Annotated in this window: 58 protein-coding genes and 1 other annotated feature (2 of these 59 only partly in view); of the genes, 6 read left to right on the top strand and 52 right to left on the bottom strand. The window is 50.0% G+C overall.

The genetic code is table 11. The features are described from left to right. Positions 1 to 745, top strand: the 3' portion of a protein-coding gene (mnmA, locus tag MRBLPE1_RS06730) for a tRNA 2-thiouridine(34) synthase MnmA (RefSeq protein WP_364143139.1). The gene continues 392 nt to the left of window position 1, outside the view; only the last 745 of its 1,137 coding nucleotides appear in the window; its start codon lies beyond the left edge, outside the window; it ends in the stop codon at positions 743 to 745. Positions 746 to 823: 78 nt separating this feature from the next. On the opposite strand, the gene MRBLPE1_RS06735 is transcribed toward mnmA, so the two are convergent. Continuing rightward, positions 824 to 2,164 carry a hemolysin family protein gene (locus MRBLPE1_RS06735; RefSeq protein ID WP_364143142.1) on the bottom strand — a complete coding sequence of 447 codons (1,341 nt, stop codon included), beginning with the start codon at positions 2,162 to 2,164 and terminating at the stop codon, positions 824 to 826. Between the two features lie 377 nt (positions 2,165 to 2,541). On the opposite strand from MRBLPE1_RS06735, the gene MRBLPE1_RS06740 reads away from it, so the two are divergent. After that, on the top strand, positions 2,542 to 3,111 hold the full coding sequence (locus MRBLPE1_RS06740; RefSeq protein WP_364143144.1) for a copper resistance CopC family protein: 570 nt from the start codon (positions 2,542 to 2,544) through the stop codon (positions 3,109 to 3,111). Next, positions 3,111 to 4,196 (top strand): copper resistance D family protein, encoded by a 1,086-nt coding sequence (locus MRBLPE1_RS06745; protein ID WP_364143147.1) that lies wholly within the window; start codon positions 3,111 to 3,113, stop codon positions 4,194 to 4,196. Before MRBLPE1_RS06740 ends, MRBLPE1_RS06745 begins: the two co-directional genes overlap by 1 nt. A gap of 83 nt (positions 4,197 to 4,279) precedes the next feature. Here MRBLPE1_RS06745 and MRBLPE1_RS06750 read toward each other — a convergent pair whose 3' ends face one another. The 14 genes from MRBLPE1_RS06750 to MRBLPE1_RS06815 all read right to left on the bottom strand — a co-directional run bounded on the left by MRBLPE1_RS06750 (position 4,280) and on the right by MRBLPE1_RS06815 (position 20,224). Next, positions 4,280 to 5,581 carry a replication-associated recombination protein A gene (locus MRBLPE1_RS06750; RefSeq protein ID WP_364143150.1) on the bottom strand — a complete coding sequence of 434 codons (1,302 nt, stop codon included), beginning with the start codon at positions 5,579 to 5,581 and terminating at the stop codon, positions 4,280 to 4,282. Positions 5,582 to 5,743: 162 nt separating this feature from the next. Continuing rightward, positions 5,744 to 6,421 (bottom strand): YdeI/OmpD-associated family protein, encoded by a 678-nt coding sequence (locus MRBLPE1_RS06755; RefSeq protein ID WP_364143153.1) that lies wholly within the window; start codon positions 6,419 to 6,421, stop codon positions 5,744 to 5,746. Next, positions 6,418 to 7,173, bottom strand: coding sequence for a tRNA threonylcarbamoyladenosine dehydratase (locus MRBLPE1_RS06760; RefSeq protein WP_364143156.1), 756 nt, complete (start codon positions 7,171 to 7,173; stop codon positions 6,418 to 6,420). Before MRBLPE1_RS06760 ends, MRBLPE1_RS06755 begins: the two co-directional genes overlap by 4 nt. A gap of 29 nt (positions 7,174 to 7,202) precedes the next feature. After that, entirely contained in the window at positions 7,203 to 9,023 is a 1,821-nt protein-coding gene (gene aspS, locus MRBLPE1_RS06765; protein ID WP_364143159.1) for an aspartate--tRNA ligase, read from the bottom strand. A 45-nt stretch (positions 9,024 to 9,068) separates the two neighbouring features. Continuing rightward, entirely contained in the window at positions 9,069 to 10,316 is a 1,248-nt protein-coding gene (gene hisS, locus MRBLPE1_RS06770) for a histidine--tRNA ligase (RefSeq protein ID WP_364143162.1), read from the bottom strand. Between the two features lie 676 nt (positions 10,317 to 10,992). Continuing rightward, on the bottom strand, positions 10,993 to 11,163 hold the full coding sequence (locus MRBLPE1_RS06775; protein WP_308998498.1) for a hypothetical protein: 171 nt from the start codon (positions 11,161 to 11,163) through the stop codon (positions 10,993 to 10,995). Positions 11,164 to 11,255: 92 nt separating this feature from the next. Further along, positions 11,256 to 11,699, bottom strand: a complete 444-nt coding sequence (dtd, locus tag MRBLPE1_RS06780; RefSeq protein WP_364143166.1) for a D-aminoacyl-tRNA deacylase — start codon at positions 11,697 to 11,699, stop codon at positions 11,256 to 11,258. Positions 11,700 to 11,755: 56 nt separating this feature from the next. Continuing rightward, positions 11,756 to 13,933 carry a RelA/SpoT family protein gene (locus MRBLPE1_RS06785; RefSeq protein ID WP_364143168.1) on the bottom strand — a complete coding sequence of 726 codons (2,178 nt, stop codon included), beginning with the start codon at positions 13,931 to 13,933 and terminating at the stop codon, positions 11,756 to 11,758. Between the two features lie 197 nt (positions 13,934 to 14,130). Then, the gene (locus tag MRBLPE1_RS06790; protein WP_364143171.1) at positions 14,131 to 14,661 is read right to left on the bottom strand and encodes an adenine phosphoribosyltransferase; all 531 of its coding nucleotides are present in this window, start codon (positions 14,659 to 14,661) and stop codon (positions 14,131 to 14,133) included. Between the two features lie 33 nt (positions 14,662 to 14,694). Then, on the bottom strand, positions 14,695 to 16,722 hold the full coding sequence (gene recJ, locus MRBLPE1_RS06795) for a single-stranded-DNA-specific exonuclease RecJ (protein WP_364143174.1): 2,028 nt from the start codon (positions 16,720 to 16,722) through the stop codon (positions 14,695 to 14,697). A gap of 34 nt (positions 16,723 to 16,756) precedes the next feature. Further along, positions 16,757 to 17,671, bottom strand: coding sequence for a cation diffusion facilitator family transporter (locus MRBLPE1_RS06800; protein WP_364143177.1), 915 nt, complete (start codon positions 17,669 to 17,671; stop codon positions 16,757 to 16,759). A 93-nt stretch (positions 17,672 to 17,764) separates the two neighbouring features. Next, entirely contained in the window at positions 17,765 to 18,679 is a 915-nt protein-coding gene (gene secF, locus MRBLPE1_RS06805) for a protein translocase subunit SecF (protein ID WP_364143179.1), read from the bottom strand. Continuing rightward, positions 18,669 to 19,901, bottom strand: a complete 1,233-nt coding sequence (gene secD, locus MRBLPE1_RS06810; protein WP_364143182.1) for a protein translocase subunit SecD — start codon at positions 19,899 to 19,901, stop codon at positions 18,669 to 18,671. Before secD ends, secF begins: the two co-directional genes overlap by 11 nt. A gap of 83 nt (positions 19,902 to 19,984) precedes the next feature. Continuing rightward, positions 19,985 to 20,224, bottom strand: coding sequence for a post-transcriptional regulator (locus tag MRBLPE1_RS06815; protein WP_364143185.1), 240 nt, complete (start codon positions 20,222 to 20,224; stop codon positions 19,985 to 19,987). 318 nt (positions 20,225 to 20,542) lie between these two features. Here MRBLPE1_RS06815 and spoVB point away from each other — a divergent pair, with 318 nt between their 5' ends. Then, positions 20,543 to 22,126: a stage V sporulation protein B gene (gene spoVB, locus MRBLPE1_RS06820; RefSeq protein WP_364143188.1), complete on the top strand. Its 1,584-nt coding sequence runs from the start codon at positions 20,543 to 20,545 to the stop codon at positions 22,124 to 22,126. A 58-nt stretch (positions 22,127 to 22,184) separates the two neighbouring features. On the opposite strand, the gene MRBLPE1_RS06825 is transcribed toward spoVB, so the two are convergent. Continuing rightward, entirely contained in the window at positions 22,185 to 22,958 is a 774-nt protein-coding gene (locus MRBLPE1_RS06825) for a DUF421 domain-containing protein (protein ID WP_364143191.1), read from the bottom strand. Between the two features lie 229 nt (positions 22,959 to 23,187). On the opposite strand from MRBLPE1_RS06825, the gene MRBLPE1_RS06830 reads away from it, so the two are divergent. Beyond that, positions 23,188 to 23,580 carry a TIGR04086 family membrane protein gene (locus tag MRBLPE1_RS06830; protein WP_364143193.1) on the top strand — a complete coding sequence of 131 codons (393 nt, stop codon included), beginning with the start codon at positions 23,188 to 23,190 and terminating at the stop codon, positions 23,578 to 23,580. A gap of 59 nt (positions 23,581 to 23,639) precedes the next feature. Here MRBLPE1_RS06830 and yajC read toward each other — a convergent pair whose 3' ends face one another. The 32 genes from yajC to MRBLPE1_RS06990 form a co-directional block, all read right to left on the bottom strand. Next, entirely contained in the window at positions 23,640 to 23,948 is a 309-nt protein-coding gene (yajC, locus tag MRBLPE1_RS06835; RefSeq protein WP_364143195.1) for a preprotein translocase subunit YajC, read from the bottom strand. A 14-nt stretch (positions 23,949 to 23,962) separates the two neighbouring features. After that, positions 23,963 to 25,096: a tRNA guanosine(34) transglycosylase Tgt gene (tgt, locus tag MRBLPE1_RS06840; protein ID WP_364143197.1), complete on the bottom strand. Its 1,134-nt coding sequence runs from the start codon at positions 25,094 to 25,096 to the stop codon at positions 23,963 to 23,965. Between the two features lie 22 nt (positions 25,097 to 25,118). After that, positions 25,119 to 26,165: a tRNA preQ1(34) S-adenosylmethionine ribosyltransferase-isomerase QueA gene (queA, locus tag MRBLPE1_RS06845; RefSeq protein ID WP_364143200.1), complete on the bottom strand. Its 1,047-nt coding sequence runs from the start codon at positions 26,163 to 26,165 to the stop codon at positions 25,119 to 25,121. Between the two features lie 10 nt (positions 26,166 to 26,175). Further along, a complete protein-coding gene (locus tag MRBLPE1_RS06850; protein ID WP_364143202.1) occupies positions 26,176 to 28,296 on the bottom strand; it encodes a SpoIID/LytB domain-containing protein in 2,121 nt (706 codons plus the stop codon). Next, positions 28,286 to 28,753 (bottom strand): thiol-disulfide oxidoreductase DCC family protein, encoded by a 468-nt coding sequence (locus MRBLPE1_RS06855; RefSeq protein WP_364143205.1) that lies wholly within the window; start codon positions 28,751 to 28,753, stop codon positions 28,286 to 28,288. The genes MRBLPE1_RS06850 and MRBLPE1_RS06855 overlap by 11 nt, the downstream gene beginning before the upstream one ends. A gap of 6 nt (positions 28,754 to 28,759) precedes the next feature. Beyond that, positions 28,760 to 29,761, bottom strand: coding sequence for a Holliday junction branch migration DNA helicase RuvB (gene ruvB, locus MRBLPE1_RS06860; RefSeq protein WP_364143208.1), 1,002 nt, complete (start codon positions 29,759 to 29,761; stop codon positions 28,760 to 28,762). 19 nt (positions 29,762 to 29,780) lie between these two features. Beyond that, complete coding sequence (ruvA, locus tag MRBLPE1_RS06865; RefSeq protein ID WP_364143211.1) at positions 29,781 to 30,416, bottom strand: Holliday junction branch migration protein RuvA; 636 nt, start codon at positions 30,414 to 30,416, stop codon at positions 29,781 to 29,783. Then, the gene (gene ruvC / locus MRBLPE1_RS06870; protein ID WP_308998517.1) at positions 30,416 to 30,916 is read right to left on the bottom strand and encodes a crossover junction endodeoxyribonuclease RuvC; all 501 of its coding nucleotides are present in this window, start codon (positions 30,914 to 30,916) and stop codon (positions 30,416 to 30,418) included. Before ruvC ends, ruvA begins: the two co-directional genes overlap by 1 nt. A 172-nt stretch (positions 30,917 to 31,088) precedes the next feature. Next, positions 31,089 to 31,724, bottom strand: a complete 636-nt coding sequence (locus tag MRBLPE1_RS06875) for a BofC C-terminal domain-containing protein (RefSeq protein WP_364143213.1) — start codon at positions 31,722 to 31,724, stop codon at positions 31,089 to 31,091. Between the two features lie 127 nt (positions 31,725 to 31,851). Continuing rightward, positions 31,852 to 33,849: a LysM peptidoglycan-binding domain-containing protein gene (locus MRBLPE1_RS06880; protein ID WP_364143216.1), complete on the bottom strand. Its 1,998-nt coding sequence runs from the start codon at positions 33,847 to 33,849 to the stop codon at positions 31,852 to 31,854. 200 nt (positions 33,850 to 34,049) lie between these two features. Next, a complete protein-coding gene (gene pheA / locus MRBLPE1_RS06885; protein WP_364143219.1) occupies positions 34,050 to 34,919 on the bottom strand; it encodes a prephenate dehydratase in 870 nt (289 codons plus the stop codon). Between the two features lie 2 nt (positions 34,920 to 34,921). Then, positions 34,922 to 35,893: a homoserine kinase gene (gene thrB / locus MRBLPE1_RS06890; RefSeq protein ID WP_364143222.1), complete on the bottom strand. Its 972-nt coding sequence runs from the start codon at positions 35,891 to 35,893 to the stop codon at positions 34,922 to 34,924. A 5-nt stretch (positions 35,894 to 35,898) separates the two neighbouring features. Next, a complete protein-coding gene (locus tag MRBLPE1_RS06895) occupies positions 35,899 to 37,185 on the bottom strand; it encodes a homoserine dehydrogenase (protein WP_364143224.1) in 1,287 nt (428 codons plus the stop codon). Between the two features lie 24 nt (positions 37,186 to 37,209). Continuing rightward, positions 37,210 to 37,647 carry an ACT domain-containing protein gene (locus MRBLPE1_RS06900; protein WP_364143226.1) on the bottom strand — a complete coding sequence of 146 codons (438 nt, stop codon included), beginning with the start codon at positions 37,645 to 37,647 and terminating at the stop codon, positions 37,210 to 37,212. A gap of 134 nt (positions 37,648 to 37,781) precedes the next feature. Next, positions 37,782 to 39,107: a GTPase ObgE gene (obgE, locus tag MRBLPE1_RS06905; RefSeq protein WP_364143228.1), complete on the bottom strand. Its 1,326-nt coding sequence runs from the start codon at positions 39,105 to 39,107 to the stop codon at positions 37,782 to 37,784. Between the two features lie 13 nt (positions 39,108 to 39,120). After that, positions 39,121 to 39,858 (bottom strand): Spo0B domain-containing protein, encoded by a 738-nt coding sequence (locus MRBLPE1_RS06910; protein WP_364143230.1) that lies wholly within the window; start codon positions 39,856 to 39,858, stop codon positions 39,121 to 39,123. Between the two features lie 135 nt (positions 39,859 to 39,993). Next, entirely contained in the window at positions 39,994 to 40,305 is a 312-nt protein-coding gene (gene rpmA, locus MRBLPE1_RS06915; protein WP_056629028.1) for a 50S ribosomal protein L27, read from the bottom strand. Between the two features lie 90 nt (positions 40,306 to 40,395). Continuing rightward, positions 40,396 to 40,734, bottom strand: a complete 339-nt coding sequence (locus tag MRBLPE1_RS06920) for a ribosomal-processing cysteine protease Prp (protein WP_364143234.1) — start codon at positions 40,732 to 40,734, stop codon at positions 40,396 to 40,398. Positions 40,735 to 40,745: 11 nt separating this feature from the next. Further along, complete coding sequence (gene rplU / locus MRBLPE1_RS06925; protein ID WP_053374798.1) at positions 40,746 to 41,057, bottom strand: 50S ribosomal protein L21; 312 nt, start codon at positions 41,055 to 41,057, stop codon at positions 40,746 to 40,748. Positions 41,058 to 41,072: 15 nt separating this feature from the next. Next, positions 41,073 to 41,162 (bottom strand) — a sequence feature (ribosomal protein L21 leader region). Positions 41,163 to 41,246: 84 nt separating this feature from the next. Then, a complete protein-coding gene (locus tag MRBLPE1_RS06930; protein WP_364143238.1) occupies positions 41,247 to 42,497 on the bottom strand; it encodes an Rne/Rng family ribonuclease in 1,251 nt (416 codons plus the stop codon). A 37-nt stretch (positions 42,498 to 42,534) separates the two neighbouring features. Next, positions 42,535 to 43,416 (bottom strand): M50 family metallopeptidase, encoded by an 882-nt coding sequence (locus tag MRBLPE1_RS06935; protein WP_364143241.1) that lies wholly within the window; start codon positions 43,414 to 43,416, stop codon positions 42,535 to 42,537. After that, complete coding sequence (locus MRBLPE1_RS06940) at positions 43,409 to 44,320, bottom strand: M23 family metallopeptidase (RefSeq protein WP_364143242.1); 912 nt, start codon at positions 44,318 to 44,320, stop codon at positions 43,409 to 43,411. The genes MRBLPE1_RS06935 and MRBLPE1_RS06940 overlap by 8 nt, the downstream gene beginning before the upstream one ends. Positions 44,321 to 44,480: 160 nt before the next feature. Then, complete coding sequence (locus tag MRBLPE1_RS06945; protein ID WP_364143245.1) at positions 44,481 to 45,626, bottom strand: FtsW/RodA/SpoVE family cell cycle protein; 1,146 nt, start codon at positions 45,624 to 45,626, stop codon at positions 44,481 to 44,483. A 7-nt stretch (positions 45,627 to 45,633) separates the two neighbouring features. Then, positions 45,634 to 46,425, bottom strand: coding sequence for a septum site-determining protein MinD (minD, locus tag MRBLPE1_RS06950; protein WP_364143248.1), 792 nt, complete (start codon positions 46,423 to 46,425; stop codon positions 45,634 to 45,636). A 3-nt stretch (positions 46,426 to 46,428) separates the two neighbouring features. Continuing rightward, entirely contained in the window at positions 46,429 to 47,094 is a 666-nt protein-coding gene (locus tag MRBLPE1_RS06955; RefSeq protein WP_364143251.1) for a septum site-determining protein MinC, read from the bottom strand. Between the two features lie 65 nt (positions 47,095 to 47,159). Next, positions 47,160 to 47,684, bottom strand: coding sequence for a rod shape-determining protein MreD (gene mreD, locus MRBLPE1_RS06960; protein ID WP_364143254.1), 525 nt, complete (start codon positions 47,682 to 47,684; stop codon positions 47,160 to 47,162). Beyond that, positions 47,681 to 48,544, bottom strand: coding sequence for a rod shape-determining protein MreC (gene mreC, locus MRBLPE1_RS06965; protein ID WP_364143256.1), 864 nt, complete (start codon positions 48,542 to 48,544; stop codon positions 47,681 to 47,683). Before mreC ends, mreD begins: the two co-directional genes overlap by 4 nt. Positions 48,545 to 48,602: 58 nt before the next feature. After that, positions 48,603 to 49,634, bottom strand: coding sequence for a rod shape-determining protein (locus MRBLPE1_RS06970; protein ID WP_308998534.1), 1,032 nt, complete (start codon positions 49,632 to 49,634; stop codon positions 48,603 to 48,605). Positions 49,635 to 49,673: 39 nt separating this feature from the next. After that, positions 49,674 to 50,363 carry a RadC family protein gene (gene radC / locus MRBLPE1_RS06975; protein ID WP_364143259.1) on the bottom strand — a complete coding sequence of 230 codons (690 nt, stop codon included), beginning with the start codon at positions 50,361 to 50,363 and terminating at the stop codon, positions 49,674 to 49,676. Between the two features lie 189 nt (positions 50,364 to 50,552). After that, positions 50,553 to 51,182, bottom strand: coding sequence for a Maf family protein (locus MRBLPE1_RS06980; RefSeq protein WP_364143262.1), 630 nt, complete (start codon positions 51,180 to 51,182; stop codon positions 50,553 to 50,555). A 54-nt stretch (positions 51,183 to 51,236) separates the two neighbouring features. Continuing rightward, a complete protein-coding gene (locus MRBLPE1_RS06985) occupies positions 51,237 to 51,479 on the bottom strand; it encodes a DUF4321 domain-containing protein (protein ID WP_364143265.1) in 243 nt (80 codons plus the stop codon). A 61-nt stretch (positions 51,480 to 51,540) separates the two neighbouring features. After that, positions 51,541 to 53,043 carry an SPOR domain-containing protein gene (locus MRBLPE1_RS06990; RefSeq protein ID WP_364143268.1) on the bottom strand — a complete coding sequence of 501 codons (1,503 nt, stop codon included), beginning with the start codon at positions 53,041 to 53,043 and terminating at the stop codon, positions 51,541 to 51,543. Between the two features lie 224 nt (positions 53,044 to 53,267). Here MRBLPE1_RS06990 and MRBLPE1_RS06995 point away from each other — a divergent pair, with 224 nt between their 5' ends. Next, positions 53,268 to 53,402, top strand: a complete 135-nt coding sequence (locus MRBLPE1_RS06995) for a hypothetical protein (RefSeq protein WP_364143271.1) — start codon at positions 53,268 to 53,270, stop codon at positions 53,400 to 53,402. A gap of 996 nt (positions 53,403 to 54,398) precedes the next feature. On the opposite strand, the gene MRBLPE1_RS07000 is transcribed toward MRBLPE1_RS06995, so the two are convergent. The 4 genes from MRBLPE1_RS07000 to MRBLPE1_RS07015 form a co-directional block, all read right to left on the bottom strand. Further along, positions 54,399 to 54,821 (bottom strand): hypothetical protein, encoded by a 423-nt coding sequence (locus MRBLPE1_RS07000; RefSeq protein WP_364143274.1) that lies wholly within the window; start codon positions 54,819 to 54,821, stop codon positions 54,399 to 54,401. Positions 54,822 to 54,851: 30 nt separating this feature from the next. Next, positions 54,852 to 55,097 (bottom strand): hypothetical protein, encoded by a 246-nt coding sequence (locus tag MRBLPE1_RS07005; protein WP_364143277.1) that lies wholly within the window; start codon positions 55,095 to 55,097, stop codon positions 54,852 to 54,854. Positions 55,098 to 55,758: 661 nt separating this feature from the next. Then, entirely contained in the window at positions 55,759 to 57,153 is a 1,395-nt protein-coding gene (murC, locus tag MRBLPE1_RS07010) for a UDP-N-acetylmuramate--L-alanine ligase (protein WP_364143280.1), read from the bottom strand. A gap of 7 nt (positions 57,154 to 57,160) precedes the next feature. Then, positions 57,161 to 57,671, bottom strand: the 3' portion of a protein-coding gene (locus MRBLPE1_RS07015; RefSeq protein ID WP_364143282.1) for a bifunctional folylpolyglutamate synthase/dihydrofolate synthase. Its footprint extends 875 nt past the window's final position; 511 of the gene's 1,386 nt are visible here — the last part of the coding sequence; the start codon falls outside the window, past its right edge; its stop codon occupies positions 57,161 to 57,163.

Below are 57,671 nucleotides of genomic sequence, written 5' to 3' on the forward strand. Positions count from 1 at the left end.
ACAGGTCGAGCGGACGGAGGACGGAGTGACGAGGCTGCTGCGCGGCGTCGATTCCAATAAGGACCAAACCTATTTCCTCAGCGCTCTGAACCAGAAGCAGCTTGCGAAAGCGATGTTTCCGATCGGGCATCTTCCGAAGCCCGAGGTGCGCCGCATTGCGGAGGAAGCCGGTTTGTATACGGCTAAGAAGAAAGACAGCACCGGCGTTTGCTTTATTGGAGAGCGAAACTTCAAAACATTCCTTAGCGGTTATTTGCCGGCACAAGCGGGCGACATGATCGACATTCAAAGCGGCGAGAAAAAAGGCCGCCACGACGGTCTGATGTATTATACGCTCGGACAACGGCAAGGACTCGGCATCGGCGGCTCGGGCTCAGGCGAGCCATGGTTCGTGGCCGACAAGGATTTGGAGCGCAATATTTTGTATGTCGTACAGGGCGAGCATCATCCAAGCCTCTACTCCGTGAGCTTAACGGCCAGTGGAATGAACTGGATCGTTCCGGCCGATCACGGCAATAAGCCCCTCCGCTGCACGGCCAAATTCCGTTACCGCCAGCCCGATCAAGGCGTAACCGTAACGGCCTTTGAGGATGGGACGGCGCATATCGTTTTTGACAAACCGCAGAAAGCCATTACGCCGGGACAAGCTGTCGTGCTCTATGACGGAGCGGTTTGCCTTGGCGGCGGTACGATCGAAACGGTACAAAAAATCGATTCCGCCTCGGCGCTTGCCACGCAAGCGTAACAGCATCAGCGCCAAATAAGGCTGCCAGCACATTCTACAGTGTGCTTGGCAGCCTTTTCTTTTCCCTATGCTCCTTCATCACCCGAAATGCTGATCCTCCCGTTCTGCTTTGCGTCCATCGATCCTGCGAATAAGAAGGCGGGAAATCCGAAGATGATCCGTTTCCTCAATAATGAATTCGAACGTGCCGCCGTAATTGACCCGTTGGTTATTAACCGGAGGGATTTCGATTTTCGAATAGATCCAGCCGCCGATCGTATCGTAATCATCCGTCTCGATATCGAGGCCAAAAAAGCTGTTTACTTCCTCAATCAGCATCAAGCCACTGACGGAGAAGGTATCGTCATCCCTGCGTTCAAGCGGCTCCCGTTCCTCGTCAAACTCGTCTTGGATTTCGCCAACGATTTCCTCCATGATGTCCTCCAATGTGACCAAGCCGGAGGTCCCCCCGTATTCATCGATCAAGATCGCAATTTGCGATCGTCGTTTCTGCATCAGCTTGAGCAGCGTGCTGATTTGCATGGATTCGGGCACAGTCGTTATAGGTCTCGTAATTTGCCTTATATCTTGCAGGCTCTGCAGCGTATCCTTCAGCAAATCCTTGATATGCACGAAGCCGATAATATTATCCTTGTCGTTCTCGCATACCGGATAACGCGTCAGCATTTGCTCCAGCGCGAGCTTTTTATTTTCCTCTAACGAATGGTTGGTATTTAGGCATACCATCTCGGTACGGGGAATCATAATTTCACGTGCAGTCGTTTCCGCAAAATCGAATATATTATCGACGAGTGTAAGCTCGGTATTGTCGATTAGCCCGTTCTTATGGCTCTCCTTCATCAAAATGCGAATTTCATCCTCCGTGTGCGCGGAATCCTTTTCGGTCGCCGGCTCAACCCCAAGCCTTCGGAGCAATTGATTGGCCATCCCGTTCAACACCCAGATGAAAGGATACATCAACTTGTAAAAGAATATAAGCGGCGTTGCGGTTAACAGCGTAACCGATTCCGACTTGCGGATTGCGACCGTTTTTGGAGCCAGCTCCCCGAGCACGATATGAAGCACCGTTATAAAGGTAAACGCAAGTATAAAAGATAAAGTATGGATGATCACTTCGCTGCGTATGCCGAGATATCCAAAAAAAGGCTCGATCACTCTTGCGATAGCCGGCTCTCCGATCCATCCAAGCCCAAGCGAGGCAAGCGTTATGCCTAGCTGGCATGCTGACAAATAAGCGTCCAAATTTCCAGTCAAATGAGCTGCCAGCCTTGCGCGGGAATGCCCCTCGGAGGCAAGCGTATCGATGCGGCTTCCCCTGACCTTTACCATTGCAAACTCGGCAGCAACAAAAAAACCGTTCATAAAGACGAACAAAAAAATAAGCAGCAGGGACAAACCAATCGGCATGGGGTCATTCAACGAATTCCTGCCCTTCGCAATAGGACTGACAAATTGCGATGGCAGGCGCACCTCCTTTTGGAACAAAGATACGGCGATCTTTGTGTAATGTGGGATCTCTCCAAGATGCCGAGCCGCCGCTTCAAACGGTAAAGCCCCAGGGTAAGCCTTTTGTAAAGACTGTAGTTATGTGTATTCGTCACTGGTTATCCATAATACATTGATTTTCCGTGCGCTTTTTGCAATTCTGATGCAGCCGCGGGAGTGCGCTACAACAAATGTTCATAAAGCCGCAACGAATTGATCATTTAATGTAAAGCAACCGCTTCGCGGAATCTGTTATAATGCAATCAGCTTGAGTTGCAAACTCTTCACTAAACGATGCAGGAGGTTTACGAATGAAACGAATATTATTGATCTGCCTTGCCGCGCTGTGGCTGTTGCCAAGCGTCGCTTTAGCCCATTCCAAACTGGAAAATGCCGTACCCGGACAGGATGCGACGATTACCGTCTCGCCTGAGCGAATAGAACTGACCTTTAACACCAAGATCGAGAATCTGAGCAATTTCAAAATCGTGAATGCCGCCGGCGAGGAAATGGAAAAGGAAAAAGTCGAAGTCGAGGGAATGACGATGAGCGGCGCCGTACCCGCTCCCCTGACTAACGGCATCTATACGGTTAAATGGGCCATTATCGGTGCGGACGGCCATTCTGTGGAAGGCGATTATTCCTTTACCGTGGAAGCGCCTGCCGCAACGGAGACGCCGACTCAAGAGCCAGAAGCTGCAACAGAACCTCCTGCTGATACTGCTTCACCTTCGCCAACGACTGATACGAATACAAACGCCGGAGATGGAAGTATCGCTTCCGAGCCAAGCAGTGACAGCACGAACTATACCCCCGCTATCATCGTAGGGGCAATTATTGCCGCAGCAGCAATCGTTTTGTTTATGCGGAGGCGTAAATAATGATTTACATCAGCGAAGGCCTTTTATACATTTGCTTCGCAATTTTAACGGGCTCCTTGCTGCTGCGCCTCGTGCCGGAGGATAGAAGGCCCGCGATTCATGTGCCGAACGGCTTGCTGCTGGCATGCGCAGTAGCGATACCGATTCTGTCGTATGTACCGATCCATAAGTTAGCCCTTGTCTTTGGCAAGGACTTCGACATGAGTTACGGCTCCATCCTAAAAAGCATATTACTCGATATCAATACGGGAAAAGCCTGGCTGTGGACGGCGATCGGTTCGGCAGGCCTCGCATTTTTACTAGGGCTTAAAGCGTTCCGGGGCGACAAGCATATGCCAAAAGTAGCGTTGTTTGTTACTTTTTTGCTAATTGTATGGTTAGGCTATGCGGGACATGCTTCATCGCTTTACGGTTATAGGGGGCTGCTCACGCATGCGACCCATTTTCTCGCGGTTAGCGTCTGGATCGGGATATTGTTCGTAACGAGCTGGTTTGCCAAGGATGACGCTAACTGGCATGCGTTTCTGCGCTGGTTTTCGCCTGTTGCGATCATTTCCGTCATCATGACGCTGTTAGCAGGCATTATCCTCATGTCGTTCACGACGCCTGAATACGTGAACGCCTGGATGCTGCCCTACGGCCAGATGCTGCTGATTAAGCATTTATTAATCCTGCCTTTGCTTTTATTTGCGTACTCCAATGGCTTCGGCTACAAAAAAGCAGCAATAAGCAATCCATCCTTCAATCCTAGACGCTGGCTGAAGGCGGAGAGCGTCATTGCAATGCTCGTGCTGGCCGCAACCGGCGTGCTTGGACAGCAGACACCGCCGCATACGGTAAAGGAAACACTGCAAACCGTTTCTCCGTCGCCTTTGTTCACAACCGTTTACAAAGGCAGCTTCAGCCCAGATATCACGCTGAATTTCACGCTTCACTTGGAGAGCTTGCTTATGTTTGCCGCCGCGCTTCTTATGGCTGCCGGCCTGCTCTGGATGTATCGTGCCAATAAGCTGATCCCTGCCTTCCTAATGGGGATATTAACGGCGGTTTTCGGTTATTACGGCCTTATGTTTTCTATCGCTTAATCTGTTTTTTGAGCCCATGCCAAAAAGGCTGCCCGCGAGGAATCCTCGTCTAGGGCAGCCTTTTCGTTTATATTGCCGAGCTGTTATTTCCGTTTCTGCTGGTTTTGCTTGATTTTATCCTCCATGCCCTGCTCGGTGGCCTTGTAGAACGTCATGTTCCCGAGCGAGTTAGGCAAATATTGCTGCTTCACATAATGGTTAGGAAAGTTATGCGGATACTGGTACCCCTCATGCCCAAGCTGGGTCGCGCCCTTGTAGTGGGTATCCCGCAGATGCAGCGGCACCTCCGCACTTCCCGCGCGTTCAATTGCCGCCTCGGCATTGCCTATGGCGATTGCTGTCGCGTTCGATTTCGGACTTTCCACCGCAAATAAAATCGCCTGCGAGATGTTGTACTTCGCTTCCGGCCAGCCGATCTTGTGATAAGCATCCATGGCCGTAACTGCCTGAATCATCGCCTGGGGATTGGCTAGGCCGATATCCTCGCTGCATGCCACGATCAGCCTCCTGATGAAGGTCATCGGGTCCATGCCGAGTTTCTCGACCGCGTACAAAAACCAGAATAGCGCGGCATCGCTCGAGCCGCGAACGCTTTTGTGAAAGGCCGATAACACGTCATATTGCGTCGATAGGTCTGCTCGGATCGATGGCTTACGTATGGATTCCTGCGCAACCTCCAGCGTTAACCGCACAGAGCCGTCCATCTCCGAGGGCGTTGTGACCGCGGCCAGCTCAAGCGCGTTAAGCGCCCTGCGTATGTCCCCGCCCGCCATCGATGCAATATGCCGCAGCGCGTCTTCATCTGCCTGCAAATCCATAAAGCCTAAACCGCGCTCCCGATCGGCCAGCGCCCGTCTCATCGCTTCGTAGGCATGCCCCTCGCCAAGCGCCTCCAGCTGAAACAAAGTCGAACGCGACAAAAGCGCCCCGTTCACATGGTGAAAGGGATTTTCCGTCGTTGCCCCGATAAAAATAATAATGCCCTGCTCAACGGCTGGAAGCAGCGCATCCTGCCTCGCCGTATTAAAACGATGCACCTCATCTAAGAATAGGATGGTCTTCTTGCCGTACATCGCTTTATTCGTACGGGCTTGATCAATGACCTCCCGCACGTCCTTAACCGAAGCATCCACCGCGTTCAGCTTCACGAAATTGCCGGCCGTCCGCAAGGAAATGATATGGGCAAGCGTCGTTTTGCCGCAGCCTGGCGGCCCGTATAACAAAATGGAGGACACCTGATCGCCTTCTATGGCTCTGCGCAGCAGCTTGCCTGCTCCTACTATATGTTCTTGCCCGATATATTCGTCTAATGTCTGCGGCCGCATACGATCCGCAAGCAGCCTGGCACGCGGCAATTCTTCTTCTTGATAAGAAAATAAGTCCATCCTGCTCCCCAACCTTCTGCCATCTGTTATACCGATCATAGCATACAAGCACATTTGTTCGCCAGATTTGCGGCTTAAACGCTGACGGCTTCCCATGAAAAAAGCCGAATCGCGGGAAAAAGCTGGATCAGCTTTAACCGCGAAACGGCTATATCTCATTACCTATTTATCAAATGGAGATTTAAGGCCTCTCTCCAGCTTATCAACGGAGGCTGCAACGCGGTTCGCACGTGTTTCTGCACGTTTCGCATCGGTGATCCATTTTACAAAATCTCGTCTTTTCGCTGTCGTTAGACTTCCGCGAAAAAACTGCTCAGCTGCGTTTGAGGCCTGCAGGGCTGCTGCGAAGTCTTCCGGCAGCACCGCCTCCTCTTCCGATTGCGAAGACGTGGATACCCTGCCTATCGACAAGCTTTCCAATGCGGCATAAGCTGTCCGGCGGCCTGTACCGCTTTTGGCAGCACATGCCGGACGGTAGCGCATCGAAGACCAGATATCGTCCATGGCAATCATGGCGACGCCCTCTACGTGAAAGGTAAGCATGAGCCTCCACCCCGTATCCCGGTTAATATCCGTCTTGATCTTGGAGGAACTCTTCGGATAAGTGATCCACAACAATCCATCCGGCTTGACCGCCTGAATAGCTGCAGGCGCATGCTCTTCCAGCTCAGCCAAATTCAAAACGAACAAAAGCACAAAATCATATTGCCCTTCCGCATCTGCGACGCTTGCTTCTTTGCTTAAACCCAGCTCGGTCAAATAATGCTCAGATGGCGGATTCAGCACCAGCGCCTTCATCTCCGGCGCCAGTCTCAGCTTCTTCGCCAGCGCTTCGTTCATAGCTCGATCCCGCCTGCTGCCAGCAAGTCATTCACAACGACGCTGACCATAATGAGACCGGCAACCGGCGGAACAAAGGCGTTGCTTGCCGGAGGCTGCTTGGCTTTCCGAATCTCCGGCGCATTTTCCGGAACGATTTTTTTCGTGACATCCTCGCGCGGCTTCATTGGTAGCTCGGTCGAGAATACGACCTTCACGCCGCGCTTGATGCCTTCCTTGCGCAGCTTCGTACGAATGACCCGCGCTAAAGGATCGGTATGCGTCTTGGAAATATCGACGACCTGAAACTTGGTCGGGTCCATCTTATTGGCTGCGCCCATGCTTGAGATGATCGGTATTTTCCGCTCCAAGCATTGTTTAATGAGATGAATCTTATACGAAATCGTATCCGAGGCATCCACAACGTAATCGAGAGGATACTCGAAAAACTGCTCGTAGGTTTCTTCCGTATAGAACATACGGAGCGCAACGACATCACACTCCGGATTAATAAGCTTAATCCGGTCGAGCATAAGCTCAGCCTTAGGCTGGCCGACCGTCGTTGTCAGCGCGTGGATCTGCCGGTTAACGTTCGTAATATCGACTACATCCTTGTCGACAAGGATAATTCGTCCAACGCCTGTGCGCGCGAGCGCTTCAGCGGCAATGCCGCCAACGCCTCCGATGCCGAGCACGGCAACCGTGCTCCCCTTCATTAGCGCAAGCCCTTCTGGCCCAATCGCCAGCTCCGTACGTGAAAATTGGTGAAGCATCAGGCTGCCGCCTCCTTAGCATTGAATGCTTATTTTTCGTTTGTTTCCCCAGCAGGTGCTGCGGCTGCTGCCGCTACAGGCTGCTTAGGCTTAATCACAGTGCGAATATGCAATTGCTCAAGCTGCGAAAGCTCGACCTCGGAAGGCGCATCGCAAAGCAGATCCGTCGCGCTTGCCGTTTTTGGGAACGCAATCGTTTCGCGCAGGTTCGTACGACCAGTAAGAAGCATAACCAGACGGTCGAAGCCGAAAGCGATACCGCCGTGTGGAGGCGTGCCGTATTCGAATGCATCCAGCAGGAAGCCGAATTTTTCTTGCGCTTCTTCCATGCTGAAGCCCAGCGCTTTGAACATTTGCTCTTGAACTTCACGTTTATAAATACGCATCGAACCGCCGCCGACTTCATAGCCGTTCAGAACAAGATCGTAGGCTTGCGCGCGGATTTGGCCCGGATCCGTATCGAAGAAATGAAGGTCTTCTTCATTCGGACGCGTGAACGGATGATGCTCGGCTACATAACGCTTCGCATCCTCATCCCATCCAAGCAATGGGAAATCTACAACCCAAGCGAATTTGAATTTAGATTCGTCGATCAAGCCGAGGTCTTTGCCTAGCTTCGAACGAAGGTTGCCAAGAACATCCGAAACGACTTTCTTCTTATCCGCAGAGAAAGTAAGCAAATCGCCGTCTTCTACTTGCAGGCGCTCGGTTAGGGCAGCAATTTCTTCCGGCTTAAGGAATTTCACGATCGGACCGCGCCATTCTCCGTCTTTCACCGTAATCCAAGCAAGGCCTTTACCGCCGTAACGGGCAGCGAACGGCTGCAGGTCGTCTAGCTCCTTGCGGCTCCAGCTTGCGCAGCCCTTGGCATTCAGTGCTTTGACAACACCGCCGCCTGCCGCTACGCTTGCGAATACTTTCACTTCGCTGCCGGATACGATATCCGTAATATCTTCAATTTCAAGGCCAAAACGAAGGTCAGGCTTATCAGAACCGTATTTATTCATCGCATCCGCATACGTAATACGTTGGAATGGAAGCTCAAGCTCTACTCCGACCGTTTCTTTCAGAAGCTTAGCTGTCAGTTCTTCCATCATTGCAAGCAATTGATCCTGCGAAAGGAAGGAGGTCTCGATGTCGACTTGCGTGAATTCCGGTTGACGGTCCGCACGAAGATCCTCATCGCGGAAACAGCGGGCGATTTGATAATAACGCTCAATGCCGCCTACCATGAGAAGCTGCTTGAAAATTTGCGGCGATTGCGGCAGGGCAAAAAATTCGCCTTCATGCACGCGGCTTGGCACCAAGTAATCACGGGCGCCTTCCGGCGTGCTTTTCGTCAAAATTGGCGTTTCCACATCGATAAAGCCTTCTCCGTCTAGGAAATCGCGGAATACCTTAGCTGCTTTGGAGCGCAGGAACAGCGTTTTTTGCATTTCCGGGCGACGAAGGTCCAGGTAACGGTATTTCAAGCGAAGCGATTCATCCACCTCTACGCCGTCTTCGATAGGGAACGGAGGCGTTTTTGCGGCATTCATGACTTCGATTTTCGTAACGCGCACTTCAATTTCACCTGTAGCCAGGTTTGCGTTGTACGTTTCTGCATCACGCTCAACGACCGTACCTTGAATCGCAAGCACGAACTCGTTCCGCGCGCGGTCAGCAATTGCCAGGGCATCGCCGGAAAAATCAGGGTTAAATACCGTTTGTACAATGCCCGAACGGTCACGCAAATCAATAAATAGCACGCCGCCAAGGTCGCGGCGACGCTGTACCCAGCCGTTTAGAATAACCGTTTGACCAACGTCCGCTTTCGTTAAGCGTCCGCAATGATGTGTTTTCAACAACATAGTTTTCATGCTCCTCGTTTAGTTAGAATATTTATGGATAGATCATTAACCATTGATGTCATCAGCGAGTTTATCCAGGGCTACGACGCGCTGCTCGCCTTTCGCCATATCCTTCAGCGAAATTTCGCCGCGCGCAAGCTCATCATCGCCAAGTATAGCGGTATAGCGGGCTTGCAAACGGTCTGCCGACTTCATCTGAGCCTTCATCTTGCGTCCGAGATAATCGCGCTCTGCCCGAATTCCCCGCTGCCTAAGCTGGTAAACAAGCTTCGTAACCTCGCGCTCCGCCGCCTCGCCGAGAGCAACCACATAAACGTCAACCTGGTTAAAAGCAGGCAATTCCGTTTCTTGATGCTGCAGCAGCAAAATCGTTCTTTCGAGCCCAAGCCCCAGACCGACACCCGGCTGATCTGGTCCGCCGATTTCTGAGACCAAGCCGTTATAGCGGCCTCCGCCTCCGACGGTATCAATCGTACCGATGCCTTCTGCCTTATATTCAAAGGCCGTATGCGTGTAATAATCGAGACCGCGCACGAGCCGGTGATTGATTTCATAAGGAATGCCCATATCGGTAAGGTACATTTTCACTTTATCAAAATGAATCTGGCATTCCTCGTCCAAGCTGTCCAAAATGGATGGCGCGTCCGTAAAATGCTCTTGATCAACCTTGCAATCGAGAACGCGAAGCGGATTCCGGTCGATTCTCGACTGGCAATCCTTGCAAAGCAGCTCCCGCTTCGGTTCAAGAAAAGCTAGCAGGCGCTCGCGGAAAACAGCGCGGACTGCCGGAGTCCCGACGGAGTTGATCTCAACTCGTACTCCCTTGAGGCCTACCTCCGTATAGAAGGTATAACCAAGCGCGATAACCTCTGCGTCGATGGCCGGATCAACGGAACCTAAAGCCTCGACCCCAAATTGATGCAGCTGGCGGTAACGTCCAGCCTGCGGCCGTTCATACCGGAACATCGGTCCGATATAGTACAGCTTAGACACGTCCGGTTCCCCGTACAGCTTATTCTCCACATAAGATCTCACAACGCCGGCCGTTCCTTCCGGTCGCAGCGTCAGGCTGCGATTGCCACGGTCCGTAAAGGTATACATTTCTTTCTCAACGATGTCGGTCGTTTCACCGACCCCCCGCTGAAAGAGCTCCGTGGATTCAAAGATCGGCGTGCGAATTTCACGGAAGTTGTAGCGCTGGCAAATATCGCGCGCTTTCTGCTCCACATACTGCCATCTCTCTACCGCGCCAGGCAAAATATCCTGCGTGCCCGGCATTTTCTGAAATGCCATTGTAATATCCCTCCTGCCCCCGTAATCAATGTTTTAAAGTTCGGAAAACGCAAAAAACTCCCGTTCCTAACAGCTTGCGCCATAAGGGACGAGAGTGAATCTCCCGTGGTACCACCCACATTTCGAGCCTGCATCCTATGCAACAGCCCGCTCAAAGACGGTTAACGTCCGTCATCCGCAGTCCAGCTACTATGCGTCAGTCGCGAAGCCTGTTGCTTGCGCCTTGCCGCCGTTCACCGTCTGTTCTCCGGGAAGTCTGTTCATTCTGCCGATATAAGGACGCTTGCAGCCTAGTGGCATCCCTCTCTGGATATAGCGTGAAGAATTACTTTGTCCCATCAATGAATCGATATCTATACTGAGGATTAATTTTACCTCTGCAAAAGGTTAAAGTCAAGATCGTTCTGCCTTGTCATAAACATCCCCGTTCAGTGGGCAGAAAAAAACCTACAAAACATGTTTGTAGGTCCAAAAGTAAAATATATTTTTAAAAAGGGGGTCGAGTTCTATTATAGGTTAATGATGTTAAAGGAAAGTTAGAGATTGATTACAGTAATGTTACAATTTCGAAAGCGTTTTTACGGCGATTGCCTGCTTATTGCGTACTCAGGCAAGGCTGCTTGCCCTAAATGCGCAATACCGCCCGAGCTGTTCACTCGGACGGCGATTAATCCACCTATAAATGACTCGGATGATCCCGCCGCGGGTGCTGCGGAAAGCCTGCCCATTCTTCAGCCGCTTCAATATCATCCTCAAGCTCAGCAAAGACTTTCGCTTCTCTGCGGTCGGGATGAAGCAATCTTCGAGATACCCGTTCGATGCCTTGCTCTTTGCGTGATTGATGCATGCGCGGTATTCCTCCAATATCACATTAAGCTTGCGCAAATTTCTTAATCTGCCTGCAAAGCTTATTGTCTATTGTTTCCCGCAACGGCCTTCTTACATACCGCTTTCCAAAATTAACGTCACCGGTCCCGAGTTAACGAGCTCTACTTCCATCATCGCGCCAAAACGCCCCGTTGCCACGACTAACCCCATGGAACGAAGGATACCGTTAAAGCTGTCGTAAAGCTTCTCTGCCTGCTCCGGCCTTGCAGCTGCCATAAAGTTGGGCCTTCTGCCTTTACGGCAGTCGCCATAAAGCGTAAACTGCGATACGGAAAGCAGCTGTCCTCCGGTATCGGCGACGGAATGATTCATTTTTCCTGATTCGTCTTCAAAAATCCGCAGGTTCACTACTTTCTCCGCCATCCACTTTACGTCTGCTTCCGTATCCTCGTGCGTGATGCCGACCAGCAGCACGAGACCTGAATCTATGGAACCAACGATTTCTCCGTCAATGACGACCTTTGCCTGTTTACTCCGTTGAACGACAACCTTCACAGCCTTCAGAACCTCCGATATGCGCTTCCGCTTGCCTTATTACCCATGCCAATCGTTTATTGCATAATCCGTTGGACGGAATAAATATCCTGTACGCGTTTTATTTTTTCCACCACTGAGGTAAGATGCTCGATGTTGCGGATAAGCACCGTGATATGAATGAGCGACATGTTCTTAACCGAGCGTCCGGTTACAGCCGAAATATTCGTTTTGCTTTCCGAAACGGCCTGCAGCACCTCGTTCAAAAGGCCTCTGCGGTCATTGCCCGTTATCTCGATATCTACGCTGTAATTCGCGTCGATCGAATTTTCCCATTCCACTTCGATGACGCGTTCGCCCTCTTCGCCCTGATCGCCAAAAGGAATGTTCTGGCAATCCATCCGGTGGACGGAAACGCCGCGGCCGCGCGTGATGTAACCAACTATGGAATCGCCAGGCACGGGGTTGCAGCAGCGGGCAAAGCGAACGAGCAAATTATCGATGCCCTTTACCGTAACGCCTTGATTCGGTCTTGGCTTCCGGTTGCCCGGTGATTTGATTTCCTTCACTTCGCTCGTCAGCTCAAGCTGGTTGGCCAGCTCCGCCTCTCTGCGCATCTTCTCCGTAAGCTTGGTACAGATTTGCGCAGCCGTAATCCCGCCGAATCCGATGGCAGACATCATGTCTTCGATATCATTGAAAGCAAACTTCGACGCAGCCTCCTGCAGCTTGTCGTCCTGCAGCCAAGCCGAGGGCTCAAGTCCGAGACGCTTCAGCTCGCGCTCCAGCAAGTCCTTGCCCTTCGATACGTTCTCCTCGCGCCGCTCTTTCTTGAACCACTGCCGGATTTTGCTCCGCGCATGCGAGGACTGGGCGATTTTGACCCAATCCTGACTTGGGCCGTAGGAATGCTTCGACGTCAGGATCTCGACGATATCCCCTGTTTTCAGCTTATGGTCAAGCGGGACGATCCGGCCGTTCAGCTTCGCGCCGATTGTGCGGTTGCCTACCTCCGTATGGATTCGATAGGCAAAATCGAGCGGCACGGAGCCCGCAGGAAGCTCAATGACTTCCCCGCTCGGCGTAAACACGAATACGAGATCGGCAAAAAAGTCCATTTTGAGCGATTCCATAAACTCGGAGGCATCGCGCGCCTCATGCTGCAGCTCCAAAATTTCACGGAACCATGACATTTTATCCTCGAAATTGCCGCCTGGTACAAGCGTTCCCTCTTTGTAAGCCCAATGGGCAGCGATACCGTATTCGGATGTACGATGCATTTCCCAGGTTCGGATCTGCACCTCCGTAGGCTCGCCATTAGGCCCGATAACCGTCGTATGCAGCGATTGGTACATATTCGCCTTCGGCATCGCGATATAGTCTTTGAAGCGGCCTGGCATCGGTTTCCAAAGCGTATGGATAATACCCAGCGTCGCATAACAATCTTTGATATTATCTACGATAATCCGAATCGCAAGCAGGTCGTAAATCTCGGTAAACTGCTTGTTGCGATCGGTCATTTTCTTATAAATGCTGTAAAGATGCTTCGGACGACCGGAAATATCGCCTTCAATGCCCATTTCCTCAAGCTTCTCCGTGATCCTTCCGATGACATCCTCAATAAACTGTTCACGCTCCGCGCGTTTTTTCTTCATAAGATTGGCAATACGGTAATATTGCTGCGGATTTAAATAGCGGAGCGCAATATCTTCCATTTCCCATTTGATCGCTGAAATACCCAAGCGATGGGCAATGGGGCAAAAAATTTCCAACGTTTCATATGCAATGCGCCGCTGCGCTTCTTCCGACTGGAATTTAAGCGTACGCATATTGTGCAGCCGATCGGCCAATTTGATAAGAATGACACGGATGTCCTGAGCCATCGCGACAAACATTTTACGGTAATTTTCGTTCTGCTGCTCTTCTTTTGAACGAAATTGAATTTTTTCGAGCTTGGTTAGACCGTCTACCAGCATTGCGCAGGTTTCGCCAAATTTCGCACGAACCGTCTGCAAATCTACGGTCGTATCCTCAACGACATCATGAAGCAATGCCGCGATAATCGACAGCACGTCCATCTGCATATCAACAAGAATATCCGCAACCGCTACGGGATGCAGAATATACGGCTCTCCCGATTTCCGCACTTGGCCGTGATGGGCTTGCTCCGCAAAGTCATAGGCTTCCTGGATGCGTATAAGGTCCTGCTCTTTCATATAGGCGGATGCCTTCTCGAGTAAATGCTCAATGCCCATGAAACGTCCCTTTCTGATTACACTCCTGGCGGATCCCATTCATGCGTTTTCCGAGTTTTTATAATATTATGCCTGTAATACCAGTACCGCGTCAACTACCGGAGACCTACCTTAATAAAATAAAACCGCCTGGCCTCCCCGCATTATGCGATGGAAGTAACAGGCGGTGCAGGTGCGTGCAGTCGATACCGCGTAATTTATTCGTATGTCATTAAGGAGAAAACTTCGATACCGTCAAGCTTTTCACGGCCTGTTAAGTATGCAAGCTCAATTAGGAAAGCGGCGCCGACCACTTCTCCGCCAAGCTGGCGGACCAAATTCATCGATGTTGCAATCGTTCCGCCCGTTGCCAGCAAATCATCGGCAATGAGAACGCGCTGTCCGGGTGAAATCGCATCCTTGTGCATCGCAAGCTGATCATTGCCATACTCCAGATCATAGCTGGCCGTAATGGTTTCGCCTGGAAGCTTGCCGCTTTTGCGAATCGGAGCAAAGCCGACGCCCAATGCCAACGCAAGCGGTGCGCCAACAACGAAGCCGCGTGCTTCCGGTCCTGCAATAATATCGATTTTCATGTGCTGAACCGCGGCACGCATTGCTTCAATAACGGCGCGATAAGCCCCTCCGTCTTTCAAAAGCGTAGTAATGTCTTTGAAACGGATGCCTGGCTGCGGGAAATCAGGAATTACCCGGATGTAATCTTTAAAGTTGTATTGTGTATTGGACACGTGAAGTCAACCCTTTCCATTTCTAACTATTCATTATGATCTATGACTGGCAAACGACATCTGTGAAGCTTCAAACTGTTCTTTTGCATGACGATAACGTTCCGAGCTTGCTAAATCCCTTTTTTGAGGCGTTGGTGCCGCGCTCATCAGCCCGTTGCTGCGCGCAATAAACTGCAGCTCCTCAAATACGTCCAGCATGAGCTCTACCGTCGCCAAGGATAAACCGCTTTGCTTGGATAATTGAACGGTTAATCCATCAAGCGGCGCTTGGCTGAGCTGCTTGAGATGCTGATATACTTTGCCGAAATCCTCGCGTTCCGGAAAAGGTTCCGCCGCGGGATCAAAATGCATGTCATGCAGTTGAAGCTGCGGTTTCCGCTGCCCGTTCCATTCATTTACGGATAATTCGCCGATCACGTCGATCTTGCTGCCGGGCTTGAGCCCCTCCGCCAGCATTCCCATGCTGAAGCCGATTCCGTCTAATAAACGGCGCCCGCTTCCGAGTGACAGCTTCAGATGCTTTGATTCCTTGCCGATCGTCCGGCGGTCTGCCAGCTCCGTACGCGGAAAGAGCAGTCTTGGCGATGGATTACCCATCCCGAAAGGCTCGAGCTGCGAAAGCTCGGTAATGGTATCCAGCGTAGCTTCGCTTACGGAACATACAAGGTCTACGGCTGTCTTTGGAATCCAATCGTCGGCGCTCAGCCATGCATCAGCCAATTCCCCGAGACGCTGCTCGAGAGCAGGCAACCGGTCACGATGCAGGCTCATGCCGGCAGCGGCCTGGTGTCCGCCGTAATGGTCGAGCAGCTCCTCGCATGCCGTAAGCGCCGCATGCAGATCAAAGCCTTCTATCGAGCGCGCAGAGCCCTTACACATCCCAGTCTGCTCGTCAATTCCGAGAATAATAACAGGCTTATAATTCCGTTCAAGCAGCTTGGAGGCTACAATGCCGATGACGCCGACGTTCCAGCCTTCGCCTGCAAGGACAATGACCGGCGGGGACGCTGTGCCTGACGCCTCAGCCGACGCCATTTTGGCCTGCCACTGCTGCTCGGCTTCCTTTACGATACTCTCCACCACGCGCTGCCGTTCCTTATTCAAGCTGTCCAGACCGATTGCGGCCAAAATCGCATTATCGTAATCTTCGGTAGTTAGCAGCTCTACCGCCCGCTTCGCATGGTCCAGCCTGCCGGCTGCATTCACGCGGGGAGCCATTCCAAATGCAACCCCTGTAGCCGTAATGGTATCCAGCTCTATGCCGCCTGCCTCCGCCAATGCCCGAAAGCCGACCCCTGCATGACTGCGCAGCCGTTCTAATCCATAACGGACCAGTATCCGATTCTCATCCTTCAGCGGCATCAAATCGGCTATCGTGCCCAAACTGACAATATCTGCCCATTCGAGCGGCGGCCGCTCCAGCAAAGCATGCGCCAGCTTAAATGCGACGCCGACGCCTGCTAATCCTTTGAACGGATAACCGCAGTTTTCCTGCTTCGGGTTCACCACAGCGCAGGCATCGGGCGTATGCTCTGGGGGCTCGTGATGATCGGTTACAACGACGTCAATGCCCAGCTGCCTTGCATAGGCAATCTCATGCACGGCGCTGATGCCAGTATCCACCGTCACAATGAGTTTGATGCCCTCTTTGGCCGCAAGCTCGATTGCTTTGTTGTTTAATCCATACCCTTCCAAAGCGCGGTGAGGGATATAATAATCAAAATTATAATTTAAAGAGCGAAAGACATGCACAAGCAGCGAAGTGCTTGATACGCCGTCGGCATCGTAATCCCCATAAATCCGTATTTTCTCGTTGGCCGAGGCTGCCTGCTTGATCCGCTCAACCGCTTCTTTCATTCCAAGCAATAAGTAAGGATCATGAAAATGCTCCATGCCGCCGCGCAAAAAACGCTCTGCTGTTTCAGGTTCATCGAAGCCGCGCTGCACAAGCAGCTTTGCCACCAGAGGCGGCAAGCCCAGCTTGGATGCCAGAACCTTCGCTTTATCTTCGTCGGTAAGTGACCATGGCGCTAAAGCCCACCTTGTTTTCCTTTGAATCACGCTGCTTTCCCCCTCTTCTGCTGTGTGGCTGTTCTTATTGCAGCAGTGTCGGCATCTGCTCCTGATTCGGATCATGATTGGACTTATACGGATAACCAGGATCATAAGGCTCAACGTAAATCGATACATCCGTGACATGAATGAAACGTTTCATAACGAGCTGTTTTACCCTTTTCGCTATCTCTTGGCCCTCAAGGACTGAAATACGCGGATTAACGCTAATAACCATTTCTGCTATGACATAATGCCCATGCTCCTTAGCTCTCATGGACTGCACGGTAATGACGCCTTCAACCCGTTGAACGAGCTGCATCAGCTCATCCGGTTTCTCTTCGTCGGTTGTCAAATGGCCGTCCTTACGAATGAATCCGGAAGCCATTCTGCAGCCGTTCATGATAACAATTACTGCAATCACGATCGCTGCGGCCGGATCAAAATAATAAAGTGCCGGCATAGCCAGCATTTTGCCAATAATCGCGCCGCTTGCTCCAACTAACGCTGCAGCCGAGCAATAGAGTCCGGTCAACCGGTCCTTCTCCGGAAAAAATAGCTGTTGAACGATTAAAGAGATGACGATGGCAGCTGCCGAGCTCCAATGCGGAGCACCCGCCACGCCGTCCGATATATCCCGAATCGCAGAAATTCCGATTTCAAGCCCAATGATGAGAAGGACGACTGACAACATAATCGTTGCCGCCGCCTCTCCTCTTAAATCCCCGGTTTCCGCGGCGCCTGATTGATCCGTTTTCCGCCGGCGGCTTGCCCGTAGTCCAGATATTGCAGCAACACCCGCAGCGACCTCAGCTGCCGTCCGAAATGCATCCGCGAGCAATGCCTTGCTTCCTGACAACCAACCTATTACGCCTTTAAAAAGAGCCAGCAGCATGTTTCCCCATAAGCCGGCCCAGCTTGCGGACTCCGCTTTCGCATATCGCTGTGTGGTTGACATTTTTACCTCCTACAAGGTTTTGCGAAAGCAAAACCTACTTCGTAAGCCTATGCTTAGGTTTTGCGAAAGCAAAACCTACTTCGTAACCGTAAGCTATGCCGTTGTTTTAACGACAGCTTTCGGCTTTTGTTTCCCTTTAAGCAGAAGCCACAGCGGACTTGCAATACAGATCGAAGAGTAAGCGCCGCTGGAGAGGCCGATAATTTTTGCCAATGCGAACAGCTTGATGGACTCGCTTCCGAAAATAAACAAACATACAGCTACGATTAGCACGGCTAATACGGTATACACGTTTCTAGCCATCGTCTGCCAAATGCTCGCATTAACCATTTCCGCAAGCTGCTCGCGGTTTTTGAATTGGCCAAAACGTAAATTTTCACGGATCCGGTCAAAAATTACGATCTTATCGTTAATCGAGTAACCGATCGTAGTCAATACCGCCGCAATGAAAGGCAGATCCACTTCTAGGCGGAATATCGAGAACAAGGCAACCACGACAAACGCATCATACAGGATTGCGATATTCGCAGCCAGCGCAAAGCGCCATTCAAACCGGAACATAACGTAGATCATGATTGCGACGCTGGCGATTAAGATCGCCCAGATCGTTTTGATGCCTAGCTCCTGTGCCATATCCGGGGATACAACGTTGACTTCTGACGATACTTGATCGCCGTATTTTGCTTTGAAACCCTCTTGGATTTCAACGATTTTGGCCTGCGTGAGCACCTCGTCAAAACGGGCAGAAATACGTTCATTGCCCGTACCGCCCACCGTTGGCGTAATGCCTTCAATGCCTGCTTTTTCGAGGATCGCTTTGGCATCCTGCTGTGTAGCGGCCTTGCCCACCAAAATATCCATATTGGTTCCTGCTTTGAAATCGACGCCGAAATTCAGGCTAAAGAAAAGCAAAGATAGGATTCCTACTATAGTTAACGTAATTGAGAACAGAAAGAACTTGTTGCGGTTCCCAATAAAATCATAACGGATTTTTGTATTAAAGTTCACGGATTTCTGCCTCCTTCACGCCGTAATAGCTTGGTTTAGTAAATAGATTGCTCTTGATTAGCAGCATGATCAAGAAACGGGACAAGAAAATGTTAGTCAGCATACTTACGAGAATACTGAAGATCATCGTCAACGCAAAACCGCGAATCGCGCCGTTGCCGATATAGTACAGCACCGCACTTGCGATAATGTTCGTAATGTTCGCATCCATAATCGTACGGAACGAGTTTTTCGAACCGGCTTTCAAGGAAGACAGCAGGCTCTTGCCGCTGCGAATCTCTTCTTTGATCCGCTCGTACATGATGATATTGGCATCGACCGCCATACCGATACCGAGCACGAAGGCTGCAATACCCGGCAAGGTTAAGGTCGCGTTCATTAAATTGAAAACAACGATCAACAGCCACGTATAAGTAACAACGGTAATGCCTGCAACAACGCCCGGAATACGGAACAAGATAATGAGGAATACCAATATAATAACGGTTCCGATAATCCCCGCTTCAACCGTATCCTTCAAGGAAGCTAGTCCAAGCTTTGCTCCAACGCTTTGCGTATACTTTTCAGTCAGTTTGAGCGGCAGTGCTCCAAGATTGATCATATCTGCCAGTTCGTTTGCTTCATCTACCGTGTATTCGCCCGAAATCTGAGCGGATCCGCCGGAAATAGGAAAGTTAACAGACGGTCTCGAAAGCTCTTTATCATCCAGATAAATTGCTAAATATTGGCCTGTTAAACGCGTCGTAATTTCTTCGAATTTTTTTCCGTCTTTGAGTTCGATCGTAACGAAGGGCTTGCTCAAATTATCGTATCCAATCCCTGCGCCGTTCGGTTTAAAATCGCTGCCGTCGAGCTCGATTTTTCCGTCTGGACCGCGGAATGTTAGATTGATTGGCTTGGCAAGAATCTCTCTTACTTGATTCTCGTCTTCTACCCCGGCTAAACGCAGCCGAATCCGGTTCGTGCCTTCTGTCGTGATCTCTGGCTCCACAATTCCGAGCTCATCGACCCTTTTCTCCAAGCTTCTAGCCGTTTCTTTCAGTGACTCCGGCGTAACCGCCTCTCCGCCCTCAAGCGGCGATGCTTCGTACAAAACCTCGAATCCGCCTTTTAAATCAAGGCCTAGCCTCACATCTTTTACCAGCGATGGGCTTGTCCAAGCGATAACGCCAAACATAATGACTACGATCGCAAGGAAGGCAATTATTCTCTTCCCGAACATACGTCTAAATCCCCCTTATGATCTCAATATTCCTATTATACAGACGCGGTAAAAACGAGTCAAAAAAAAAGAAACCCAGTTTTTTAGAACGAGGTTCCTTTATATGCGCTTATCGTCACGAAATTCATGAATTTCATAACCTTCAGAGATAATATATCGTTCACTAATTCGTGAAGCTCGGGCAGGCCCGTCTTCTTGTATTTCTCGCTTACGCATTCCCATACCTCTTGGCCCGTTACATGTTCATAGCCAATGAGATGAAATTCCTCTGCTTTGCTGATGCATAGCTCTTCGATCATGCGACTTAATTCTTCGTCTTCCATGCTGCGCCTCCTACAACCTTGTGACATAAAACATCATCCATATTCGTTAGGATCAACTGCATGCTTTTGTCCGTTCTATAACCAAACACAGAACGCGCCGACGCTTGGTCTGATTCAGCCGTTTTAACTTTTCTAATGAAACTATTCGCTGTGTCCCCGCCAAATTCCTGCCCGCCTAACCGTAATCTGCAAAATGAATGACATGGAATCGGACATGCTGAGCATAAAGATGATAGTACCGGCCTGTCTCACAGCTTCGTCTGATTGCTCAGGCAGGAGCAGACCAGCTATTCCATGATAGAGAAGAGGGTTTTTAAAATGGCGAAGCAAAAAAATCCAACCAAACAAACATTTATAAAAGGCGCTATGATATTGCTTGCTGCAGGCATCATAAACAGACTGCTGGGCTTCGTGCCTCGTATCGCTTTACCGCGAATCATTGGGGCTGAGGGGGTAGGACTATACCAGCTTAGCTATCCCTTTCTTACGGTGTTACTCACCTTGATTACCGGAGGCATACCGCTTGCGGTTGCCAAATGGATTGCGGAGGCTGAATCGCAAGGCGATACCACCCGGGTAAAGTACATCTTCAGGACAGCTATGGGACTTGTCGCTCTGCTCGGCTTGATCATGACCGGAGTGATGCTTCTTGGCGCGAAATGGATTACGACGCATATCCTTCCTGATGCCCGCGTTTACCAAACCTTTCTGGTGATGACGCCTATGCTCATCATTATCGGTTTGTCCTCGGTCTACCGGGGATACTTCCAAGGAAAACAGAATATGATCCCGACGGCTGTCTCTCAAATCGTCGAAACGGTGCTTCGGATCATCGCATCGCTTTCATTTTCGTTTATGTTCCTGCCATATGGTCTGGAGTGGGCCGCTGCCGGCGCCATGCTTGGCGCTGTCGTTGGCGAGATTGGCGGTCTTGCGGTGCTGCTTTGGAAATATTATCGCGATAAGGCCCGTACAAAACAAGAAGAATCGAATCAAGATGATCACGCTAAAATGCCGGCCAAAAAAGAGCCCGTCCTGCGGAGACTGCTCGGCCTTTCAATCCCTGTAACCGGCAGCCGGTTGGTTGGTTCCTTCTCCTACCTGCTGGAATCTATTCTCACTGCCCGCAGTCTTGCAGCCGCCGGTATTGCAACAGGCATAGCTACCGCGCAATATGGCGCGCTTCAGGGGATGATCGTTCCGCTTCTGCTTCTGCCGACGGCCTTAACGTACTCGCTAGCCGTATCCTTGGTGCCTTCTTTATCTGAAGCAGCTGCCCGGGGAGACCACTCCTTAATTCATAAAAGGCTTCATCAATCCATGAGGCTCGCACTGGTTTCCGGCGCACCTTTCGTCGTTATCATGACTCTTTTCGCGGAACCGATTTGCCGGATTCTTTATAACCATGCGGATATAGCGCCGATGCTTCAGCTCATTGCTCCCGTTGGCATATTCATTTATTTGCAAGCGCCGCTGCAAGCTGCCCTTCAAGCGCTTAATAAACCAGGAACAGCACTCATCAATACATTAATCGGAGCGGTCGTTAAGCTCTTTCTAATCGTACAGCTCGCATCGGATCCTGATTACGGCATATATGGTGCCCTTATTGCCATAAACGTAAATATCGTGCTCGTTACCGTCTTGCATGCCATAAGCGTATTACGATTTATCGGCTTCCACATGAAGCTCCTCGATTTCGCTAAAGTAGGCGCAGCGATGATTATAATGGGTGCAGCCGCTCGCTTCACCATGAATCAACAACCGCTGACCATGGAATGGATTAATCTGCTTTTGGCCTGTGCGGCGAGTGCGATCGTCTACTTAATGCTAATGGTCGTCATGAAAATTATTGACCGCCATGACATGGTGCGCATCCCGTTATTCGGAAATTGGTTTAAATAATTGTACAGCCCTTCAAACAACAAAACAGCGATAGGAAAGGGAATTGAATCCCCCTTCTTTATCGCTGTTTTTTGTCATGCGTGTCTACGAATAGCTTTCCTTTATGGTCAATCGTGCAAAAAAATACGTCTTTGAAATCGGTAACGCCTTTTTCCTGCAGTACATTTTTAAGCCAAAACCTCGTTTTCTCAAGCTTTTCCAAGCTTTCATCCTGTACCTTGCCATCCATGATCAATGGGATTGGCAAAATCTCGAAACGATATTTCGAAGGAATAATTTTAGTTTGGTTGAACTGTTTTAGCTTATGTTCCGAATCTGCGCCTTCCGATTCGCGGCCTTCGACGCCGTGCCCATCCATTCCATTATTCTCAGAAGCATTGAAGCTCTCCTTCGGTATGATGGAAAGCTTACCGCTTGTTTCTAATATTGCAAACTCTACATCAGATACGGCGCTAATTTTATTCTCCCTCAGCTGCAGCATCAAGTCGTCTAAATTGTAACGCTGCTTTCGCATAACATCGCTATTCAGCTTGCCCTTGTCAATAATAACACTCGGTTTGCCGTCAAAAAGCAGCCTTAGCTTTCGACTTTTCATCGTCATGAAAGCACTGCCCACTTGAATAATAAGCAAGACGGCCATCGGCAAAATACCGCTCCATAAGGAGCGATCCATATCCTCGATAACAATCACTGCAATTTCTGCAATCATGACCGAAATCACGAGATCGAATACGGATAGCTTACCGATTTCTCGTTTTCCCATAAATCTCATGATCAGAAACACCACGAAATAAATGATCACCGTCCGGATCAACAGGCTCCAGAATTCCAAGCGGAAACCGCCTCCTCGACTTTTGTCTGAGAGCTGATGTCAGCTCCGTCTGTCCGTAAAGGTATCATGACCAGCGCTGGATAACATCATACTCCGATTCATTACACGAATATATGGCAATGCCACAAGCCTGCCAATAATTACTTTGAAGACATGCTGAGAGTTGTACTATTCTGACCGGCTTGACCATATGGATAAGTAATACATACCAATCGCTGGGGGGAATTGGATGAGCTCGGTTAAACAAGCTGCTAAACCGCCATTAATTGCTTCGCCTTTGCTTGCTGGAGTGCTTTTTTCAATCATTTGGCTGGCAGTAGGCGCCTTGCTGCTCTCGCTGCTTTTGCATTTTACAGGAATGAAAGAAAGCAGCTTATCCACGAACGCATTGCTTGTCCACGGATTTGCCTCGCTTGCAGGCGGCTTTACATCTGGCCGCCGCTCTGAAAGCAAGGGCTGGTATAACGGTGCGCTGCTCGGGTTAATTTATGGCGCGATCGTGATTATTATTAGTTTTCTGGCTTCGAACGCTTCCCTGTCGCTGCACAGTGCCATGCTGCTCGGCGCGTCTCTCCTGACAGGCGCTTTTGGCGGCATGATCGGCGTCAATTTAAAAAAATGAGTATGCAAAAGAAAACGGCTGACATGCAAGCATGTCAGCCGTTTTCTTTCGTTTATTCCTTATTCATTTACTGCTGGTGCAGAGTTAATAATAGTGTTGATGGCACTGCGCTCAAACGTCATTTTTGTTGTATCGTTTACACGAAGTACAACGGTATCGTCGCTAAGCTCAACTACCGTTCCATGCAAACCACCAATTGTTGAAATTTTATCGCCTTTTTTCAATTGGTTAAGCATCGAACTACGTTGTTTTTGTTTCTTCTGCTGCGGACGAATAAGTAAGAAATAGAACACCGCGAACATAAGCACAAACGGCCAAATCATACCTATGATATTGCTTTGACCTGCTTCACCTGCTGCTTGCCACATCGAAATCCCCCCTTTCAAAACCCTTTCTCATTATCGAACAGGCCGTAGCTTGTGAAAAAGGAATCCCGGAAATCGAGCAACCGGTCCTCCATGATCGCTTGCCGAACGTCCCGCATGAGTTGAAGCAAGAAATGCAAATTGTGATAAGTCGTCAGTCTCATGCCAAACGTCTCATCCGCTTTTATTAAATGCCGGATATAAGCTCTTGAATAGTTCGTGCATGTGTAGCATGAGCACTCTGGGTCCAGCGGACCAAAATCCTCTGCGTACTTCGCATTGCGGATAACAAGTCTGCCTTGGCTTGTCATCGTTGTCCCATTGCGTGCAATACGTGTTGGAAGCACGCAATCAAACATATCAATACCTCGGATAGACCCTTCAATCAGCGCATCCGGAGATCCGACTCCCATAAGGTAACGCGGTTTATTCGCTGGTAAAATGGGAACCGTATAATCAAGAACATCATACATTAAATGCTTTGGTTCACCTACACTCAGTCCACCAATAGCATACCCCGGGAAATCCATGGAAGTCAAATCATTTGCGCTTTGAATGCGCAAATCCTTGTACATTCCCCCTTGTACAATGGCAAAGAGTCCTTGATCATCAGGCCTAGCATGTGCTTTAAGGCAGCGCTCTGCCCATCTTGTTGTCCGCTCCAGCGATTTCTTCACATACTCATGCTCCGCTGGAAATGGCGGACATTCATCGAAAGCCATCATAATATCGGAGCCAAGCGCATTTTGTATTTCCATTGCGACCTCAGGAGAAAGAAACTTCTTATCTCCGTTGAGATGGGAACGGAAGTGCACGCCCTCTTCCGTGATTTTGCGCATCTCGCTTAGGCTGAACACTTGGAAGCCGCCACTATCGGTTAAGATCGGCCGATCCCAGTTCATGAACTTATGGAGTCCGCCGGCATTTCTTACAATCTCATGTCCCGGTCTCAGAAAAAGATGATACGTGTTGCTCAAAATAATATGGGCGTCCATCGTTTTCAGCTCTTCTGGACTCATCGTCTTCACCGTAGCCTGCGTGCCTACCGGCATAAAGGCCGGTGTTTCGATAACGCCATGCGGAGTGTGTACGCGTCCCAGACGCGCCCCCGATTGTTTGCATTGTTTAATTAATTCATATTTTACAGCCACAATTCACGCTTCCTATTCCTAGTTAGTAAATAAACATCGCGTCGCCAAAACTGAAGAAGCGATACTCATGGGCAATCGCATCTTCATAAGCCCGCATGACTGCATCGCGCCCGGCCAGCGCACTGACAAGCATAACCAGCGTTGACTTCGGCAAATGAAAATTGGTGAGAAGAGCATTAACGAGCTTAAACTCGTAGCCCGGGAAAATAAAGATGGAAGTCCAGCCGCTGCAAGCCTCTAGATCATTCCCTTCGAAGCGTGCCGCCAAGGTCTCCAGTGTCCTGGATGAAGTTGTCCCTACAGCAATTATACGCGCACCGTTCCGTTTGGCTTCATTTATTATGGCCGCATTCTGTTCGTTCAGCTCATAATACTCAGCATGCATTTCATGATCCTCCACCAAATCGACAGACATCGGGCGAAAGGTTCCCAGTCCGACATGGAGCGTCACGTAAGCCAGCTGGACTCCCTTTGCCTGCAATCTCGCAAGAAACTCATCGGTAAAATGAAGGCCAGCCGTTGGCGCAGCCGCAGAACCCGCATGCTTCGAGTAAACGGTCTGATATCTTTCCCGTTCTTCCAGCCTCTCCTTGATGTAAGGCGGAAGCGGCATTTCTCCGAGTCTATCCAGCAGCTCTTGAAAGATCCCTTCGTATTGGAAACGGATCGTTCTTCCGCCCATTTCCCCCTCCTGTTCAATCACTGCCCGCAGCAGGGGGTTGCCATATCCATCATCGCCAAAAGACAGCGCCGTACCAATTTTCAGCCGCTTAGCCGGCTTTCCAAGCGCCTCCCAGCTGTCTCCTTCGAGCTGCTTTAGAAGCAGCAGCTCGATTTTGGCACCGGTGTCGCTTTTCACTCCCGTTAATCGTGCCGGAATAACTCTCGTATCATTTAAAACAAGCACGTCCCCTGCCCCGACATACTGCTCTAAATCCGTAAACTTGTTATGCGAAATCTCGCCGGTTTGCTTATTGAGGGCAAGCAGCTTGGAGCCTGTCCGATCCAACAGTGGTGTCTGAGCGATTAGACGCTCGGGCAAATCGAAATCAAACCATTCTACATTCATATCGATTCAATCATTCCTTAGCGATGGTTACATCTTTGTAGTAGTATTTCAAAATATATTGATAGTCATACCCCTGCTGAGCAAGGCTTAAGGCACCGTATTGCGATAACCCGACCCCATGACCGTTTCCTGTGCCTATAAACCGGAAGGAAGGCTCTTTCGTTGCCGCTCGCAGCTGCTTGCCGCCATCCAGAATAAATAGATTATCCTGATTAACTTCCGCAACCTTGCCCCCTGCACCGATCATATAAACCGGTGCCGAATCTGCTGGTTTAGCCCGAGTTGCTGAACCCGCTCCGAGCATAGCTACCTTTGCTGTTTCCTCGATTTGAAACAAAGTGCTAGGCAGCGAGCTTTGAACGCCTAATGTACTGCGGAACATATCCGGATAGCTCACGCTGAGTTTTTCACCGTTAGCCAAAATCTCGGTTGCGCGCCCCGAAGCCCCGCTTTTGCTAATTTCCAAGGTACGCAGCGGTCCGCTCATTTTTGTTTTTACTTTCGAGTTGATAACCGTAAGCATTTCCTGCGGCGTATAAGGTCCTCTCACCCAAGACATAGAACCCGATTCCACTCTTTTCTCCAGCACGACTACCTGCGTTCCGCTGTCCGCCTGTGCTACCACCGGGATTGTATCCTGGATTTGCGGATGCTTGCGCACCTTCGTTCCATTCGTATTGACTTGCATGATGGAGCTTCCTGCTGCAGTAGTTTGACCGGTCTCATCAAGCAGGTCATCGCGGACATAGCCGATGGCTCCACTTGGGAGGACAACACGGTACCAGCTGTGCAATCCAACCTCGGATGAAGTGTCCGGACTCTTTACCACCTGTAAATAAGGGACGGCATTGCCCCATATTTCCTTGGCATCGGCTGTCATTCCTCCGCTGCTTGCCGCAAACAAAGCCTCAATGACCTTGCCGTTATACATAGCGACTTCTCCAGCCGTTGCCTCTACAGCCGCAATGGTAGACTCGCGTTCCGAGCCGACGCCGTAATAGGCTTGGCTAAGGGTCGTATCCACAACATGAGCGATTTGAAAACCGAAGCCTTTATTCAACGCATAGGACCTGGCCGCAACGGCTTGCGCTTTCAGTGCCTCAGCCGGCCATGACGGGTACATTTCTACTCCTACGACAGAATAGAGATATTGCTCAAAAGGAAGCTCATTGATGACGGCCATCTTTCCGTTAAGCACGCTGAGCTCGAAAATTCCGCGATAGCTGCGATTGCTGCGTTCCGTCAACTTAATCGGCTCCGCGCTAATCGGTGATACCGAGATTTCCGCTCCGCTGCCTGCGAACATATATAGCTCCGAGCTGCTCTCCGCTTTCGCGCTTACGGTGTGGTCATTCCGCAACAATAGATAAGCTTGGCTCGAATCACTATCCATCAGCGCGCTCCCGCCCGCTGCCTTGGCTGCCGCAGCACGAACGATTTGAAGTTCTGCCTCTGTCACTGCTGCGCCCACCATTACTGAATAATTGGCTGTTCCGCTTTGCGTCGAACGTATGGCAACGAAAGCATCCAGACCAACGGCGCCAAAGCTGCTCGCAGCCGCGATAGCTTCCGCTTTATTCGGTAACGCTGCGCTCTCCAAATGAAGCGGTCCTTGCAGCACGGATTTAAAACCGCCAACCAGCTTAGTCAATTCGCTATCGCCCGTCCATTTGGTTTGAGCGGCTGCTGCTTCCGCCGCTGTTTTGTATGTACCTTCAATGACTTGATAAACGATTGCGCCATTCTTGGAAAGCGAGGTTAGAAACGCCGATCCCTTCAATGCCTGCAGCCTCTTTTGAACCGCTAGCGCTGAAGCAAAGGTTGATGATTCGTAAACCTTTACCTTGAAGCTGTCTAAAGCAAAACGAGCCGCAGCGCCTCCCTCGACGTTGAACCAAGGATGCACGCCATCCGGCCGCCGTTCGCCAATGCTCATGCCGCCAGCAGACGAAAAAGTTGCCGCAGCCGTCGTAACATCATATTTCCCAGGCAATTGCATAAACAAAGCCACGCGAATATTTTCCAGCTTAGGCACAGCAGCTTGCGAAGGAGAACCTGTCCAAGCCGTTGCGAGCAAAATAATCGTTATGAACATGATCGTATATTGCTTAATTGACCGTTTAATTGCCAAGCTTGTTTCTCTCCCCTCTGTCCTGCGGCAAATCGCAGCCGTCAATGGAACAGCTTTGCTCGGTAGAGCCAAACCATTCGTATCTTCTATTCGCAATAAATCGATAAATACGGTCAGCTATCCGGTTCATGCCCGGAATACGGTAGAAAGCGGATAACCACCGAAAACCTCGGACCGTCCTTAAAATGCGCACGACTCCATCAGCTCCCGCAAAAAGCTGTCCGCGTTCATCGGCAACATGCATTTTCTCATACAGCGCGCCAAAATCAAACCGATCTATATGGGGAATGAGCCGGGCAGTATCCTTTACCGCTTCTAATTGCTGAATCTGGATGAACTGCAAATCCGCCTTGGAATGGAGCTCCCGCAGCCTGGCCACGGAAGCAAGACATAGATTGCAATGTCCGTCATAGATGACATACAGCTTCTCAGAAGCTTGATTCCCTTTTAAGCTCATGGCCCGCTACCTCCCTGGAATCGGAAGACCTAAATGCCGATAGGCTTGATCCGTAGCGATTCGTCCGCGCGGCGTGCGTTGCAGAAACCCGATTTGCATCAAGTAAGGTTCATATACATCCTCAATCGTTTGGCTTTCTTCCCCGATTGTCGCGGCAATTGTATCCAGGCCAACAGGTCTGCCGGCAAAAGTTGTCATCATTGCTTGCAGCATCTTGAAATCGATCATATCAAGTCCCATCGGATCGACCTGCAGCAGTTCAAGCGCTGACTGGGCAATATCATGCGTAATAACCCCATCGCCGCGAACCTGCGCAAAATCACGTACGCGCTTTAGCAGCCGATTCGCGATACGCGGGGTTCCTCGGGAACGCATGGCAATCTCAGAAGCTGCCTCACCCACAATGCTGACATTCAAGATCTCGGCGGTTCTTGCAACGATGAAAGCTAGTTCGTCTATCGTATAGAACTCAAGCCGGCTCACGACACCGAAACGGTCGCGAAGTGGCGCCGATAGAAGGCCTGCCCTCGTAGTCGCGCCAATTAAGGTGAACGGCGGCAAGTCCAATCGAACGGATCTGGCGCTTGGGCCTTTGCCGATCATAATATCAAGCGCGAAGTCTTCCATCGCCGGATACAGGACCTCTTCTACGGTCCGGTGTAAGCGATGGATTTCATCGATAAAGAGAACGTCACCCTCCTGCAAATTCGTCAGCAGCGCTGCGAGATCGCCAGGACGCTCAATGGCCGGACCGGAAGTCGTCCGCAGATTAACTCCCAGCTCGTTGGCAATGATGTTCGACAGCGTTGTTTTGCCGAGGCCTGGCGGACCGTAAAGCAGCACGTGATCCAGCGCTTCCTTGCGCAGTTTCGCTGCTTCAATATATACCTTCAAATTTTCCTTTGCCTTTGATTGCCCGATGTATTCGGCTAAATAGCGGGGACGCAAGCTGAGCTCAACCGCCTGATCTTCCATCATCAGGTTGGCGGAAATGATTCTGTCATCCATCTGCCTTCATCTCCCTCCCTTACCCTTTAAACAACTGCTGCAGCGCCCGTTTCATCAAAGAATCGACAGACTCTTCTGCCGTTACGCTGTGCTGCAACCCATTCCATGCCTTATCCAGCTCCACGGCAGTGTATCCGAGTGCCGCAAGGCCCTCTCTTGCCTCCTGCCATGCGGTTCCCGCTCCCTGGCCCGAATGCCTGCTCGAAGTAAGATCGAGCGCTACGCCTGCTGCTGTCAGCAGACCGCCGTCAAGCCCTGCTCCGATCAGCTTGTCCTTGAGGTCGAGAATCATCCGCTGCGCCGTTTTTTTGCCAATGCCGGGAAGCTTCGTTAGAAACGCAAGGTTTTCCTGCTGAATGGCGGCAATAACGGCGTCAGGCCTGCCTCCTGACAAAATACCCAGCGCTACGCGCGGTCCGATGCCCGATACCTCGAGCAGCTTGCGGAACAGCGTTTGCTCTTCCCTGGTCTCAAATCCAAACAGCAATACGGCATCCTCGCGAACGTTATGATGGATAAAGACGGTTACGGGTTCTTCTTTTTTGGCAAACGCATATGGATTAGGGGTAAATACGCGATAGCCTGTGTCTCTTACGTCCAGAACGATATATTCAGATTCCAGATGGACAACATTGCCTCTCAAAAAATCGATCACTAGCGTTTCACCTCATTTATTTTCTGGTTCAGGACTACGGAATGCGCATGGCAAATCGCTACTGCAAGCGCATCGGCCACGTCGTCCGGCTTCGGTACTGCCGAAAGCTTCAAGAATACTTTCACCATTTCCTGCACCTGTTTTTTCTCGGCCTTTCCATATCCTACCACGGCCTGTTTTACCTGAAGCGGCGTATATTCGCCGATTGGCAAGCCCCGCTGCGCAGCCGCCAAAATAATGGCGCCTCTCGCCTGTGCCACATCAAAGGCGGTTGTCACATTCCGGTTAAAGAACAATTTCTCTACGCCGACCGTATCCGGCTTATATTTATCCATTAAAGCGCCCGCAGACTCGTAAACCTGCAGCAGCCGCTGCTCCGGGGGCGTGTGGGCTTCCGTCTGAATCGCACCGTATTGCACGGGCGTAAGCTTATGTCCGATTTTATCTATGAAACCAAATCCAACGATTGCATAACCGGGGTCAATACCAAGAACGCGCAAAAGGCCATCTCCTCAAAAAAACTTGCTAACTCAGCGTACTCATTGAAAGTTGCTTCAACCATTATAGCAAAAGATGAAGGGAATGAGAACGCGCGTTTGATATTTCGGCTAATCGGCATAAATAAAGAAGGCCGCGCAGCGAAGCGCGGCCTTCTTTGAGTTCTGCCGCCGGTCAGTAAGCCGGCTTCATCACTTTTTGATTTTTGGTTGCGGCATAATCGCTGTAGGTAGAAAGCACGCTGTTATACTCTTCCATGTCGCTTATCCGGATCCCTTTGGTTAACTGGTCCAGTTTATCCTGCGGCAGGCTGCTTTCCATGTATCGCACGTCCAGTTGAAAGAAGGTGCGTACGACCTTTTCCTTTTTCGGCACGCCGTCATACAAATTCAGATTCCCCTGCTTGTCTACTCCCATATAAGCATTAGCCTTGCAATGCTCTGAAAGGTCTTCTACGCGCTGTTCGACATAAACGATGCTTTGCGCTTGCACGAACTTCGCCTTCCACTCCGGATGTTTATTCAGAAGCTGGACGACCTGTTTACTCATCATGCGTCCTAGCGGCTTAGATTCTTCCCCGCATACGTAAATACGATGCACCTCCACCGTAAGCGGTCCATCCTCTCTTTCAAGCTTCTGTATGATACTCTGCATCTCAGATTGATCCGGTGCGGCAAAAACATACTCTTCCTGAGGAAGAACGAGCCAGCAAGCAAGCAGGAATGGCACAAAAGCTCCTAAAGACCATGTCGGTCTGCGCTTTCTTCGAAGCTGCTTCTTTAAGTTTTTCCAAAGGCTGAATTCCATCATTGGGAAGACCCCTTCATTATATTTTTTGATAGTATGCGCCAGTATTTCATAAATATTCAAAATGATTTAGTTGCTTATAAAAAGAAGGCAGCCCCAATAGATGCATTGGGGCTGCCTTCAATGGCTGTTAGCGATTAATCCACGGCTGATTGCCACGGTTTTTCGTTTTGTTTGAACGGGTAGCTACCGTGCGAATAACCGCTTTTTTCGCATTTTTCCGCTGTACGACCGTCTTAGTCGGTTTTTCGATTTCAACGTCGGCTAACTTCGCGGAGACTTGATCCGATCGGTTTCCTTTGCAGCCGCAATCATCTTGGTTTCCTTGACCTGCACCGGCCGTTTGCGGCCAGCCTGGGTAAGGCGGATAAGCTGGATAGCCGTACCCATAGCCTCCGTCATGCTGCGCTTGCGCTGGCATTACCATTCCATGACCGCCATGTCCATAGCCATAACCGTAGCCGTAGTCAGGCTCCATGCCAGCCGGCGATACCATTCCTTGGTTCGGCTGCGCCATGAACGGCGACACCATCCCTTGGTTCGGCTGCGCCATCAGCGGCGACACCATTCCTTGATTCGGCTGCGCCATAAGCGGCGATACTATTCCTTGGTTTGGCTGCGCCATAAGCGGCGATACCATTCCTTGGTTCGGCTGCGCCATCAGCGGCGACACCATTCCTTGGTTCGGCTGCGCCATAAGCGGCGACACCATTCCTTGGTTTGGCTGCGCCATTAGCGGCGACACCATTCCTTGGTTCGGCTGCGCCATCAGCGGCGACACCATTCCTTGGTTCGGCTGCGCCATAAGCGGCGACACCATTCCTTGGTTTGGCTGCGCCATTAGCGGCGACACCATTCCTTGGTTCGGCTGCGCCAAAGCTCCGGCAACCATATGATTGTTTTCATTCATGTCATGCTGGAGAGGATTAATGCCGGGATGACCATAACCCCAATCCGGCCCCGCACCCAATGGCATCGTTGAAGGCGAAGGATAGCTTCCGACAAACACCGTTCCCGGAGGACAATCAAACGGCGCTTCGTTCCCTTCTCCAAACGGGCTTACCGTACTTCCGAATGGAACCGGCTGCTGCCAGCTGCCATATCCGTAGCCGTGGTCCATTTGAGCTGGCAGCGTCATCGGCTGGCCATATCCGTGTCCCGTTTGAGCCGGCAGCGTCATTGGCTGGCCATAACCGTATCCGCCGTATGCAGGCTGCTGCGCAGCCGGAGATACGGCTTCGGGAGCTTTTGGCAAATCATACAAGGATAAAGCCTCCGTTGCAGGTATGCCGTATTGTTTGAACAAATCAACATTGGGCTTATACTCCGAATGAATCGGTTTAAGCTTTTTCTCCACCGGTTTCTCGATAGGCAGCGCTTTTTTCGCCGGTTCAACGGCCGCAGCTTTAGGCGCAGGAAGCGGCGCTGGCGCTGCAGGTTTTACGATAGGAGCCGTCGGTTTATTCTCTTGAACGGGAGCCGTTGGCTTTTTCTCCTGTACGGGAGCCGTCGGCTTTTTCTCTTGAACGGGAGCCACGGGTGCAGGCTCTACCGGTGCGACCGGCGTTGGCGCAATTGGAGCCGTCGGCGTCTTGCCCGCAATGGGACCAGTAGGTGTTTTCCCGATGATAGGAGCTGTTGAAAGCTTTCCGACCCAGCCCTGAACGCCTTGCATAATGGATGTAGGATGAAGCATATGTGCACCGCCGCCGGTACCCTGTGCCGTGCCGTGCCCGGTACCATTTCCGGCACTGTGTCCGGCATCATGTCCGCCTGCATCGTCATCCATAGCGTTTACCTTTGGTATGTTTACAACTTCACCTGTAAGAAGCACATTCGGGTTTTTGAGCTGCGGATTCGCTTTAATCATGGATGCAAGCGGCACGCCCCAAGCCTTCGACAGCTTCCAAAGCGTATCCCCTTGCTTCACGATATGCTGATGCATAATGTCCATACCGCCTCCCGATCCTCCCGTATGGCCGGACGGAATTTTCAGCTTCATGCCCACCTCAATGGCATCCGGGTTCGTAATGCCCGGGTTCAGCTTCAAAATCTCTTCGAGCGAAACGTTATACTTTTGACCGATCAAGTATAAGCTGTCGCCTTTTTTCACAATATGGATTCTCACTCGCTGTTAACCTCCTGTCACGTTCTAAATAACCAGGCACTGCTAATGCCTATTATCAATCCTTACATCCTATGCACAATATGGGCAGGTGTCTCCACTTTCACAAAAAAAATAGTAAAAAAGCCGAGCCCACCCCTTGGAGTGAACTCGGCTTGCATGTCGGAAATCAGAAATTCTAGCGCATAATGCCTTTGATTTCCTTATTTTTTGTATTCGGTGAAGCTTGGATAGCTGCCTAACACGCGAACCTGGCAGCCGATCGCCTCAATTTCTTGAATAGCAGAAGGCAGAAGCACCGTATCCAGCGCCATGTCGATGTCGATATAGAAATAATAATTGCCGAGCTTTTTCTTTGTCGGACGCGACTCAATGCGGGATAAGTTGATTTTGCGCCATGCAAAAGCAGCAAGCACCTGATGGAGCGCACCCGGGTAATCCTCGGGCAGTGTTATCAATATGCTCGTTTTTATCTGATCGGATTGCCGAGCCGTATATGGCTCCGAACCAACCAGCAGAAAACGCGTGTAATTGTTGTCATGGTCCGTTATTTCGCTTGCGAGAACATCAAGCTTCTCGTTCGCCGCAGCGGTCTTTGTGCCAATCGCAGCCCAACCGGTATTCGGGTTGTTTTGCACGATTCTAACGCCTTCTGCCGTGCTGCTTACATGCTCTGTCGCTGCGTGCGGCAGCTGCGTGCGCAAAAATTGCAAGCACTGTGCGATCGCAACGGGATGGCTGATTACTTTGGTGATCCGCGACCAATTGATGGCTCCGGTCTCGTCCAGCAGCTCGGACTGGCGTCCAATCAAATTCTGGATAGACGGGTAAACCCATTCCGCTTGAATCGGAAGATCTACCTCATGCACGAGCCAGTCCATATGTAAACTTACAGAGCCCTCGATCGTATTCTCGATCGGAATGATGCTGTAATCGCTTATCCCATTGACCGTGGATAAGAACACATCCGAGATCAGCCTGTGATGCTTCCAATTAATTTCTTCGCCGTAAAAAAAATGCCTGGCCGCTTCGTCTGACACGGAGCCGGCAGGTAAAACCGCTATCGTCTTCATCGCTACACTGCTCCTTTAATTCTGTCCGGAAGAGGAATGGCAGGCTGCTCCGTTATATCCTCAACGGTAATTTGGGGACCATGAACGCATGGCGACAGCCACAGCGTTTTCGCTTCGATGCCCTCTTGCTTCAGCGTATCAAGCAGGAATTGTTCCAATGTCTCTTCCGTTTCCGCCTTATCCTCGGCAAAGGCAATGAGCGTCGGTCCTGCTCCGCTAAGCGCAACGCCCAGCGCGCCATATTCCACCGCGCGCTCCAAAATTGTCGCCATCCCGGGGATCAGCGCTGCACGGTAAGGTTGATGCAGCCGGTCTTTCATGGCATGGCGGATCATACCGAGATCGCCGCCGGCAAGCGCCGCGACAAGCAAGGAGCTCCGCCCCACGTTGAATACAGCGTCTGCCATACTGATTTGTGACGGAAGCGCATGACGCGCTTTCTCCGTCGACAGCTGAAAGGCAGGGATCGCTACGAGCGTCTTGAGCCTGCGGTCCGGTTCAATACGGATATAATCCGCCCGTTCCCCGTCCCAAGCAGCGACCACGATGCCTCCGAATAAGGATGCGCCGACATTGTCAGGATGACCTTCTAAGGCTGTCGCGATTTGGAACAGCTTATCGTCTGAGAGCGGCCCCCCGATTAATGCATTCGCCGCTGCGAGTGCCCCGACGATCGCCGATGCGCTGCTTCCTAGTCCGCGCGTGAGCGGAATATCGCTGTGCATCGAGATCGAAAGCTCAGGTACGCTGATGCCCGCTTCTTTGAATACCAGCTGTGCTACCTTATAGATCAAATTGGATTTGTCTTTCGGCAAACCTTTCATTTGATCACCGTAAAAATGAAATTCCGTTTGCTCGCTGACGCGCAGCTCAATCCACGCATATAACGAAAGCGCCATTCCCAGCGTGTCAAAGCCGGGGCCCAAATTGGCCGTGCTTGCCGGTATCTTAACAATAACTCTGCGATTATTCATGAGGCTTACCCTTCTACGCGGTATACGCTCTTCACTTTATGAACCACATCCAGCGATTCGAACGTCGCGAGTACCTTTTGGATTGCTGCTTTGTTAGCATCATGAGTGATGACAATAATTTCGGCTTCCGGATTTGACGGCGTTGGCTGCTGCAGCACGGACTCCAAGCTAACCTCGAAGTCGGCGAATACCTGCGTGATGCGAGCCAAAACGCCGGCGCGGTCTGCTACTTTAAGCAGCAGGAAATATTTCGATGAAATTTGATCATCCGTTTTGAGTTTCTTCTCTTTGTAAGCAAGGCTTCCCTGCATTCCGTTTACGCCTAGCTTCAGGTTTTTCACGACGGCAACCAAATCGGAGACGATTGAGGTTGCTGTCGGCAGCTCGCCTGCGCCTGCACCGTAAAACATCGTTTCGCCAACGGCTTCGCCATATACGTAAACCGCATTGAATACGCCGTTAACCGAAGCAATCGGATGCGATTGTTTTACCATCGTCGGTTGCACGCTGATGCTGATCAGATCATCCTGGCGCTCAGCGATCCCAAGCAGCTTCACTTCATAACCAAGGCGCTTCGCATACAAAATATCTTCTTTCGATACAGAAGAGATCCCTTGAACCGAAACATCCTCAAGCGCTACGTTCGCACGGAAGCCGATTGTTGCAAGAATCGTCATTTTGCGAGCCGCATCAAGTCCCTCGACATCCGATGTCGGATCAGACTCCGCATAACCAAGCTCTTGGGCTTCTTTGAGAACGTCTAAGTAGGATGCGCCTTCTTGGCTCATTTTGGTTAAAATAAAATTCGTTGTCCCGTTCACGATTCCCATAATTTTGTTGATGCGGTCGGAAGAAAACCCTTCAACGAGCGTACGGATAATCGGAATACCGCCGGCTACGCTTGCTTCGTACATAACGTCGCAGCGATTCTCCTGCGCTTTCGCCAAAATTTCCGGACCATGCAGCGCCATTAAATCTTTGTTTGCCGTTACCACATGCTTGCCGCGCGAAAGTGCTTCCAGTATATATTCCTTCGTAAGGCCAATTCCGCCCATGACCTCAACAATCACGTCAATATCAGGATGACGGATAATATCCCACGGATCCTCGGTGAGTTTATCGGCATCAATCGCGATGTTACGCGCTTTGCTCTTATTCTGAACAAGCACCTTTTCAATCACGATCGGCGAACCGACTTGACTGGCAAGGTCCTCTTGATGGCCTTCAACAATGCGAACGACGCCCGTACCTACAGTACCTAGACCTAATAATCCTACTTTTACCGGCTTCATATATACCCTCCATTATCTATCCTGTTATCCTTGTCCGATGACCGAAGCTTTGCGTACGCCAGGCTGGCTGCGAAGCATTTCGACCAACGATGACAGTTCCCCGGAAAGCTGCGAAATATCGACTGAAATAACGACGTTGGCAAAGCCCTGAAGCGGAATGGTCTGATTCATCGTCAGGACATTCCCTTCCAGACCGGCCACCATGCTGAGCACGTTCGAGAGCACGCCTGAGCGATGCTCCAAATCCATCGAGATCGTCGCAATCCGTTCCCGTTCGAGCTCATTCAGCGCATAGACGCCGTCTTTATACTTATAAAAAGCGCTTCGGCTTAGACCCACGCGTTCAACTGCTTCATGAACGGTTGCCGCGTCACCCCGGTTAAGCATCTCTTTTACTTGTATCGTCTTCATAATCGCTTCCGGTAAAATGTCCTCCCGAACGACATAATAGCGTTTAGTCACTATTCGTCCTCCTCAAAAAGACAATTGTTCACCTATAGTGGACATTATATCGAAAGATGCGCCTTGGAGCAATAGGTAAATAAGAAAAGACGGCTTACGCCGTCTCTGTTATTGCTTATTCGGTTATTATTCAACTAACCATTCGGGTTATAATCGCTGCCCTCGAAGAATTCAAAGGCAAAATCACCGATTTGAACCATATCGCCGTCTTTGGCACCCATTTTGCGAAGCTCGGCATCGACGCCCATTTTGCGCATCGTACGAGCAAAGCGCATAACCGCATCATAGGATGTCAAATTCATCCGCTTCATGTATTTATCAATGCCTTCACTTACGATCACATATACTTCATCTTCCTTGTGGATGGTGAATGTCGTTTCTTCGCGTTTCTCGTAAGTGTAGACCTTCCGCTCGGCGACATCCTTCACGTCTTCGATCTCTACCTGCTCGGATACCGTATCGAGCACGTCAGCCGCTTTATACAGCAGCTCCTGTATCCCTTGCTTTGTTAGCGAGGAAATAGGCAAAATCTCATAATGCCGGTCACCGCTGGCTTCCGCAAGCTGCTGCTTGAACAATTCAAGCTGCTCCGCGGCGTCCGGCATGTCCATTTTGTTGGCTGCAATAATTTGCGGCCGGTCTGCGAGCTTCTCGTTGTAGAGCACGAGCTCTTCGTTGATTTTCACCCAGTCCTCAAAAGGATCCCGTCCTTCGGAAGCGGACATATCGATGACGTGAATAATCACCCGTGTCCGTTCGACGTGGCGGAGAAACTCATGGCCAAGACCAACGCCCTCATGCGCGCCTTCGATCAATCCAGGCAAATCAGCCATGACGAAGCTGCGGCTGTCACCAACGTCAACAACGCCGAGATTAGGCGTAATCGTCGTAAAATGATAAGCGCCAATCTTAGGTTTTGCACCCGAAACGACGGAAAGCAAAGTCGATTTCCCTACGCTTGGGAAGCCGACTAGCCCAACGTCTGCCATAACCTTAAGCTCAAGCACGACCCAGCGCTCTTGCCCTTCTTCGCCGTTTTCCGAAATGTACGGAGCCGGGTTATTTTGCGTAGCAAAACGGATGTTGCCGCGACCGCCGCGACCGCCCTTTGCAATGACGATTTGCTGGCCGTGACGCGTCATATCCGCAATGATCTCCTGCGTATCGTCATCGACGATGACAGTGCCCGGCGGGATACGAACGATCGTATCTTCAGCACCCGCTCCGTGCATGCTTTTTACTTTTCCGCGTTCTCCGCGATTTGCTTTGAAATGCTTCTGATAGCGGAAATCCATCAGCGTGCGAAGTCCTTCGTCAACCTGAAAAATCAAGTCTCCGCCGCGGCCTCCGTCCCCGCCGGCAGGTCCGCCCTGCTCGACATACTTCTCTCGGCGAAACGATACGATACCATCGCCACCGTCGCCGCCTTTTACAAATATCTTCGCTTTATCGACAAACATGTTGTGCCCCCGTTCATGCGCGCATTTCCGCCCTCAGCAGCACCTTTGCATATGGCTGCTCGAAGTTGACCGGCTGCATTGGCGCGCCTTCCAACTGCTGTTGTATTTTTTGCTTCCATTGCTGTTCGTTCATTAGTTCGCCATCATAGTAGAAGGTAGCATTTAGCGCATCCTCATCCAGCGATAGTTCCAGCGTAAGAACAGCAGCATTACCATAGCCAGGCTTCGCCGCAAACCGATATGCGTTAATCGTATGAATGAGCGTTTCGGCTATTTGATCGGCATCTGCCGTTAATTCGTTTAAATGAATATCGCCTTTAATGACGAGCTGAAGCTCCAGCGAATTCGAAATCGTACGAAACGATTGAATGTAACTAACCAGTGACGGAACGCCAAGCTTGGAGATACTGCTCTCCACGGCCATCCGCTCACTTATTTTCTCCACATACTCGGCGGCTTTATCCAGCTTTTTGAGCCTAATATAGCCAAATACCACTTGCAGGTCATTCATCCAGTCATGGCGGTGATGATTGAGAGTTCGAATGGCGGAATTTTGCAGCGATTGTATCGTTCGCGTAGTCCGCTCCACATGCTCTTTCCGTTCCGTTCGTATCCAGTAAGTCGCAACAGCTATAAGCCAAACAAGAAAGACAGCAGTTAACCACACTTTAGTGGGCCAAATAAGTACGGCAGCGCAGGGCAACAAAATCGTACCCGCCGCGTAATATTTCGCCGTTGTTAAGCGTTCCATCGATTAAACCTACTTTCTTCGTATTTCCTAGCTTATCCAGTATATCATGCGGCCGTCCTACGGTCATCAGCCTTGAAATAAAAAAACCCCGGCCAAGCGATGCAGGCCGGGTCTTGGTGCATATATAAGGTTGTATTAAGCTTCTACTGCTGCAGCTACCGGAGCTTGAACTGCCGGATACACGCTCACTTTTTTGCGGTCGCGTCCCCAACGTTCGAACTTCACTACGCCTTCTACTTTTGCATAAAGCGTATCGTCTTTCCCGATGCCTACGTTAGTTCCTGGGTGAATTTTTGTTCCGCGTTGGCGAAACAAAATGCTTCCAGCAGATACGGTTTGACCGTCAGCACGTTTAGCGCCAAGGCGCTTCGACTGCGAGTCACGTCCGTTCTTCGTGGAACCTACACCTTTCTTCGAAGCGAAAAGCTGAAGATTCAGTTTCAACATAGTTATTCCCTCCTTCTTAAAGGTTTGTGGAGCAAACCTACTTCGGAAGCATGAACATTAAGGTCTGCCAGGCAAACCTACTTCAAAAGCTTACGCATTAAGAAGTTCATGAATGACGACATGCTTGCCGTATGATTTTGCGATAGTGTCAAGCATAACCGCCATCGATTCCAGCAGCAGCTGCATCCGGCCGTCAGAAGCTTCGTCCGCCAGCGTCGGAATATCCGACGAAAGCCAGCCGTTCTTCATCTTGGCAGGCAGCTCTTCTCCTGCTAAAGCTTCGATCGCGTTAACGGTACCAACCGATATGGCCGATACACCCGCGCAAACGATATCTTTGCCGGGGTTCGCATATTTAGCATGTCCTTCGACTGCAAAAGATACGATCCGTCTGTCAGCGGCTCTTCGTACAAAAGTAACGGTTATCATAGAAATCCCTCTTACGCTTGGATTTTCTCGATTGTTACTTTTGTGAACGGTTGACGATGACCTTGCTTACGACGGTAGTTCTTTTTGGCTTTGTATTTGTAAACGATGATTTTTTGGCCTTTGCCTTGTTTCTCGACTTTGCCTGTTACTGTAGCGCCGGAAACAACCGGAGTTCCAGTTACAAGACCGTCACCTTTAGAAACCGCCAAAACACGATCAAACGTTACGCTCTCGCCTGCTTCAGAATCCAGTTTTTCGATGTAGATAACATCGCCTTCCTGAACTTTGTATTGCTTTCCGCCTGTTACGATGATTGCGAACATTGTTGGTGCACCTCCTTATTTTCGAAGACTCGCCTAATTCAGGTGGTCCGCAGCTTGCGCCGCATACGCTTATTTACCCAATCGGAGCGGTACTTGTACATCTCATTCCTTACGAGGTACGAGACACACACCCAAAGAGTGTACCATACTATGCAAGCTATATCAATTGATCCGCTAAGAAAAATACGATTATTTATATGAATCATTCCGTTTGGTTGAATGAGCGCCGCAGGCAGGGCAGCGCTCCGTAAGCTGATGAACCGCATTTTCACGCGCTTTTTTTCTCGTCATTTCGATCAAGCCAAGCTTGGTCCAGCCCAAAATCGTACATTTCGTTTGATCATTGCGGGATTTCTCGACCAAGCGCTGCATCACCTGCTCGCGATGCTTGTCCTGCTCCATATCGATAAAATCAATAATGATGATTCCGCCTACGTCTCTTACTCTAAGCAATCTGGCAATTTCCTCGGCCGCTTCCATATTGGTGCGAAAAACGGTGTCTTCCAAACCCGAGGAGCCCGTAAATTTCCCCGTGTTCACATCGATAACCGTCAGCGCTTCCGTCTCTTCCCAGATGAGATGCCCCCCGCATGTAAGCGGGATTTTGCGCTCGAAAGCCTTCGTCACCTGCTCCGTCACCCGATACGCATCAAATAGGGATAAGCCTTGCTTAGGCTCGTAGCGCTTCAGACGCCCGCGCAGCTGAGGAGTCATTTCCTCCAGCAGGGCCGACGCTTCCTCAAATCTGACGGCATGGTCAATCCAAATCTCATCCATATCGGTTGTTAAGGTATCGCGCACGGCACGGCGCATTAATCCCGCTTCCCTATGCAGCTCGCTGGGCGGCTTCGCATCCAGACTCCTCTGTACGATGCTATGCCAAATTTCCCTTAGCTGCACGACATCCGTCTGCAAGGACAGCTCGCTCTCGGACGCAGCGGCGGTTCGAAGAATGATTCCTTCTTCTTGTTCCCGCAGCTTCTCCCCGATGTACCGCAAGCGGGCACGCTCGCCCTCGGTGCCGATTTTCTTCGAGACGCCGACATAATCAGCGTTCGGCATATAGACAAGCCAGCGGCCGGGCAGCGTAAAATGCGTCGTCACGCGTGCCCCCTTACCGCCAAGCGGCTCTTTCATCACTTGAACGAGCAGCTCCTGACCCGGCTTCACCAGGTCTTGTATGAGCGGCTTTTGCTGAGGCTGCTTCTCCAAATGCGGGTGGAGCAGTTCATCAATATACAAAAAAGCATTTTTGGCTAGTCCCACATCAACGAATGCCGACTGCATGCCTGGCAGAACGTTTACGACACGACCTTTGTAGACATTGCCGACCAAACTGCTTGCTTTAGATTTTTCCATGAAAAATTCGACTAGGCGGCCATTCTCCAGCACTGCGGTTTGCAGCATCTCTCCATGGACGTGCATCAACATTTGCTTCATTCCCGACTATCACCTGCCAGTATGCTTTTCATCTATTTTAACTGAAAAGCTCCGACACTGCACGGTTGGGATTATTTTCGGACAGGCAGCCCTCGACGATCTTCTGCTCCGGCAGCACCTTCACTTCCTTGCTGTGCGCCTCCACCATATAAATCAAATGGTATCTTTCCCTTTGAAACAAACGCGCTACCGAGATAATCGACTGTTTTCCGTTCACGATGATCGGACTTGCGATATGCCCCATCGTGAGGGCTTGCAAGGAAATGCGCTCGCGGTACATCAAAAAACGGTAAAATAAAAAGGGAACGCTGCGATAATACGTCCAATTCGTCATGACAAGAAAAATACCGACAATCAACAAATTGAGCTGGATGCCATCCTTGGACATCAGCCACGGAAGCAGCGCGGCTATGATCATCAACGCGCTGAACACCATGCTGATGCGGGCTGACCACAGCAGCATTTTATAGTAATTAACCGTATAGCTTAAGGCTGCCTGCAGCAGCTTCCCGCCATCAAGGGGATGTATCGGCAATAGATTAAATAAACCAATCATCAAATTCGCCTTCCAAACATAGGCCGCCCATTCCGGGTCCCACAAGCCCAGCTGTCCGCAGCCCCAAGCCGCAAGCCCCATCCACACATTTTGCAGCGGACCTGCAATAGCTACTACCGCTTCCTCTTTTGCGGGCAGGCCTCCGGCTTCCTCTACCTCCACAACGCCTCCGAAAGGCAGCAGCTTTACTTCGCGCACCGTCCAGCCGAAGCCTAAGGCTACGAATACATGGCCAAGCTCATGCACCAGCACGAGTAAAAACAACGTAATGAGCTCGGCAAAATATCCGGTCATGACCGATCCAAGCATAATGATGACAAACAACGGATGGACCGACCATAAAATCCCTTTCCATTTAATCAATCGGTATCACACCCACCGGATCGATGTACAGGTCGTTTTGCTTCACGGCAAAATAGAGCAAACTCGGCTGCGTTCCCTCTGCCTTTAACAAATTGCCGATAGGATCTCCCGCTTCAACCCAGTCGTTCACGCTTACCTTTGTTGCGCCGAGCAGCCCGTATACCGTTACGCGCTGGTTGGCATGCTGAATGACGATCGTAGATCCTTTCTCGTCTTGTTCGGTCAATAACAGCACGCGCCCCGTCTCGGCAGCCACAACCTGCCCCTCAGACTTTCCAGCCAGCTCGATGCCGCTCAGAAGCTCCGCGAAGGTCCTCACAAGCGAACCCCCCTCCAGTGGAGAGACAATCGGCAGCTTAACCGTCCCGTCCGCGCCTACTGCGGCTCCGCCGTTATCCTTAAAGATAGGAATAAAGGAAGGCGCGCCCGCAAACGTTTCATTATACCAAGCCGCAGCTGCCGCAAAATCGATTTCATCGGCAAGCGCCTGTTTAACGAGCGCTTGTCCTTTAAGCGTGTATTCATTGTCATAACGGAACATGGCCCATACGGCTGCAAAAAGCAGCATCGCGATCGCCAGCTTCCATTTCAGCTCCTTGCGGAAGGTATGCTTGCCCGGCCCATGCCCCGGATCCTTTTTGCCCGTGAGATCGGGCGGTTTGACAAAGGTCTTTTTATCCATAAAGCCATTTTCGTCTCCCCAGCTGGCCCAAGGATTCGGATTTGTTTTCCAGACCACCTCCGGATCGAGCTCTTCCCGCTCATCCCCCTCAAAATATTCATGCTTGTAGGGAACGGTTGAATTTGCGTACAGGTCCTCGGTTTGCGCATCTCGTGACGATCGATCCGATACGTTCTTGCCTTTCTGCTGCCCCCGCTGCTTTCCGCTTTCCTTCATCGGCATTTCGTTTTCCTCCCCGCTTCCATCGTCATTGCGACAGCTTGTTTCTTTATACATGGATATGTGGGGAGTGAGACAAGTATGCGGACGCGGCAACGACAAAAAAAGCCGTCCCCGATACGGATGAGATCCGTTCAGGAGCAGCTTTGTCTGCAGGATGGCCTTAATCGGCCAGCTCATATTTTTCTTGATGCGCTTTGATGCTGAAAACGAGTCCGATTGACAGCATGTTAAGCAGGAGAGAAGTTCCTCCGTAGCTTACAAAGGGAAGCGTAATTCCCGTAATCGGCATAATGCCAATCATCATCCCGATGTTCTGGAACACCTGGAAGACATACATGGACACGATCCCGATGACGATAAAGGAGGCTCGCAAATCATAACATTTGAAGGCTATGATGATCATGCGATAAATGAGAAGGAAATAAAGGAGCAGGAGTATGGCTGAGCCTTGGAAACCAAATTCCTCCCCGATTACGACAAATATCGAATCCGAATACGGATAAGGCACGAAGCCGCCGTTTTTCATATCCCCTTGCAAATAGCCGTCACCGCTTAAACCGCCGGAGCCGATGGCAATTTGCGCATTTTCCGATTGATGCTTGTCATTGGCCGTAGCGGTCTCCGGATTGATAAACGTATTGATCCGCTTATGCCAGTGTCCCATTTCCCTATCATCCAAGTAATTAAAAATTTCCTGGTTAAACATATTGAAAAGCGTGACAAACAAAACTAATCCCGCAACAACGACAGCAAGCCCTGCAACAACATGCGTATATTTTACGTTTCCGATCCACAGCATGCCAAGCACGATAACCAGATATATAATCGCATTGCCTAAATCAGGCTGAATCATGACGAGCATAAACGGTAAAAAAGCGAATGCCGCTATCGGAAGCAAATCATGCATTACCGTCAGCCGGTCTCCCTGCCTGCGTCCCATCAGATAGGCGATACCGATAATAAGCACAATCTTGACGATTTCCGCGGGCTGGAAGGATTGGCCCGCTATGACGAACCAGCCTCTTGCGCCGTTGATGACCGCACCGAAAAAATATACGAGAATCAACATCGTCACGCCTATGCCGTAAAGAATATACCAGTTTTTCAGCACGATTCGGTAATCAAACAGCGTTGCCGCGATTGCGACAAAAAAACCTAACGCGTAATAACCAAGCTGTCTCGTATCTGAACCCGCATATTTAGGAAAATTTGCGGTAGCGCTATGGATAACAACCGTACTGATAATCATGAGGAACACTAAAATAATCAGAATTCCCCAGTCCAGCTTTTTTAGTTTGTTAAGCAATTCGTAATCATCCTATTCCAAGAAACTTACGGAAACGTTTGAACGCTCCCGCTTTCTCATCAAGCAGCATGAGCGGAACCATATCGCCGAGGATACGGCGCGCAATGTTCCGATAGGCAATAGCTGCGCGAGAAGCCGGATTCATAACGGTCGGCTCTCCGCTGTTTGCCGCGGAAATCACCTTCTCGTCATCAGGCACGATGCCAACAAGATCGACAGCCAGAACTTGACAAATTTCATCGATATCAAGCATTTCGCCGGATTTCATCATATTTTGACGAATACGGTTGATGATAAGCTTACTAGGTATTTTTTCCTGCTCAAGCAAACCGATTACCCGGTCAGCATCACGGACGGCTGCGTTTTCCGGCGTCGTAATGACGATTGCCCGGTCTGCACCTGCGATCGCATTCCGAAAGCCATGTTCAATGCCTGCGGGGCAATCGATGATGACGTAATCATGCTCTTTCTTGAGCTCTAAAATCATATTGCGAACCTGCTCAGGCGTAACGGAATCCTTATCCTTCGTCTGAGCGGCAGGCAGCATGTAAAGCTCGTCAAAGCGTTTGTCCTTCACAAGTGCCTGATTTAAACGGCAGCGGCCTTCGGCAACGTCAACCAAATCATAAATGATCCGATTCTCCAGTCCCATGACCACATCTAGGTTACGAAGTCCAATATCGGTATCAACCATACATACTTTTTTGCCAAGCAAAGCTAGCGCGGTACCCAGGTTGGCCGAGGTGGTCGTCTTCCCAACGCCGCCTTTACCTGATGTTACAACAATCGCTTCTCCCATATTCTACACTCCTTTAAACATTATAGGATTATGCCGTATGCGGAATAATTGCGCTAGCTTATCGATTTGCATTCGGCCTTCGCTCAGGAAGGCGAACTCCATTGAAGCATCGCCGGTCATCCATTCCTCGGGCGGTCTGCTGATTACATCTGCAATGCGGAGCTGGGTAGGGCGCATGAGCGATGTTGCGATGATCACATCGGTTCGTCCGCCAATCCCCGCATGCGCTGTGCCGCGCAATGCTCCAAGCACATAAATGTCGCCTGTGCACATAAGGGTGCCGCCTGGATTCAAATCGCCGATTAAAAGTAAATCCCCATCATGCTCATAGGTTTGGCCGGAGCGTATGATAGACGTTAGCACTTGTAGGTTAGGCTGCAGTCCTGACTGAGAATCCGCCTTAGGAGCGTCGGACTCGACGGATTGTACCATTAGGTTACCTTGAGACCGAATCACATTTTTGATTCGGTCCTTGTCGTCATCTGTGACCTGCCTAGCGCCAAGCTTCACGTGTACGTGTACGAGCGGGCCAGTGAGCAGCTGCTGATGCGTTTTCTCCAGCTTGTACTGCAGTTCATCCAGGAGCGTCGCGAATTCACATTTATCGTCGAGAAGGAAGACGAGACCTTCTTTTACACCTTTTATAATAATATGCTGCCTATCGGTCACGTTCGTCCCTCCCCAACCTAATGGATTCTTGATGAGACTAGTAAAATCCTGCCTGAACGATTATATTATTCCTCATCTTTTTCCGCGTTCGCTTTCGTTTGTCCTTCAAACAATCTTCTCGCCGGCACGTAACAAGCAAGCGCAAAAGCCAGCTGCAAGAACAAGCTCGGAAGAATATGGTCAATGAGTGCCCAAGCATAGCTTTCATTCGTAATCCGAAAAACGCTGTAAATAAAGTATATGACACTGTCATACAAGATACAGGCAAAACCAATAACGGAGATAGCCATCATGATCGTTGAACGGCGGCGCTCAAGAAGCACGCCCGTATAATAGCCCATTAACCCCATAACAAAAGCATTAATCCCAAGCAAATGTCCAAAATAAACAACATCCTGAAGCATGCCGAAGCTGGCGCCCAGCAGCAAGGCCAGATGGCGTTTGCTGTACAGCCCCGAGAAAATAACCATCACGAAAACAAAGTGAGGAATGATCCGGTGGCCGAAGCCGGCAGGAATAATCCATGGCATCACAGCTCCCTCGACGATGAAAAGGAGAACCATCAGCAGGATAATTCGGTTCATGCTCATTTGTCGGCAGCCTCCAATTCAGGAACCTGAACGACAAACACCTCAGTCAAGTGATCGAAGCTGGCTGCCAGCTTTACCGAAGCCGTGTAAGTAAGCCCGAAATCGCCGAGCTGCAAGGACTCCACAGTCCCAACGACAAGCCCTCTAGGATACACGTTTCCAAGCCCCGATGTGATGACGGTATCCGTAATCTGCATTTTATCGGTTTCCGCGATTTTCGTCATGACGATTCTGGATGTTTCCTTATTGTAGCTGCTCAAAATACCAAAGGAATCATCCTCGCGTCCCATGATCGTTACCGCGATGGAATTGAACGTTGGCGATGCTTCATCCAGCTCGGTAATTGGCGTTACGGCCGCCGTAAACGGCGTTACCGAGCTGACCAATCCGATCAAGCCGTCAATGGTCGTTACGGCCATATTCGGTTTAATGCCGTTTTTGGAGCCTAAATTAATCGTCATTGTCCGATTGTTCGCTTCATTGCTCACGGAAATGACCTGTGCGATCAAATATTTATAATTATACATTTCCTTCTGCCGATCTGTGAACGATAGTGCCTCTTGCAGACGTTTATTCTCTTTCTCTACGAAGTTGTAATTTATCTTATCGCGAGAGTAAGCGGCAGCCGTAATGCGCAGCTGCTCGTTTTCTTCATAGATTGTGCGCAAATTGCTGATATCCTCAAAGAAGCCCGCTATATAACCAGCGGGCTTGTAAAACCATTGCTGCACGTATGCTGCCGAGTCCTTTAGAAATTTCTCCGGCCATGATAATTCCTTGCGATCGCTTAGCGAGAAGCCGATGACCGCTATGCACAAAATAAACCCGATCATAAGCATAAACATACGCTTATTTCGCATTAGCTTAAACAGCTCGATCACCTGCCCATTTCATATCCGTTTCCCCTGTGGACCGTATTTAGCGTCTCGAACGAGATGCTGAGCTTCTAGCTTTAAATAAATGAATATTATCAAGCGAACGGCCAGTGCCGATCGCCACGCAGTCCAGCGGATTATCCGCAACGATAACCGGCATGCCCGTTTCACGCTGCAGGAGCTTGTCCAAATTGCGCAGCAAAGCGCCGCCGCCCGTAAGTACGATTCCCCGATCCATAATATCGGCAGAAAGCTCCGGAGGACATTTTTCAAGCGTTACCTTAACCGCATCTACAATCGCGTTGACCGTATCGGCTAATGCTTCCGTAATTTCGTCGGATGTAATGGCTAGCGTCTTAGGCAAGCCGGATACAAGATCGCGTCCGCGGATTTCGATCTTTTCGGGACGGTCAAACGGCAGCGCTGAACCAATCTCCATCTTCAGCTGTTCAGCGGTACGTTCACCGATCATCAAATTGTATTGTCTCTTAATGTATTGCGTAACGGCCTCATCCATCTCGTCGCCCGCTACGCGAATGGAACGCGCCGTAACGATACCGCCCAATGAAATCACGGCTACCTCCGTCGTGCCACCGCCGATATCGACAACCATGCTGCCTGTTGGCTCCCACACGGGCAGGTCAGCGCCAATTGCTGCGGCAAACGGCTCTTCAATCGTATAAGCCTCGCGTGCCCCAGCTTGCTTGGTAGCATCCTCTACGGCACGCTTCTCTACCGCCGTGATACCCGACGGAACGCATACCATGACGTTTGGATGGCGGGGAAATAAAGAACGCTGCTTCTGGGCTTGACGAATAAAATATTTTATCATCGTTGCCGTCGTCTCGAAATCGGCGATAACGCCGTCTTTCATAGGGCGAACGGCGCGAATGTTGCCAGGCGTTCTTCCGATCATTTTTTTGGCTTGCTCGCCTACGGCCTCGATTGTTTTTGTATCAGTACGAAGGGCCACCACTGACGGCTCCCTTACCACGATTCCTTTGCCCTTAACGAATACCAGCGTATTAGCTGTCCCTAAATCAATACCTAAATCTTTCGAAAAACCACCAAACATGTTGTTGCTCCCTTCTAATTGCCACATCGCTTTATTATATTACATATGGCCTTGTTCCTTCAAACTTACGAATCTACCGTCTCCGACAACTAAATGGTCAAGCACTTCTATTCCGAGGAGCTGTCCGGCCTCTACTAGGCGTTTGGTTAACGAAATGTCTTCCGGGCTTGGCGTTGGATCGCCGCTTGGGTGATTATGAACACAGATAATAGACGCGCTGCTGCGCGAAATGGCTGCACGGAATACTTCGCGAGGATGAACAAGCGATGCGTTAAGCGTACCGACCGACAAGGTCTCGCGGGCTATAATATGATTTTTGGTGTTCAAAAACAAACATACGAAGTGCTCCTTTTTCAAATAGCGGAGCTCTTCCATCACATAGTCCGCCGCATCCTGCGGCTTCCGTACGATAACCGCCTCGCCGATCTGACTGCGCGAAATCCTTCTTCCCAGTTCTATGCCCGCTCGAAGCTGAATCGCTTTGGCAGGGCCAATTCCCCGAATGGCTGTCATTTCTTCCATGCTCATATCCATCAGGTTACGCAAGCTGCCGCATTGCTTTAATATCGCGCCCGCCAAATGTACGGCAGATTGACGCTGCGTGCCCGTACGCAATAAGATTGCAAGCAATTCGGTATGGCTAAGTGCTTCTGCCCCATATTTCATCATGCGCTCTCTTGGACGTTCTTCATGGGGGACATCACGCAAAATCATTGGTTGCGGCAACATGTCCCAATCCCGCCTTTTCAAAGAATCGTTTATTCATATCCTGCCTAATTCTTGAAAAAAAATCCGATCGAAATCATAAAAGCTTAGGTCCAAACGTAACCGGCTAATGGCTTCCTCCGCGGCAAAAACAATCGTTTCGCGGAGATATATAAGCAGAATTGCTAGTGCAAGCTTATCCAATGTTACACATCAAAAAACAGCAATGTCATAGGTCGCCAGCATATCAGACAACAGCGATAACGGCAGGCCGACGACATTAAAATAACAGCCGTCGATCCGCTCCACAATGGTTGACCCTAAGCCTTGTATGCCGTAAGAGCCTGCCTTGTCGCGAGGTTCCCCGGTAGCTGCGTATCTGGCAATCTGGTTCTCGCTGAGAGGTTTCATCATCACTCTGGTCATGCGGTGCGCAACCTTCGCTTCGCCAGTGGCGGAGTTCACGCAAGCGACGCCGGAGTACACTTCATGCCAGCGTCCCTGGAGACGCGTAAGCATGGATTTCGCCTCTTCATCATCCGCAGGCTTGCCTAGCACATCGCCGTCTAGCACGACAATTGTGTCCGCGCCAATGATTATTGACGCTCCATCCTCCTGCTTTTGTTGTAGCAGCGGTATGGCCGCATTCGCTTTTCTTAAGCTGAGCTGCTCGACGACTTGTGCCGGCGACCAGCCTGCTTCGATCGTTTCATCCGTGTCAGTAGACAAAATATAAACCGGCAAAGAAAGGTCCAGCGATGCGACCAGTTCCTTCCGGCGCGGTGACGAAGAGGCCAGTACTAGCTGACTGATCGCTTCGTTGCGTGATTGGTTATATGCCATAAAATTATTGCTGCGCTCCTTCGTGCTTTCCTCTAGCGGCCAATAGCCGCTGCTCTACATTTTGCGGTACAACCATATTGCAAGGCAAGCTCCGATGATGCTGAACAGGCTGAGCTGCAAATGAAGCGTCAGGTTGAAACTGAGTACATAGAGATCAATAGCGGGAGACCATGTCGTTTCGATTGGTTTCGTTAAAAAAGAGATGCCTGAAACGGGGGCCAGCCACTGCGCTACCAAAGCGCCGGCAATTAAGCCAAGTATGATAAAAATGAGAAGTATCCAGCCGTTTTTCTTCATCTTTCAACGCCTCTCGCCATGAAATGACACCTAAGACCATTATACGCATGAAGCTATTCGTTTACAATGCGCTGATGGTCGCAAACCATTCTTTTTGCGCAATGACCGCATTCATAACCGCTTTTTGCGTTGACCATAAATGGGCTTGAGATGGCTTTTTATCATAAGCTTCCATCGATTTGGCAGCTGAATTTATAGCTTGTATGATTTGATCAAGATAGGCTTTTCCATCCGCGTCTAGTATACCTATTCGCATCGCTGCGGCATTTTCTGTCCATTGCTGATGCTCGGCTTGCCACGCGGCTGCCGCTGCCGTGCTCAGGGGAGACAAAGCTGGCTGCTCCAGCTGCGCTAATGTTAAATCATCCAACATTTGGACGATTGCTCCTGTCCGTTCAAAGAAGCTTTGCGCGGCTTCTGATTCGCCCGTGAACGGAATTTTCGCAGGGTAGTTGAGGCTAACTTCTTTAATGAATAGATCAATATCCGGCAGCAATCCCCGGATCGCCTGCGCTTTGCTACGGTCGCTTCCCATGCCCGCATAAACGCGATAATCGGCTGCGCTGTTTATTGCTGCTCCTGCAAGACCTTTCTGCCCCAGCTGTTCGAGCGCAGCGTCCCTGCCCGCCGTATTGCTGAATACACCGAACTGCAGTAAATAATAGGTCTGATCCAGGCCCTTAAGGCTGGCCATCGCCGTATTTGCATCGGGATTGGGATCCGTTGTATCGCCCGCTGCCTGCTCTCCGGTGTTTTCCGTATCACCAACGACTGTATTAGCGCCAGTCTCATCGTTCGAAATATTGCCTGTAACCGCCTCGGAATCGGGCTTGTTTCCTGTTCCGCTCGGGAAGATGCTCCCCCCCGTAAACAAAGACAACAGCAAATAGCCAAACAACGCGCCTGTAGCCAGCGCGGCCGCCACCGATAAGAACACGTTAAACCAAGAAGGCGCTCCAGCCTTGCTTTTCATTCTAGAATATTGACGCTTATTGCTTGTTGATTCTGCGTATAGAAGCTCCTCCTCATAAGGAGGGGGAACCTGACGACCATCATTTGCAAAATAAAAGCTTTCATCTCCAGCAGCCTGATTATAGTCCGGCCCATCGTCTGCCTCGAATGCGGCTTGCTTTTCTATTGGCTTAACGATTGGCTTAACGATTGGCTTCGCGGTCGGTAATGCGTTTGGCATTGCCTTTGGCATATCGGCAGGCTTTACGGCAGATGTCTTTTCCTTTGGCGGAATCGCCGGTTTCGGCTGTGCTGGTTCCGGCTTTGCATCCGAATTTCGGATCAGCTGCTCCAATGCGGCAATGTCCTCTTGAAACGGACTGTTCCAAGGGCTAACTTCGCTAATCGCATGCTGATCCGTAGAAGGATATAGTGGAATGACATTCATTTTAGCTGGTTTATTCGGAATCGTATTCGTATTCGGTGCCATGCTGGCCGTGGCAGCTGCATTGCTCTCAAGGCCCTCCTGCTGTTTATCCATGCGGTGCCCTTCTCCGCCAACGGTTTGCCCGTTCCGATCGAAACGGTAAGTAATCCGGTTTTTTTGCGTCACGATAACCACTCCTTGTCCCTTTCTTCTAGTATTAATCTATGAGACTTTTAAGAGATTTAGACCGAAGACGGCAGGTCTTCCGCTTTTTTTGGAGCTGCTTCGATTATCGTGTCCGTATGGGGGCATGGCTGATCATAGAGGGCACGTTGCGCATGTGGGCACGGCTGCGTGGAGGGCATCTTGCTCATGGGGAGCACGGCTGCTTTTGAGGGGGAATGTTGCACATGAGGAGCACAGCTGCACGTGAGGGGGATGTTGCACATGGGGAGCACAAGCTTCACGTGAGGGACACGGCTGCGTATGGGGAGCATGGCTGCTCGTGGGGAGCGACTGTGTATGGGGAGCACAACTGCACGTGAGGGACATCGCTTCGTATGGGGACAGCAGAAGAACAGAAGATGAAGAAGCCTTTGTCATTGCGAGACACGCATTGCTTTGATGGGCGGCGAACTTAATTGCGCAACCTATGTATCCGTATCGTTTCTAGGTGAGCTGGACTTAATCAGCATGTACCGACACGACGCCGATCACATTTAACTGGAAAAACCCCTGCTAATTCTTTTCCATTATCGGTTTTAGATCATTTAACTGGAATGACTCCTGCTAATATGCTGATCATGCCTCATATAGCCATTCAGCCATAAAATTAGATGGAGATATTCCCGTTAAATCAATCTTCTATGCCTCATAGAACGATTAACGGGAATTTTTCCTGTTATTTGCTTCTGCCGGCGAACATGATTTGCGCAACCTACACCTCCGTTTCGTTTCTATGTGAGCTGGACTTAATCAGCATGTACCGACACGACACCGATCACATTTAACTGGGAAAACCCCTGCTAATTCTTTTCCATTATCGGTTTTAGATCATTTAACTGGAATAACTCCTGCTAATATGCTGATCATGCCTCATTTAGCCATTCAGCCTCGAATCTAGATGGATAATTTCCCGTTAAATCAAACCTCTATGCCTTCATAGAACGATTAACGGGAATTTTTCCTGTTATTTGCTTCTGCCGGCTAATATGGTTTGGCAACCTATGTTTCCGTTTCGTAGGCTCCCCATTTTCGCGTGGCCCCTAGCTTGCAAAGGAAAAGAAATTAGCAATTGGAAACCTGAAAATCCAGCTAATAGATTGAACAAAAAGCAAGCGAATAGGTTAAAGTCAAAGTGCTGAATGGTGCTGGTGAGCAACGTCCATAAAGGACAGTGTGGAAGCATATCCTCTTTTTCGGGAAAAGAGAATAATATTGGAATAATTACTCGATGAGATTATGCAGAAAAGATGAGGAACTTTTGCGGTTAGTCATTTGCTAAAATATTGGTGCTTACTCTTTTTTGCGATAAAGCCCTTTTATATCCCCTTCCTATCCCACAACGTCCCCCAAATCAAACTGTCTGCTCGACTTGATTCCGATAAGACTTGACTAGCCTTTTCATATAAGCCGCGCTTGATTTTTCTGTCCTTTTCGCCCAGCTGAGGCTCCGAAAATACGCTCAACCCTTCTCTTGTCGCTGCCTTCCTCTCTAAAATATAATCCAAAGTCGAATACGCTCTCATACTCAGCAGGCTCAGTACATCTTCCGAATTTAATATGAAGCCTGCCTTGACTGCCTCTCTATATCTAAAAGCTGTCGCTTCTTTCATAAATGTCTTATCTTCGATTATTTTTCCGGCTTGTTCAAGCTGCCTGAGCGAGAGACGATCTCGTTTTATCGCAGCTATTACTAGACTGACAAGAGCCAAATATCCTGTCGCAGCAAATGCATGGAGCAACTCCTCCAGAAGGCTGTCACCCAGCCGGAGTTATTTCTCGATTCTTCCAGCAAAATATGAATACGCGATATGCTCCTTAGCGGCCGGTATAAGGACAATCTGGTTCATTGCATGGTATAGTCTACTGTTTGCTTTAGACGTCAGTTCTCCGCTCAATCCCAGTTGTCTGCTAATATTCATTTCCGAAATTAAGGAATTTATTTTAGAAAGTTCATCCACCTGAAGTTCCGTTCCGCTTGATTCAAGAATGTCAATTAATGCGTCTATTTCAGTCAAATCCGACCACATCCTTTATGTTTCTGACAAACCTGCACCTGTCTGCACGCCGACCTAACACACTCTAGCAAAATCCAGCTACCGATTTGCCTTACACTATTGAAATTCCCCTCTACAACTTTCGGAAAAATTCAATACCTTTAGAACTTCATCATCCTCTAAGCCCGCATTACGCCTCCATTGCTACACTGCATTCTATACAACAGAATGCGACGCAGCCCAGCAACCTTCAACCTACAATGTAGAATATGCAATAGAATACTTAGTTTCGATTGATTTTCATCCTTTGGGAGTGCTTTCTGTTGCATTTTCTGCATCGTAGCCGGTTGAAGGAGTGCGATGTTAGATTTACAATGCAGTTTATGCAGCGTAAGAACCTCTTCTGAAAATAGTGCTAATCTAATTATTCGCCATCATTTTTCATTCATTGCCATCAATTTCCGCCCACTGCATACCGGCACGCAAGGATATGTCTAAGATAACCCGCGCTCCCGTTATCCTCTTTGCACGCGCGCATGCTCTGACTCGCACTGGTGCTCATTCATTCTTGTGCGTACGCTCCCGCTTAATCCCGTGCTTCAAACATTGCGATTCCCCCAATTATCGCTAAAAACACAAAATGCCCGATGATTCCAAAAAGGAACCGCCGGGCATTAATTGTTTAATGGTTTGATTTCAACGATTTGGCCAGCGAATCCGCTACCTTCCAAATGTCGCCTGCTCCCATTGTGATGACCAGATCGCCTGGCGCGACCCGTCCTGACAAATAGTCGAACACTTCTTCCTTGGTTGGAAGATAAACCGTATTGGCATTGCTGTTGCTCTTAATCAGCTCTACCAGCTTAAGCGAGGTCACGCCCTCAATTTGAAGCTCTCCCGCAGGAGAGTAAATATCGGTAATGATGACTTCGTCCGCCTCAGGAAATGCACGGCTGAATTGCTCGAACAGGAAAAAAGTACGCGTATAGCGCTGCGGCTGAAATACCGCAATAATGCGTTTGCCTGTCGCCTTAGCCGCGCTGATCGTCGCTCTGATCTCTGTCGGGTGGTGGGCATAATCGTCAATGACCAAAATATCGTTGACTTCGCCCAGCACCTGAAAGCGTCGCTTAGCGCCTCTAAACGCTTGAATCGCAACCGCGATTTTGTCAAAGTGCAGGCCTGATTCAAGACAAGTAATAATCGTAGCCATCGCGTTATACACATTATGGAGACCTGGAACCGAAAGCTCCACTTCTCCCAGGGTTGCTCCGTTATGCGTCATCGTAAAGGATACCTTGCGGTCTCCAAGCACGATATTTTGCGCCTTATAGTCTGCATCGTTATCAATACTGTAGGTGATCAGCTGCGATTTATCGATATTCCCTTTATACACTTGCGGTATCAGTTCGTTAACCGTCTCGTCATCCGCGCATACAATCGCCTTGCCGTCCGATTTCACCTGCTGCAAAAATTGTACATAAGCGGCTTTCAGCTTACCGAAATCGCCGTCATAATTTTCAAGATGATCCGGCTCAATATTCGTCACGATAGCCAGTGTCGGATGGTAATGAAGGAACGAGCCATCACTTTCATCCGCTTCGGCCACGACATACTCGCCTTTGCCTGCTTTAGCGTTGGTTCCTACATTAACGATTTCTCCGCCGATAATATAGGTAGGATCCGCATCGCAATTTTCCATGACAAGCGCGATCATCGAAGACGTGGTCGTCTTCCCATGCGCGCCGGCTACCGCGATGCCTTTGCCTGCGTTCATTAATCTAGCGAGCATTTGCGATCGGTGCAGCACTGGAATGTTCAGCTCCTCCGCTGCCACCCGTTCAACGTTATCCTTGGAGAGCGCTGTCGAGTAAACGACCAGGTCCGCGCCCTTCACATGCTCCGGCTGATGACCGATAAAAATGCTGGCACCATTTGCTGCAAGCTTCTCTGTTAATTCTTGACGCGCGACATCGGACCCAGTCACTTTATAGCCCATTTCCAGCATAACGCGGGCAATGGCACTCATTCCGTAACCGCCGATTCCGATGAAATGAACGTGTTCTGCCGTATTCAAAGACGGTTCACCAACCTTTTTCAGAATCCGAGTCATACAAAATGCGGGAGCGAACGTCAGCAATTAAATAAAGCGTGCCTGTTACGACCCCGAGGTCTGTTTCCCCGGTTAACTGTTGTAGTTTTTGTAATGCTGTATGCCAATTTTGTTCTACTACAAGCTCAAAAGCATACTTATCCGGCTGCTGCTGCCGCATTTCATGTACCAATTCAGCCAATGCAGAGGCTTCTTTTTTCATTCGAAAATCAGGCTCGGTCACAATAAGCGTATCCACTATTGGTAGTATATGCTTAAGTACTTCCTGATGATTCTTATTCTCCAGCATCCCCATCATGAGATGTAAACGGTCATACTTATATGTGTTGGTCAGCGCATCCGCAAGCGATTCCGCGCCTTCAGGATTATGTGCGCCGTCGATAAGAATGCGGGGCTGCTGTGATACCATTTCCAGGCGTCCAGGCCATGCCGCTGCTTTCAGTCCTTCTGCCAAAATATCATCTTCGACTACTAACGCATTG

The sequence above is a fragment of the Paenibacillus sp. LPE1-1-1.1 genome, from assembly GCF_040676435.1.
GTDB lineage: Bacteria > Bacillota > Bacilli > Paenibacillales > Paenibacillaceae > Pristimantibacillus.

Bases quoted from the DNA above. Each gene is read 5' to 3' on its own strand.
- MRBLPE1_RS06740 (WP_364143144.1), top strand. From the start codon at position 2,542: ATGAAACGAATATTATTGATCTGCCTTGCCGCGCTGTGGCTGTTGCCA.
- MRBLPE1_RS06745 (WP_364143147.1), top strand. From the start codon at position 3,111: ATGATTTACATCAGCGAAGGCCTTTTATACATTTGCTTCGCAATTTTA.
- MRBLPE1_RS06750 (WP_364143150.1), bottom strand. From the start codon at position 5,581: ATGGACTTATTTTCTTATCAAGAAGAAGAATTGCCGCGTGCCAGGCTG.
- MRBLPE1_RS06755 (WP_364143153.1), bottom strand. From the start codon at position 6,421: ATGAACGAAGCGCTGGCGAAGAAGCTGAGACTGGCGCCGGAGATGAAG.
- MRBLPE1_RS06760 (WP_364143156.1), bottom strand. From the start codon at position 7,173: ATGCTTCACCAATTTTCACGTACGGAGCTGGCGATTGGGCCAGAAGGG.
- aspS (WP_364143159.1), bottom strand. From the start codon at position 9,023: ATGTTGTTGAAAACACATCATTGCGGACGCTTAACGAAAGCGGACGTT.
- hisS (WP_364143162.1), bottom strand. From the start codon at position 10,316: ATGGCATTTCAGAAAATGCCGGGCACGCAGGATATTTTGCCTGGCGCG.
- MRBLPE1_RS06775 (WP_308998498.1), bottom strand. From the start codon at position 11,163: ATGCATCAATCACGCAAAGAGCAAGGCATCGAACGGGTATCTCGAAGA.
- MRBLPE1_RS06785 (WP_364143168.1), bottom strand. From the start codon at position 13,933: ATGGGCATTGAGCATTTACTCGAGAAGGCATCCGCCTATATGAAAGAG.
- MRBLPE1_RS06800 (WP_364143177.1), bottom strand. From the start codon at position 17,671: ATGTCAACCACACAGCGATATGCGAAAGCGGAGTCCGCAAGCTGGGCC.
- secD (WP_364143182.1), bottom strand. From the start codon at position 19,901: ATGTTCGGGAAGAGAATAATTGCCTTCCTTGCGATCGTAGTCATTATG.
- MRBLPE1_RS06815 (WP_364143185.1), bottom strand. From the start codon at position 20,224: ATGGAAGACGAAGAATTAAGTCGCATGATCGAAGAGCTATGCATCAGC.
- spoVB (WP_364143188.1), top strand. From the start codon at position 20,543: ATGGCGAAGCAAAAAAATCCAACCAAACAAACATTTATAAAAGGCGCT.
- MRBLPE1_RS06830 (WP_364143193.1), top strand. From the start codon at position 23,188: ATGAGCTCGGTTAAACAAGCTGCTAAACCGCCATTAATTGCTTCGCCT.
- yajC (WP_364143195.1), bottom strand. From the start codon at position 23,948: ATGTGGCAAGCAGCAGGTGAAGCAGGTCAAAGCAATATCATAGGTATG.
- queA (WP_364143200.1), bottom strand. From the start codon at position 26,165: ATGAATGTAGAATGGTTTGATTTCGATTTGCCCGAGCGTCTAATCGCT.
- MRBLPE1_RS06855 (WP_364143205.1), bottom strand. From the start codon at position 28,753: ATGAGCTTAAAAGGGAATCAAGCTTCTGAGAAGCTGTATGTCATCTAT.
- ruvB (WP_364143208.1), bottom strand. From the start codon at position 29,761: ATGGATGACAGAATCATTTCCGCCAACCTGATGATGGAAGATCAGGCG.
- MRBLPE1_RS06875 (WP_364143213.1), bottom strand. From the start codon at position 31,724: ATGATGGAATTCAGCCTTTGGAAAAACTTAAAGAAGCAGCTTCGAAGA.
- pheA (WP_364143219.1), bottom strand. From the start codon at position 34,919: ATGAAGACGATAGCGGTTTTACCTGCCGGCTCCGTGTCAGACGAAGCG.
- thrB (WP_364143222.1), bottom strand. From the start codon at position 35,893: ATGAATAATCGCAGAGTTATTGTTAAGATACCGGCAAGCACGGCCAAT.
- MRBLPE1_RS06895 (WP_364143224.1), bottom strand. From the start codon at position 37,185: ATGAAGCCGGTAAAAGTAGGATTATTAGGTCTAGGTACTGTAGGTACG.
- obgE (WP_364143228.1), bottom strand. From the start codon at position 39,107: ATGTTTGTCGATAAAGCGAAGATATTTGTAAAAGGCGGCGACGGTGGC.
- MRBLPE1_RS06910 (WP_364143230.1), bottom strand. From the start codon at position 39,858: ATGGAACGCTTAACAACGGCGAAATATTACGCGGCGGGTACGATTTTG.
- rpmA (WP_056629028.1), bottom strand. From the start codon at position 40,305: ATGTTGAAACTGAATCTTCAGCTTTTCGCTTCGAAGAAAGGTGTAGGT.
- MRBLPE1_RS06920 (WP_364143234.1), bottom strand. From the start codon at position 40,734: ATGATAACCGTTACTTTTGTACGAAGAGCCGCTGACAGACGGATCGTA.
- rplU (WP_053374798.1), bottom strand. From the start codon at position 41,057: ATGTTCGCAATCATCGTAACAGGCGGAAAGCAATACAAAGTTCAGGAA.
- MRBLPE1_RS06930 (WP_364143238.1), bottom strand. From the start codon at position 42,497: ATGAAGCAAATGTTGATGCACGTCCATGGAGAGATGCTGCAAACCGCA.
- MRBLPE1_RS06940 (WP_364143242.1), bottom strand. From the start codon at position 44,320: ATGCCGATGAAGGAAAGCGGAAAGCAGCGGGGGCAGCAGAAAGGCAAG.
- minD (WP_364143248.1), bottom strand. From the start codon at position 46,425: ATGGGAGAAGCGATTGTTGTAACATCAGGTAAAGGCGGCGTTGGGAAG.
- mreD (WP_364143254.1), bottom strand. From the start codon at position 47,684: ATGAGCATGAACCGAATTATCCTGCTGATGGTTCTCCTTTTCATCGTC.
- mreC (WP_364143256.1), bottom strand. From the start codon at position 48,544: ATGCGAAATAAGCGTATGTTTATGCTTATGATCGGGTTTATTTTGTGC.
- MRBLPE1_RS06970 (WP_308998534.1), bottom strand. From the start codon at position 49,634: ATGTTTGGTGGTTTTTCGAAAGATTTAGGTATTGATTTAGGGACAGCT.
- radC (WP_364143259.1), bottom strand. From the start codon at position 50,363: ATGTTGCCGCAACCAATGATTTTGCGTGATGTCCCCCATGAAGAACGT.
- MRBLPE1_RS06980 (WP_364143262.1), bottom strand. From the start codon at position 51,182: ATGGCATATAACCAATCACGCAACGAAGCGATCAGTCAGCTAGTACTG.
- MRBLPE1_RS06985 (WP_364143265.1), bottom strand. From the start codon at position 51,479: ATGAAGAAAAACGGCTGGATACTTCTCATTTTTATCATACTTGGCTTA.
- MRBLPE1_RS06995 (WP_364143271.1), top strand. From the start codon at position 53,268: ATGAGGAGCACAGCTGCACGTGAGGGGGATGTTGCACATGGGGAGCAC.